Annotated in this window: 44 protein-coding genes, 2 tRNA genes, 1 rRNA gene and 1 other RNA gene; 25 read left to right on the top strand and 23 right to left on the bottom strand. The window is 68.6% G+C overall.

Annotated elements, in window-relative coordinates; translation table 11 throughout:
* Positions 1–79: ribosomal RNA gene (rrf, locus tag LDQ05_RS19995) — 5S ribosomal RNA — on the top strand; the annotation flags it as partial.
* Between the two features lie 224 nt (positions 80–303).
* Here the strand turns inward: rrf and LDQ05_RS09720 are convergent.
* Positions 304–1,470, bottom strand: coding sequence for a GIY-YIG nuclease family protein (locus LDQ05_RS09720; protein ID WP_226436726.1), 1,167 nt, complete (start codon positions 1,468–1,470; stop codon positions 304–306).
* A gap of 144 nt (positions 1,471–1,614) precedes the next feature.
* On the opposite strand from LDQ05_RS09720, the gene LDQ05_RS09715 reads away from it, so the two are divergent.
* Positions 1,615–2,226, top strand: coding sequence for a putative glycolipid-binding domain-containing protein (locus LDQ05_RS09715; RefSeq protein ID WP_226436725.1), 612 nt, complete (start codon positions 1,615–1,617; stop codon positions 2,224–2,226).
* Between the two features lie 7 nt (positions 2,227–2,233).
* Here LDQ05_RS09715 and LDQ05_RS09710 read toward each other — a convergent pair whose 3' ends face one another.
* Both LDQ05_RS09710 and LDQ05_RS09705 read right to left on the bottom strand, forming a co-directional pair.
* A complete protein-coding gene (locus tag LDQ05_RS09710) occupies positions 2,234–3,583 on the bottom strand; it encodes an amidase (RefSeq protein ID WP_226436724.1) in 1,350 nt (449 codons plus the stop codon).
* Complete coding sequence (locus LDQ05_RS09705) at positions 3,571–4,533, bottom strand: prephenate dehydrogenase (protein WP_226436723.1); 963 nt, start codon at positions 4,531–4,533, stop codon at positions 3,571–3,573. Before LDQ05_RS09705 ends, LDQ05_RS09710 begins: the two co-directional genes overlap by 13 nt.
* A 48-nt stretch (positions 4,534–4,581) precedes the next feature.
* Here LDQ05_RS09705 and LDQ05_RS09700 point away from each other — a divergent pair, with 48 nt between their 5' ends.
* The 3 genes from LDQ05_RS09700 to LDQ05_RS09690 all read left to right on the top strand — a co-directional run bounded on the left by LDQ05_RS09700 (position 4,582) and on the right by LDQ05_RS09690 (position 5,786).
* Complete coding sequence (locus LDQ05_RS09700; protein ID WP_226436722.1) at positions 4,582–5,136, top strand: tRNA adenosine deaminase-associated protein; 555 nt, start codon at positions 4,582–4,584, stop codon at positions 5,134–5,136.
* Positions 5,137–5,649: a nucleoside deaminase gene (locus LDQ05_RS09695; protein WP_226436721.1), complete on the top strand. Its 513-nt coding sequence runs from the start codon at positions 5,137–5,139 to the stop codon at positions 5,647–5,649. It abuts the gene before it with no gap.
* A 46-nt stretch (positions 5,650–5,695) separates the two neighbouring features.
* Positions 5,696–5,786 (top strand) — tRNA-Ser (locus LDQ05_RS09690).
* Between the two features lie 50 nt (positions 5,787–5,836).
* Here LDQ05_RS09690 and LDQ05_RS09685 read toward each other — a convergent pair.
* The gene (locus LDQ05_RS09685) at positions 5,837–6,370 is read right to left on the bottom strand and encodes a TetR family transcriptional regulator (protein ID WP_226436719.1); all 534 of its coding nucleotides are present in this window, start codon (positions 6,368–6,370) and stop codon (positions 5,837–5,839) included.
* Between the two features lie 175 nt (positions 6,371–6,545).
* Between LDQ05_RS09685 and LDQ05_RS09680 the strand changes: the two genes are divergently transcribed.
* The gene (locus LDQ05_RS09680; protein ID WP_226436733.1) at positions 6,546–8,012 is read left to right on the top strand and encodes an MFS transporter; all 1,467 of its coding nucleotides are present in this window, start codon (positions 6,546–6,548) and stop codon (positions 8,010–8,012) included.
* Between the two features lie 55 nt (positions 8,013–8,067).
* Here the strand turns inward: LDQ05_RS09680 and LDQ05_RS09675 are convergent, their stop codons facing one another.
* Entirely contained in the window at positions 8,068–9,225 is a 1,158-nt protein-coding gene (locus tag LDQ05_RS09675) for a hypothetical protein (protein WP_226436718.1), read from the bottom strand.
* The gene (locus LDQ05_RS09670; protein WP_226436717.1) at positions 9,225–10,160 is read right to left on the bottom strand and encodes a metal-dependent hydrolase; all 936 of its coding nucleotides are present in this window, start codon (positions 10,158–10,160) and stop codon (positions 9,225–9,227) included. The genes LDQ05_RS09675 and LDQ05_RS09670 overlap by 1 nt, the downstream gene beginning before the upstream one ends.
* A 202-nt stretch (positions 10,161–10,362) precedes the next feature.
* Between LDQ05_RS09670 and LDQ05_RS09665 the strand changes: the two genes are divergently transcribed.
* Together LDQ05_RS09665 and LDQ05_RS09660 are read left to right on the top strand one after the other, a co-directional pair.
* Positions 10,363–10,983 carry a TetR/AcrR family transcriptional regulator gene (locus LDQ05_RS09665; protein WP_226436716.1) on the top strand — a complete coding sequence of 207 codons (621 nt, stop codon included), beginning with the start codon at positions 10,363–10,365 and terminating at the stop codon, positions 10,981–10,983.
* Positions 10,984–10,997: 14 nt separating this feature from the next.
* Complete coding sequence (locus LDQ05_RS09660; protein WP_226436715.1) at positions 10,998–11,684, top strand: YceI family protein; 687 nt, start codon at positions 10,998–11,000, stop codon at positions 11,682–11,684.
* On the opposite strand, the gene LDQ05_RS09655 is transcribed toward LDQ05_RS09660, so the two are convergent.
* On the bottom strand, positions 11,665–12,615 hold the full coding sequence (locus tag LDQ05_RS09655) for a sterol desaturase family protein (RefSeq protein WP_226436714.1): 951 nt from the start codon (positions 12,613–12,615) through the stop codon (positions 11,665–11,667). The two genes, LDQ05_RS09660 and LDQ05_RS09655, sit on opposite strands and share 20 nt — an antisense overlap.
* Positions 12,616–12,765: 150 nt before the next feature.
* Between LDQ05_RS09655 and LDQ05_RS09650 the strand changes: the two genes are divergently transcribed.
* The 5 genes from LDQ05_RS09650 to LDQ05_RS09630 all read left to right on the top strand — a co-directional run bounded on the left by LDQ05_RS09650 (position 12,766) and on the right by LDQ05_RS09630 (position 20,115).
* A complete protein-coding gene (locus LDQ05_RS09650) occupies positions 12,766–13,260 on the top strand; it encodes an RrF2 family transcriptional regulator (RefSeq protein ID WP_226436713.1) in 495 nt (164 codons plus the stop codon).
* A 78-nt stretch (positions 13,261–13,338) separates the two neighbouring features.
* Positions 13,339–13,929 (top strand): TetR/AcrR family transcriptional regulator, encoded by a 591-nt coding sequence (locus LDQ05_RS09645; protein WP_226436712.1) that lies wholly within the window; start codon positions 13,339–13,341, stop codon positions 13,927–13,929.
* A gap of 54 nt (positions 13,930–13,983) precedes the next feature.
* Positions 13,984–16,323 carry an MMPL family transporter gene (locus tag LDQ05_RS09640; protein ID WP_226436711.1) on the top strand — a complete coding sequence of 780 codons (2,340 nt, stop codon included), beginning with the start codon at positions 13,984–13,986 and terminating at the stop codon, positions 16,321–16,323.
* A 43-nt stretch (positions 16,324–16,366) separates the two neighbouring features.
* The gene (locus LDQ05_RS09635) at positions 16,367–18,094 is read left to right on the top strand and encodes an ABC transporter ATP-binding protein (RefSeq protein ID WP_226436709.1); all 1,728 of its coding nucleotides are present in this window, start codon (positions 16,367–16,369) and stop codon (positions 18,092–18,094) included.
* Positions 18,091–20,115 carry an ABC transporter ATP-binding protein gene (locus tag LDQ05_RS09630; protein ID WP_226436708.1) on the top strand — a complete coding sequence of 675 codons (2,025 nt, stop codon included), beginning with the start codon at positions 18,091–18,093 and terminating at the stop codon, positions 20,113–20,115. The genes LDQ05_RS09635 and LDQ05_RS09630 overlap by 4 nt, the downstream gene beginning before the upstream one ends.
* Before the next feature lie 10 nt (positions 20,116–20,125).
* On the opposite strand, the gene LDQ05_RS09625 is transcribed toward LDQ05_RS09630, so the two are convergent.
* Positions 20,126–21,007, bottom strand: a complete 882-nt coding sequence (locus LDQ05_RS09625) for a LysR family transcriptional regulator ArgP (protein WP_226436706.1) — start codon at positions 21,005–21,007, stop codon at positions 20,126–20,128.
* A 73-nt stretch (positions 21,008–21,080) separates the two neighbouring features.
* On the opposite strand from LDQ05_RS09625, the gene LDQ05_RS09620 reads away from it, so the two are divergent.
* Positions 21,081–21,683, top strand: coding sequence for a LysE/ArgO family amino acid transporter (locus LDQ05_RS09620; RefSeq protein WP_226436704.1), 603 nt, complete (start codon positions 21,081–21,083; stop codon positions 21,681–21,683).
* Positions 21,684–21,693: 10 nt separating this feature from the next.
* Here the strand turns inward: LDQ05_RS09620 and LDQ05_RS09615 are convergent, their stop codons facing one another.
* A complete protein-coding gene (locus LDQ05_RS09615) occupies positions 21,694–22,602 on the bottom strand; it encodes a cation diffusion facilitator family transporter (RefSeq protein ID WP_226436703.1) in 909 nt (302 codons plus the stop codon).
* A gap of 10 nt (positions 22,603–22,612) precedes the next feature.
* Positions 22,613–23,029, bottom strand: a complete 417-nt coding sequence (locus tag LDQ05_RS09610) for a pyridoxamine 5'-phosphate oxidase family protein (RefSeq protein ID WP_226436702.1) — start codon at positions 23,027–23,029, stop codon at positions 22,613–22,615.
* A 147-nt stretch (positions 23,030–23,176) separates the two neighbouring features.
* Here LDQ05_RS09610 and LDQ05_RS09605 point away from each other — a divergent pair, with 147 nt between their 5' ends.
* Both LDQ05_RS09605 and tgt read left to right on the top strand, forming a co-directional pair.
* Positions 23,177–25,909 (top strand): cation-translocating P-type ATPase, encoded by a 2,733-nt coding sequence (locus LDQ05_RS09605; RefSeq protein WP_226436701.1) that lies wholly within the window; start codon positions 23,177–23,179, stop codon positions 25,907–25,909.
* 60 nt (positions 25,910–25,969) lie between these two features.
* Positions 25,970–27,244, top strand: coding sequence for a tRNA guanosine(34) transglycosylase Tgt (gene tgt, locus LDQ05_RS09600; RefSeq protein ID WP_226436700.1), 1,275 nt, complete (start codon positions 25,970–25,972; stop codon positions 27,242–27,244).
* Here tgt and LDQ05_RS09595 read toward each other — a convergent pair.
* The 5 genes from LDQ05_RS09595 to LDQ05_RS09575 form a co-directional block, all read right to left on the bottom strand.
* Positions 27,220–27,960, bottom strand: coding sequence for a queuosine precursor transporter (locus LDQ05_RS09595; RefSeq protein ID WP_226436699.1), 741 nt, complete (start codon positions 27,958–27,960; stop codon positions 27,220–27,222). The genes tgt and LDQ05_RS09595 overlap by 25 nt on opposite strands.
* 131 nt (positions 27,961–28,091) lie before the next feature.
* Complete coding sequence (locus LDQ05_RS09590; protein WP_226436698.1) at positions 28,092–28,922, bottom strand: RDD family protein; 831 nt, start codon at positions 28,920–28,922, stop codon at positions 28,092–28,094.
* A gap of 94 nt (positions 28,923–29,016) precedes the next feature.
* Positions 29,017–29,664: a DUF2189 domain-containing protein gene (locus tag LDQ05_RS09585; RefSeq protein WP_308013181.1), complete on the bottom strand. Its 648-nt coding sequence runs from the start codon at positions 29,662–29,664 to the stop codon at positions 29,017–29,019.
* Positions 29,665–30,034: 370 nt separating this feature from the next.
* Complete coding sequence (gene gluQRS, locus LDQ05_RS09580; RefSeq protein WP_226436696.1) at positions 30,035–30,967, bottom strand: tRNA glutamyl-Q(34) synthetase GluQRS; 933 nt, start codon at positions 30,965–30,967, stop codon at positions 30,035–30,037.
* Between the two features lie 32 nt (positions 30,968–30,999).
* The gene (locus LDQ05_RS09575; RefSeq protein WP_226436695.1) at positions 31,000–31,581 is read right to left on the bottom strand and encodes a TetR/AcrR family transcriptional regulator; all 582 of its coding nucleotides are present in this window, start codon (positions 31,579–31,581) and stop codon (positions 31,000–31,002) included.
* Positions 31,582–31,670: 89 nt separating this feature from the next.
* Here LDQ05_RS09575 and LDQ05_RS09570 point away from each other — a divergent pair, with 89 nt between their 5' ends.
* The gene (locus LDQ05_RS09570) at positions 31,671–32,174 is read left to right on the top strand and encodes a nuclear transport factor 2 family protein (protein WP_226436731.1); all 504 of its coding nucleotides are present in this window, start codon (positions 31,671–31,673) and stop codon (positions 32,172–32,174) included.
* Positions 32,175–32,202: 28 nt separating this feature from the next.
* Here the strand turns inward: LDQ05_RS09570 and LDQ05_RS09565 are convergent, their stop codons facing one another.
* Positions 32,203–32,862: a YoaK family protein gene (locus LDQ05_RS09565; RefSeq protein ID WP_226436694.1), complete on the bottom strand. Its 660-nt coding sequence runs from the start codon at positions 32,860–32,862 to the stop codon at positions 32,203–32,205.
* 127 nt (positions 32,863–32,989) lie between these two features.
* On the opposite strand from LDQ05_RS09565, the gene LDQ05_RS09560 reads away from it, so the two are divergent.
* A complete protein-coding gene (locus LDQ05_RS09560) occupies positions 32,990–34,063 on the top strand; it encodes a GmrSD restriction endonuclease domain-containing protein (protein ID WP_226436693.1) in 1,074 nt (357 codons plus the stop codon).
* Between the two features lie 180 nt (positions 34,064–34,243).
* On the opposite strand, the gene LDQ05_RS09555 is transcribed toward LDQ05_RS09560, so the two are convergent.
* Positions 34,244–34,331, bottom strand: a tRNA-Ser gene (locus LDQ05_RS09555).
* Positions 34,332–34,459: 128 nt separating this feature from the next.
* On the opposite strand from LDQ05_RS09555, the gene ffs reads away from it, so the two are divergent.
* The 4 genes from ffs to LDQ05_RS09535 all read left to right on the top strand — a co-directional run bounded on the left by ffs (position 34,460) and on the right by LDQ05_RS09535 (position 38,221).
* Positions 34,460–34,554, top strand: an RNA gene (gene ffs, locus LDQ05_RS09550) — signal recognition particle sRNA small type.
* 47 nt (positions 34,555–34,601) lie between these two features.
* Positions 34,602–35,894 (top strand): aspartate aminotransferase type Ic, encoded by a 1,293-nt coding sequence (locus LDQ05_RS09545; RefSeq protein ID WP_287220197.1) that lies wholly within the window; start codon positions 34,602–34,604, stop codon positions 35,892–35,894.
* 278 nt (positions 35,895–36,172) lie between these two features.
* Positions 36,173–37,600 (top strand): hypothetical protein, encoded by a 1,428-nt coding sequence (locus LDQ05_RS09540; RefSeq protein WP_226436692.1) that lies wholly within the window; start codon positions 36,173–36,175, stop codon positions 37,598–37,600.
* Positions 37,601–37,621: 21 nt separating this feature from the next.
* A complete protein-coding gene (locus LDQ05_RS09535) occupies positions 37,622–38,221 on the top strand; it encodes an HhH-GPD-type base excision DNA repair protein (protein ID WP_226436691.1) in 600 nt (199 codons plus the stop codon).
* Between the two features lie 115 nt (positions 38,222–38,336).
* Here the strand turns inward: LDQ05_RS09535 and LDQ05_RS09530 are convergent, their stop codons facing one another.
* Positions 38,337–38,747, bottom strand: coding sequence for a hypothetical protein (locus LDQ05_RS09530; protein WP_226436690.1), 411 nt, complete (start codon positions 38,745–38,747; stop codon positions 38,337–38,339).
* Between the two features lie 12 nt (positions 38,748–38,759).
* Positions 38,760–39,167, bottom strand: a complete 408-nt coding sequence (locus tag LDQ05_RS09525; RefSeq protein ID WP_226436689.1) for a hypothetical protein — start codon at positions 39,165–39,167, stop codon at positions 38,760–38,762.
* Between the two features lie 177 nt (positions 39,168–39,344).
* Here LDQ05_RS09525 and LDQ05_RS09520 point away from each other — a divergent pair, with 177 nt between their 5' ends.
* Entirely contained in the window at positions 39,345–42,050 is a 2,706-nt protein-coding gene (locus LDQ05_RS09520) for a LuxR C-terminal-related transcriptional regulator (RefSeq protein WP_226436688.1), read from the top strand.
* 30 nt (positions 42,051–42,080) lie between these two features.
* Here the strand turns inward: LDQ05_RS09520 and LDQ05_RS09515 are convergent, their stop codons facing one another.
* Positions 42,081–42,740, bottom strand: a complete 660-nt coding sequence (locus LDQ05_RS09515; RefSeq protein WP_226436687.1) for a PadR family transcriptional regulator — start codon at positions 42,738–42,740, stop codon at positions 42,081–42,083.
* A 108-nt stretch (positions 42,741–42,848) separates the two neighbouring features.
* Here LDQ05_RS09515 and LDQ05_RS09510 point away from each other — a divergent pair, with 108 nt between their 5' ends.
* Entirely contained in the window at positions 42,849–45,125 is a 2,277-nt protein-coding gene (locus LDQ05_RS09510; protein ID WP_226436686.1) for a DNA polymerase III subunit gamma and tau, read from the top strand.
* 6 nt (positions 45,126–45,131) lie between these two features.
* Here LDQ05_RS09510 and LDQ05_RS09505 read toward each other — a convergent pair whose 3' ends face one another.
* From LDQ05_RS09505 to LDQ05_RS09495, 3 genes are all read right to left on the bottom strand, one after another.
* Positions 45,132–45,596: a winged helix-turn-helix transcriptional regulator gene (locus LDQ05_RS09505; protein WP_226436685.1), complete on the bottom strand. Its 465-nt coding sequence runs from the start codon at positions 45,594–45,596 to the stop codon at positions 45,132–45,134.
* A gap of 100 nt (positions 45,597–45,696) precedes the next feature.
* The gene (locus tag LDQ05_RS09500) at positions 45,697–46,521 is read right to left on the bottom strand and encodes a mycofactocin-coupled SDR family oxidoreductase (protein WP_226436684.1); all 825 of its coding nucleotides are present in this window, start codon (positions 46,519–46,521) and stop codon (positions 45,697–45,699) included.
* 115 nt (positions 46,522–46,636) lie between these two features.
* Entirely contained in the window at positions 46,637–48,226 is a 1,590-nt protein-coding gene (locus LDQ05_RS09495) for an FMN-binding glutamate synthase family protein (RefSeq protein ID WP_226436683.1), read from the bottom strand.
* A gap of 183 nt (positions 48,227–48,409) precedes the next feature.
* Between LDQ05_RS09495 and LDQ05_RS09490 the strand changes: the two genes are divergently transcribed.
* Positions 48,410–49,377: intradiol ring-cleavage dioxygenase (locus LDQ05_RS09490; RefSeq protein ID WP_308013180.1), on the top strand; the 968-nt coding region annotated here is incomplete at its 3' end.

Here is a 49,377-nt window from a genome sequence, read left to right as displayed (position 1 = left end):
TCCGAACCCGGAAGCTAAGCCTGTCAGCGCCGATGGTACTGCACTCGTCAGGGTGTGGGAGAGTAGGACACTGCCGAACACCCGTTCCGGAGAGGGGACCCACTGTGTGGGTCCCCTCTCCGTGTTTGTGGGGGGTGCGACGTCCGGGAACCGACGAGGCCGGCGCGCACGTGGGATTCAGCTCTCAGCGTGCACGCCGACTTTCGGAGAGATCGGGGAGGCGTTCGTATTCGCGAGGCGCAGGGCGGATACGAACTCCGCCGGTACAACCGCGACGTTCGTATCTGCCCTACCGATGTCGATTCAGCGCCGGCCGGGTTTGGCGCCGGGCCGGGCGACGGCGTGCGGCAACGCACGTGTCAGGCGCGGCGCCCAACCGTGCGACGGCCAGCGCTTCAGGCCCAGGCGATCCGGTGTCAGACGAGTGTCGACGAACTGCTTCTCCAGCTCGTCGTCGGCCTCGCCGACGAAGCGGTACAGGATGGTGCCGCCGTTCTCCTCCGTCCGTGCCGCCGCCTCCCACCTGGAGGCGCGATAGACACCGCGGACGATGTTGTCGGCGACGACGATGATCGGAAGTCCGTCGATACCTCGGGCTGCGGCCCCGGCAGGCCAGGGACGAGAGGCGAGATCGCGGACTGCGTCAGCCGACGCGGACTTCGCTTCGTTGACTCGGAGAACCACACACGGTGTGGGTAGCTCCGGTGCGACCTCGGCGGAGTACTGACGGACGAGTTCTGCGATGGGTATCGCGGCGCGATCGGCCTCGGATTCCTCGGTGGTTCCCGCAAGATTCGTGAGGACGTTCTCTCCCCGGTGAGGTTCCAACAGTGCGAGTGCACCGATCACGGCTTGTGCGGTGGCGCCGGCGGTGTGGTCGGGGTCCGCTGCGGGACGGAGTGCGTCGGCAACGACGAAATGCTCGACCGAGTAGCCGGACTCGTACACCGCACGGATACGTGCGAGCGCAGCCTCGGTCTCGGGTGTGACGGCAGGGGTGGCTTCCCGACCGTCGGTGAGTTTGTGGGTTTCGCCGAGGGCGGTCCAGGTCAGAGCGAAGATTCGGTTGCCGCGTCCTGTCCCGACGTACAGGATGCTCCGGTCGCGGGGGTCGACGAGCGCATACACGTAGGCGCCGAGCTGATCGATGACGACGGTGGGTAGGGGCGCTGGAGACGGGGTGCGGTCGTCGACCTCGGTGACGATGGCGCGCAGCACGGTCAGACGCAGCGACACGGGCACGGTGCCTGCGGAGCCACCGAACAGTTCACGATTCGCGACGTCCACCGACCCGAACGTGCGTCCGATGTTGCGGGCGAGGGCACCGAGCGCGACGGTGAATTCGGCCAGACGTTGGCGCGGGTCGTCGGCCGTGTCGGGCAGTTCGTTGCTGGTGAGGAACATCTGGATCTCGGGCGATTCCAGGAGGGTCTGGGCGATGTTCGGAGGAACTGTCCACACGGTACGCATGTAGCGACTCTAGGCCAATCGGACGCTCGGGAACCGTTTCCGCGGGTGCCGTCGGCGTGCTGTTTCCGGTGCGGCACGGAAGTTCGGTCGACAATCCCGGCACCGGCGCCCCTGGCGTGACCGTTCTCGCATACCGTATACAGCGTGAGCAGCCCAGACCCAGATGCCGCGCCCTCGGCGGCGAGCACAGCATCCAACTGGCCCGCGATCCTGACCTGGCGGGCACTCGATGCTCCCCGTATGGAGTCGGTGCGGGTTCAGTTGAACGGTCGACGTGTGAAGGCGGCGGGACGGATCGTCGGCGCGGAATGCTCGGAACATCCCGCGTTCAGCGCCTCGTACGATCTGGTGACCGACGAGAACGGAGTCACGCGCAGGTTGTCGGTGCGGGCCACCCTCGCGTCCGGCGAGCGGCACATGTCGATCAGCAGATCCGAAGAGGGCATCTGGATGGTGGACAACGGTTCGCAGCATCAACGTTCGTCGTTCGGTGGGGCTCTGGACGTCGACGTGATCCTCAGCCCCTTCTTCAACGCATTGCCGATCCGCCGGTACGGACTTCAGACGGGCGCGGATGAACTCGAGGTACCCGTCGTGTACGTGAATCTCCTGGATCTGGGTGTGCAGGAGGCGACGGTGATCTACAGCAGCGCCGCGGATGGCATCCACGTGCTGTCGCCGGTGTCGTCGGCGTCCGTGACCGTCGACGCCGACGGGTTCGTGCTCACCTACCGGGGGCTCGCCGAACGGTTCTGACGCCCCATCAGTGCTCGGCGGCGCCTTCGACGGCGAGCGCGACAGCGAGGGCTGTGGATTCGGCGGGGTGGCTGCCGTGCCCACCGGTTCCCGACGTCAACCCGACGACCTGCAGCCCGACCGGATTCGGCCCGTCGTCCGGTGCCGGCACCGAGATCGCAGGCACACCCAGAACACTGAACGGGATGCAGCGTTCGAGCAGGGGGGCCCGCAGTTCGGTGGGGTCGCCGGTCGCGGGAGCCGACCGGACGGCGGTGGTGAGGGTGACGAGGGCGTCGAGTCGCTCCGACCGGCGCAGTCGCCGCAGCGCGGTGTGCCGGAGTCGTTCGGCCGTGCGCAGGGCGTGCAGGTACTCGTGAGCGGTCCGGTCGCGCTGCGCGGCGAGTAGTGCCGCAGTGGGAGGCTGGTAGCGACCGGGATTCGACTCGTACACGGCGCGGTGCGTCTCGTAGGCTTCCGATCCGGTCACGACGGGGTACGCCTCCAGCAGGGTGTCCGTCTCGGGGAGTTCGACGTCGACGACGTGTGCGCCGAGCGCCGCGAGGGTGCGACACGCGGTGTCGAGTGAGGCACGGGCCCGTGGGTCGTCGACGTCCCAGATCCCGCCGCGCAACCGCCCGATCCGCAGTCCCGACACCGGTGATCGCAGATGAGCGATGCCGGGTAGCGAACCCCAGGCGAGCGAGGCGTCCAGGGAGTCTGTTGCGAGCAGTCCCACATGGTCGAACGTCGTGGACAGTGGGAACGTTCCGTCGACCGACAGTGCACCGTGACCGGGTTTGAATCCGGCGATGCCGCACAGCGCGGCGGGAGTGCGGACGCTGCAGCCGGTGTCGGTGCCCACCGCGAGCGGTACGAGTCCACGTGCGACCAGCACCGCCGATCCCGACGACGACCCGCCACTGATGAGGCTCGGGTCGTGGGGGTGCGCGGCGGGGCCGTGTGCGTTGACGAGGCCGGTCGGGCCGTACGCGAACTCGTGGAGGTGGGTCTTGGCGACGACGATCGCGCCGGCCTCGCGTAGGTCTGCGACGATCCGGGCGTCGCGGGACGCCGGGGGTGCGTCGGCGAACACGTCGCTGCCGCAGCGGGTGGGGATGCCCGCCACGTCGATGTTGTCCTTGATCGCGACGGCGACGCCGTGGAGGGGGCCGATCCAGTTTCCGGCGGCGATCTCGGTGTCGGCGCGCGCAGCGGACTCGAGGGCCGCTTCGTCGTGGCGGGCGGCGACGATGTTCTCCCAGGGGGTGCCGGCGAGTGCGTCGAGTTCGGCGAGCACGTTCCGGACGTGGTCGGTTGCGGTGAGGGTTCCGGTGGCGAGGGCCTTGGCGGTGTCGCGCAGCGTCAACGCGTCCACACCTCGCCCCGCCGACCGGCATCGCGCATCTTCGTCAGCCAGCCGTCGTCGCCCGGCACGACGCCTTCGATCGGGTGCCGCTGCCGCTGTTCGTACCGTCGCCGCGCTTCGTGCCCCGCCCGCGTGAGTTCGCGTGTGCTGCCGGCGGCGAGCTGTTCGCGAGCTGCGTTCAGGACGTCGAGGGTTTCGTCGAGGGCGGTGAGGAGCGCCGGACCGTTGCCTTCACACATCGCGTCGACGAGTGCGGGTGCCGTTCCCGCCACGCGGGTTCCGTCGCGGAACGATCCGGCGGCCAGCCCCAGAGCGAGATCACCGCCGGCGGCTCCCGACAGGGCGAGCGCCTCGGCGAGGATGTGCGGGAGGTGGGAGATCCGCGCGACGGCCGCGTCGTGTTCACGGGATTCCGCGGGGACGACCACGGCCCCGCAGTCGAGTGCGAGGTCGGCGACCTGCAGCCAGGCGTCGGGGTTCGTTCCGTCGTCGACGGCCACCACCCACACCGCGTCGCGGAACAGATCGGCGGTGCCGGCCGACCACCCGGACTCGGCAGTGCCCGCCATCGGGTGTCCGCCCACGAACCGGCCCGACAATCCGTGTGCAGCGACCGCGGCGGCGACCTCGGCCTTGATGCTCACCACGTCGGTGACGGTGGTGTTCGGGGCGTGTTCGGCGATGGCGGACAGCACCGTGTCGACGGCGGGCATCGGCACCGCGACGACGACGAGCGCCCGCTCCGACTCGGCTCGTCGCAGTGCGGCGACGAGGTCGGTGGATGCATCGAATCCGTCGCCGACGGCGTCGTCGACGACCCGGGGTGATCGGTTGTAGCCCCACGCGCGGCGGCCGGCGGCGACGGCGGCACGCAGCACGGATCCGCCGATCAGACCGAGGCCGAGAACACAGATCGGGGTGGTGCAGTCGGATGTGGGCACCGAATCAGGTTGACACATTCGGCGCCGGACTTCTTTCCCGGCACCGAGCCGACTACCGTTGCGCGCATGGCTGCACAGGGTGTAGGGAAGGCGAGGTCGTCCGTGACGACGAACCCCGCCGCGAGTTCGGCCGGGGACCTCGAGGGGTTCGCGGTCGCCGTGACGCGTGAGGACGGCCGTTGGAAGTGCCGGCCGCTGACAGCGGGCGCGCTGGTGAGCCTGGAGACGGCCGAGACGGAACTGCGGGAACTCCGGAGTTCCGGTGCGGTGTTCGGGCTGTTGAACGTGGACGACGAGTTCTTCGTCATCGTGCGCCCCGCACCGGCGGGGGCGCAGCTGCTGCTGTCGGACGCGACGATGGCCGTCGACTACGACATCGCCGCCGACGTTCTGGACGCCCTCAACATCGACATTCCCGACATCGACCCCGACGATCTGGACGATGTGGAGCCGTGGGAGGAGGGCGACCTCGCGATCCTCGCCGACATGGGTTTGCCGGAGCCGGTGCTGTCGGTGATCCTGTCGGAGACCGACCTGTACCCGGACGAGCAGTTCGAGGAGATCGCGCAGCGCCTCGGATTCGACGACGTGTTGGGCGCGACCCTGGACAAGCTGCGCTAGATGGTTCTGCGCGGCGACGGAGTCGTCCGGAACGGCCGCGGCCTCCGGGACGACGAAGCTCTGATCCGCGTCGCGTTGGAGGCTGCGGCCGCGGCACCCGCCGGGGACGTTCCGGTGGGGGCGGTGGTGTTCGCGCCCGACGGGACGGTGCTGGCACGGGCCGCGAACTCGCGGGAGGCCACGGGGGACCCGACGGCACACGCCGAGGTGCTGGCGTTGCGGGCGGCCGCACGGGTGTACGGAGACGGCTGGCGACTCGAGGAAACGACGCTCGCGGTGACGCTGGAGCCGTGCACGATGTGTGCGGGAGCGCTCGTGCTCGCCCGGGTTTCGAGAGTGGTGTTCGGTGCGTGGGAGCCCAAGACCGGTGCTGTGGGGTCGCTGTGGGACGTCGTGCGCGACCGCCGGCTCACCCATCGACCCCAGGTTCGAGGGGGTGTGCTCGAGGGCGAGTGCGCGGCGGTGCTCGAAGAGTTCTTCCGCGACCAGCGCACACCGCCCATCGGGTCGTGACCAGGCGATTTCGGTACAGCCACCCGATCCGGTAAAGTCTTCTAGCGGTGGCGTGTCCGAGCGGCCTAAGGAGCACGCCTCGAAAGCGTGTGACGGGTAACCCCCGTCCGTGGGTTCAAATCCCACCGCCACCGCCACGAGTCCCCCACCTGTTCACACAGGTGGGGGACTTCTTCGTTTCCGACGGTTATCCGTCGATCATCCGCTGCACGACCGTGAGTAGATCGTCGACGTCGCGGGGGGTCGAGTCGGGTGTGCCCGACAGTGCGGCGTTGAAGTAGAGCCCGTCGCCGATGAGCATCACGGCACGGGCCGTGACGGGGTCGTCGATGGTGTCGACGAGAACATCGAGCCAGGTGCGGTGGATGTGGGCGAGGGCCTCTCGGGCGCGGGTGTCGGCGTCCTGGCTGAGGCGGGTGACGGCGACGATGGTCCGGTCGATGGGGGTGTCGGCGTAGACGGACGTGCGGATGTAGTACTCGACGGGACCTTCGGGTGCCTCGCGCATCTGCCGGGCGTCGGCGGCCGCGAGTTCCTCGACGCGTACGCACAATGCTTCGACGAGAGCGTCCTTCGACGGGAAGTGGTAGAGCAGTCCGCCCTTGGAGACGCCGGCGGCCGCGGCCACGGCGTCCAGGGTGGCGGCGCGTTCGCCCTGCTCGAGCAGGATCGTCACGAAGGCGTCGAGGAGTTTGGCGCGGGCGGCGGGAGGTGGTGGCACGGGCCGATGATATTACCGTCGTTACTATACCGTCCAGCTGGTACAGTAACGAGGGTTCGATCCGTACGACACCGAAAGCGCGATAACCGTGACCAGCGCACACCTCACGACCTCCGATCGGACCGTTGCCGGCGCGGCCGCGGGACCGCGACACTGGGCCGCCCTGGTCGTCCTGATGCTTCCGGTGCTGCTCGTGTCCGTCGACAACACCGTCCTCGCGTTCGCAGTGCCCGGAATCGCCGAAGCGCTGCAACCGAGCGGCGCCCAGCAACTCTGGATCGTCGACGTCTATCCGCTCGTCCTCGCCGGGTTGCTCGTCGCGATGGGGAGCCTCGGTGACCGCATCGGTCGTCGTCGACTGCTGCTCATCGGCGCCACCGGATTCGCCGCAGTGTCGGTGCTCGCGGCCTACGCACCATCCGCGGCCTGGTTGATCGTCGCCCGGGCGGCGCTCGGCATCTTCGGTGCGATGCTCATGCCGTCGACGCTGTCGTTGCTGCGCAACATCTTCCACGACCCCGACCAGCGTCGCCTCGCGATCGCGGTGTGGGCGTCCTGTTTCGCCGCGGGTGCCGCACTCGGCCCGATCGTCGGCGGATTCCTGCTCGAACACGCCTGGTGGGGTTCGGTGTTCCTGCTGGCCGTGCCGGTCCTGGTGCCGCTGCTCGTCCTCGCCCCCATCTTCGTGCCGGAGTCGAAGGATCCCGCTCCCGGACGCATCGACGTGGTGAGCATCGCGTTGTCGATGCTCGCGCTGGCACCGGTCGCCTACGCGATCAAGAATCTCGCGCACGGCGGGTCGGCGGTACAGACCGTGGTGCCCGCGCTGGTCGCGGTGACGGCGACGGTCCTGTTCGTGCGGCGGCAGCTGCGACGGCCCGACCCGATGCTCGACGTGCGACTCTTCACCGTCCGCGTGTTCTCCGGGGCGGTGGCGGTCAATCTGCTGTCGGTGTTCTCGCTCGTCGGATTCCTGTTCTTCGTGTCGCAACACCTGCAGCTCGTCATCGGGCTCGGACCGATGCGGGCGGGGACGGCTCTGGTACCGGGTCTTGCGGTGATGGTCGTCTCCGGTCTGGCCGTCGTTCCACTCGTTCGCTGGTTGCGGCCGTCGACGATCATCGTCGCCGGGCTGCTGCTGTCGGCGACCGCCTACACGGTGGTCCTCGTGTGCGCGTCGCCGACGGCGCTGACACCGATCATCGTGGCGTTCGTGCTCCTCGGCGCGGGGATCGGTGCCACCGAGACCCTCTCGAACGACCTGATCGTCTCGAGTGCCCCCGCGGAGAAGGCGGGCGCGGCATCGGCGGTGTCGGAGACGGCATACGAGATGGGTGCCGTGCTGGGCACCGCGGTGCTCGGCTCGATCCTCACCGCCTCGTACGCCGCGAACCTCGTTCTGCCCGCCGGGCTGGACGCCGATGCCGAGGCGACGGCACGGGACACGCTCGGGGGCGCACACGCGGTTGCGGAGGGACTCCCGGCGGATCAGGCGTCGTCGTTGCTCGCCGCGGCAGGGGAGGCCTTCGACAGCGGCGTGACCGCCACCGCGGGGATCGGCGCGATTCTGGCGCTCGCCGCCGCGGCCGTGGCGTGGACGGTCCTGCGTCCCCGCACCTCCGGCAACGATCGGGGCCGGTGACGGGGTCGGGGCCGAACCGTACGCGGCTCGGCCCCGACGGGGAAGGCATCGTGCGTCAGGTGGCGGACGTCGCCTCACGCACATCCGGTGTGTCGACGTCGCGCGTCCGTGCCGCGCGCGGCACCGTGAACGTCGCGACCACGGACGCGATCGCGACCACGAAACACGCCAGGGTGTACCAGAGGTTCCCGATGGGGTCGCCGTTCTCGGTCCAGCCGTCGACCGCGCCGAAGAACGCCGGTAGCGCCGCGATCCACAGCGCCGCCATGACCGCCAGATACACGATGGCGTACCGCTGCACGAACACATCGGTGTAGCCGGGTGGCTCGGCGCCGTCGCTCCGCAGCCGCGACCACTGCCGTACCAGGATCCATACGGCTGCCGCGGACAGCACCACGAGCTCTGTCGCGTACAGGAATCCGCGGACGGTGTCGCTGCCCATCCCGAACACGGTGGCGGGCAGCGGTAGGACGAAGGTGCCGACGGACGCGAGCACACCGATGACGACGGTGCGCCACACCAATTCGAGACCGGTGAAGCGGACGCCGCGATCGACGTGCCGGCCGACGAAGAACTGGACGCACAGCGCCAACGACATCGGCCACAGCGCCGCGAACACCACCACGCTCGGCAGCGGCACGGCATCGAAGAACGGCTGGTTGATGGGGTTCTCGAGCGACCACTCCCACCACCGCAGCTGAGGACCGAGGTGATCGAAGATCTCGTAGAACGCGTGATGGACGAATCCCACGCACACCGCACCGGCGATCGTCCCGTACTGCCGGAACACACCCAGCATCCGGACGATGCCGAACGCGAGGGTCGCCATCAACGGGTAGATCGCGACGATGTACAGAGGCAGTCTGCCCCACAGGAATTCGACCGTGAACAGGTTGTGCGCGAACATCGTGTCGACGTGCTGCTCGATTCCGAACGCGGCCGGGAAGTACAGCGGCGGCTCGATGATGAACAGGTAGGCGCAGGCGCCGAACCACAGCACCAGATTGGTGGGGTCGCCGTGGCGACGCATCCGGATGATCGCGTGGATCAGCGCGAGCACGGCACCGACGACGACGGTGACCTCGAGGACGGGCAGTGTCCAGTTCTCGAGGCCGAAGGGATTGCGGAGGACCACGAGACCGCCCGCCTCGTCGCAGGAGAAGCCCATCCGCGTCGCGAGGTCGGCGAACGTGGAGGTGCACAGGTCCGCCATCAGTTCACCCCGGGCGCGGCCGAGTCGGCGGTGTACCAGCGGGTGACGTCGTATCCGGCGTCGAACCGCTCGAACCAGAGGTCGGCCAGCGCGGGCAGGTTCTCGTGCGCGGGATTGTGTTTCGGCATCTGACTCCGAATGATGCCGACGAGCGCGACGAGTTGCTCGCCGAGGGGGAGCGCGTCGAACGCGCGCGGCATCGGCCCGTGGTCTGCGGCCGTCAGGCCCGGAATCACACTGAGCAGCTTCTGCTTACGCCGGTAGTTGGCGAACATCGACATCGCGTCGATCTTCCGCTCCTCGAGCGGGACGTGCTCGTTGAATCCGCGACACGCGATCTTGATGACGTCGAGGACGTGCTTGAACACCGACGGTGCCATCCGCATCCGGTAGGCGTCGCTGCCGACGACGTCGTCGAAGAGGATCAGGGCGGAACTGCGGTGCTCGACCTCCTCCACGAAGTGCCAGATGAACAGTGACGCGACGCGGTCGTCGCCCGGCCGGAACAGGGCGGCATCGTTGTCGAGCATCAGCTTGAACACCGGTGTGAAGGTCGCCTCGAGATCCGCGGTGTACGCGAGTCGGTAGTTCAGCGACGTGTCGGCGGTGAGTTCGTCGTAGGCGCCGATCACCTCGTCGAGGGTCTGTTGCAGGCCCGGGTAGTGCCTGATGAGGCCGCGGACGTGTTGCCGATGGGCGGTGGAGTGCTGCCCCTCCTGACGCATGAATGCGTCGGCCTCCTCGGCCACGTCTCCGTTCGTGAAGTGCGGTTTCGCCTGAAGCACCATCTTCACGATCATCTTCTCGAAGCCGATCGCCAGGAACGACACGGCGTTGGCCATGCTCGAGAATGCCGGGTTCTCCGGGTTCCAGAGAAAGGGGACCTCGTGGTCCTCGAAGGCGAAGTCCATCTTGCGGACGTGTAGGTCGGTCATCGTGCAGTACCTCGTCTTTCGGAGTCGGGTCTTTCGGAGTCGGGCCGATCCGGTCGTGGTCAGGGCGTGCGGGGACCGCAATGAGACAGATCATACACAGAATGTCTGGTTTGTATGATGACTTTTCGGTGGCGAGTTCGCGCCCACCCCCGGCCGGTGCGACCGTGATAGCGTCGGCAACTCGGCCGGGAGGAATCGGACAGTGGCGCGCAGGCGAGGGTGGGGCGGGAGTCCGCCCGACAGTGACGAGGAGGCGACCCGTCGCATCGTCGACGCGGCCGTCGACCTGATCGGTCGCACCGGGTCCGCGATCGCGATCGCCGACGTCGCCGAATCCCTGGGGGTCATCCGGCAGACCGTCTACCGCTACTTCCCGAGCGCCGACGCGTTGATGAAGGCCGCGGCGATCGCATCGGTGTCGGGTTTCCTCGATCGACTCGCCGAGCAGGTGCGCGGCATCGAGGATCCGGTCGACGCGACCGTCGAGGCGGTGGTCTACACCCTCGCCGAGGTGCGCCGCACACCGCACCTCGGCATCCTGCTGTCGAGTTCGTACGCCAACGTGCAGCCGCAGAACATGACCTCCGACGAGGCCCAGGCGTTCGGGATGACGATGATCCGGCGATTCGACGTGGACTGGGAATCCCACGGATACGACGACGCTGCGCTCTCCGAACTCGTCGAATACCTGTTGCGCACGATGCTGTCCTTCTTCGTCTCGCCGGGCAATCCGCCGCGTACCGACGACGAGATGCGCCGGTATCTGACACGGTGGGTCGGCTCCGCGGTCGCCGCGCAGCGCGACATGACCTCGGCCACCTGACCTACTGTCGGTGCATGCGGAAAGTAGGGTGGTCGATCGCCGCGATCGTGGTCGTGGCGTTGTTGGGATTCTTCGTGGCGCCCTGGGTGTACGGGACGTTCATCGCGGAGGACGACGCACCCGCAGCCTCGGTCGACACCTCCGGCGCGCAGGCCGCGACGATCGACCTCGGCGGCGCATGGATCGTCACCGCGGGATCCGCTCCGAACCGGACGGCCGCCGGGTACACCGTCCACGAGATCCTGCGCGGTGCCGACGTCACCGTCGTCGGGAGCACCGACCGGGTGTCGGGCACCGCGACCATCGACGGGCAGATCCTCACCGAAGCCGAGGTCACGGTGCAGGTCGCGGATGTCACCACCGACAACTCCCAGCGCGACGGCCAGTTCCGCGACCGGGTCATGGACTCGACGACCCACCCGACGGCCACGTTCGTGCTGACCGAACCGGTGGATCTCGCGTCCGTGCCCGCCGACGGCACGCTGGGTTCCGTGACCGCGACCGGAACCCTCACCCTGCGCGGCACCGACCGTCCCGTGATCGTCGACGTCGATGTGCTGCGCACCGGTGATGTCCTCGTCGCGTCCGGCAGCATCCCCGCCACGTGGGCGGACTGGGGAGTCGAACCACCGAACCTCGGGTTCGTGGCGGTCGACGACACCGGCAGTGTCGACTTCCTCGTCACCCTCGAGAAGAGCTGATCGATCGGTCGGGGGTGCCGGACGGGGAGGCGGCGGGCGCCCACCCCGGCGGGCCGAAGACGTAGCCGAGGCGGTCGCGCCAGGACGTCGCCGCGCGCCAGTCGCGGGCGATCGCGCGGTACTCGTGCACCTGCAGATCCCAGATGTTGTAGGTGCCGACCGGTTTGGTCAGCCCGTAGGTGGGTCGGTGACCTTCGGCGCGGAAGGTGCCGAAGAGACGGTCCCAGACGATGAGGATGCCGGCGTAGTTGCGGTCGAGGTATTCGGGATCGGACCCGTGGTGCACACGGTGGTGCGAGGGCGTGTTGAACACGAACTCGATCGGTGCGGGTAGCTTGCCGACCCGCTCGGTGTGCACGAAGAACTGGTAGACGAGGTTGACGGAGAAGCCTACGAACACCATCCACGGAGGGATGCCGAGCAGCGGGAGTGGCAGCCACATCACGATCTCGCCGCTGTTGTTCCATTTCTGGCGCAGCGCTGTCGCGAAGTTGAAGTACTCGCTCGAATGGTGCGCCTGGTGCGTGGCCCACACGAGACGCACACGATGCGACATGCGGTGGTACCAGTACCAGAGGAAGTCGACACCGACGAGCAGGATCACCCAGGTGTACCAGGCGTCGGCGGGCAGGTGCCACGGCGCGACGTACACCCACAGTGCCGAGTAGGCGACGAGGGCCAGCAGTTTCCATGCGGCGCTCGTGACGATCGAGACCAGTCCCATCGACAGGCTCGCGCGCGCGTCGCGCATCTCGAAGCCGCCGCGCGGCGGTCGGGTGCGGCCGTCGGCATCGGGTTCCACGTGCTCGAGGGTGCGGGCGGCAACCCACTCGAGCACGAGGAACAGCGCGAACGCGGGGATGGCGAGTGCTACCGGGTCGTGGAGCGGCTCGAACAGTGAGCCCCACGAAGAGAGCAGGGTCTCCCACATGACGGGTCCTCCGATGCTGTCTGTGACCGGACGTCCACTGTACGGGTATGTGTGCGGGATCACCAGCGCGGACCGGGTATTACCGTCCTTCCTCGTCGATTCGGTAGGAATTGGGTGTCGGGTCGTCATACGAGGGAAGCGGGGACCGCCGTGCACATCACCGCGAGGGTCGACTACGCCGTCCGCACTCTGCTCGAGCTCGCCGCGGCGGGAGAGGGGCCGGCGAAGGCCGAGAGCCTCGCGCGGGCGCAGGCCATCCCGCACAAGTTCCTCGAAGCGGTGCTCGCCGACCTGCGGCGGGGAGGACTCGTGCGCAGTCGTCGCGGTCCCGAGGGCGGGTACTGGCTGGCCCGCCCGGCCGACGAGATCTCGATCGCCGACATCATCCGCACCGTCGAGGGCCCGCTCGCGTCCGTTCGGGGCGAGCGACCGGAGGATGTCGCCTATTCGGGTGCCGCGGAGAAGCTGCGCGACGTGTGGATCGCCGTGCGGGTGAATCTGCGTGCCGTCCTCGAGGAGGTGTCGCTCGCCGACGTCGTCTCCGGTGACCTGCCCGACTTCGTCGGCGAGCTCATCGCCGACCCGGGTGCGTGGTCGCGCCGCACCGTCCGACCCGCGTCGTATGGCCTGGATTACCCGTCGTGAAGACGTGTGCGCCATTCCATAATTTTGCAGAGTCTCTGCAAAGTTGCAGAGCTCTGCAATTTCGGTACCGTCGATGAAGTGACCTCTCCGACCGGCCTGCGCGACCGCAAGAAGGCAGCGACCCGTTCCGCACTCGCGGCGGCGGCGGTCGAGCTCGCCCGGGAACGCGGACTGCACGAGGTGACCGCCGAGGCCATCGCCGCGCGCGCGGGAGTGTCGACCCGCACCTTCCACAACTACTTCGCGAGCAAGGAAGAAGCGCTTCTGCACCACCTCGAAGGTGTGGTCTCGGAGATGATCGACGTCCTCCGCAACCGACCGGTCGACGAACACATCCTCGATTCGCTCGAGGCCTGCGCGCTGGCGTTGCTCGACGATTCCGCGTGGTCGTTCGAGGAGATCACCGCGTGCATGGTGTTCGTCGAGGAGAACGCCGTGCAACTTGCCCGGCACATCGAGGCCGGACGCCGTTCGTCGCAGCTTCTCGTCGATGCGATCGCCGAGCGCACCGGCACCGACCCGGCGACCGACCTGTATCCCAACCTGCTGCACCACGTCACGACGGGCGCCCTCAAGGCCGCCATCGAGATGCACATGGCGGGAGCGTCCGCTCCGGTGGACGAACTCCTCCGTGAGGCATTCGCGCGTCTGCGGCGCGGCTTCGGCTGACGGGTACCCACCCCGACCATCTGACCGACACGTTTCGAAAGTGGAGGTGCCCCCGTGGCGACCTACCTGTATCGGCTCGGCAAGTTCGCCTACCGGCGAAAAGGTGCCGTCCTCTCGTTCTGGATCGCACTGCTCGTGCTCTTCGGTGTGGGTTCGGCGACCCTCGCCGGACCCACCACCGACTCCTTCTCCCTGCCGGGCACGCCGGCGCAGAACGCGCAGGACCTCATGGCGGACCGTTTCCCGTCTGCCGACGATCCGATGAACGGACTCAGCGCCCGCTTCGTGTTCGCCGCCCCCGAGGGACAGACCCTCGACGATCCGGAGAACATGGCGGCCGTCGACGAGGTGCTCGCCGCGGTCCGCGGACTCGATCGGGTGTCGGAACCGGCGAACGTCGACCCGGCCGTCGCCACCCCCGAACAGCAGGCCGGTGTGCTCGTCGCCCCGGTGCTCGCGGACGCGGGGCTCGTCGAGCAGGTGAAGGCGCTCGCCGCGCAGCAGGGCACCCCCGAGGAAGCGGCGCTGGCCGACGCGCAGGCGGTGTCGCCCCTGAGCGCCGACCGCACCGTCGGATACGTCACCGTGCCGTTCGACGGCGAGATCACCGATGTCGACCAGGCGATGCGCGACGGCATCGCTGCCGCCGCCGATCTCGGTCGCGACGCGGGACTGACCGTCGAGGTCAGCGGCACCGCCGCCGCCGAGATGGCGATGCCCGGCGGCACCGCCGAACTCATCGGCATCGGTATCGCGGCGATCGTCCTCGCCCTGACCTTCGGATCCCTCGTGGCCGCCGGTCTGCCCCTGATCACCGCGCTCGTCGGAGTCGGGATCGGCAGCATGGGCATCACCATCGCCAGCGGATTCACCGATCTGAGCTCGATGACGCCGACCCTCGCGATCATGATCGGCCTCGCGGTCGCCATCGACTACTCGCTGTTCATCGTGTCGCGCTTCCGGCACGAACTCACTCTCACCGACGACCGTGCCGAGGCCGCGGGACGGGCGGTGGGCACCGCAGGTTCCGCCGTCGTGTTCGCCGGGATGACCGTCATCATCGCGTTGGTCGCGCTGAGCGTCGTCGGCATCCCGTTCCTGTCGGTGATGGGGTATGCGGCCGCGTTCACCGTGCTGATGGCCGTGCTGATCGCGGTGTCGCTGTTGCCCGCCGTGCTGGGACTGTTCGGGAAGAAGGCCTTCGCCGGGCGCATCCCGGGGTTGAAGAGCGATGACGCGGAGGGTGGAGAACCCGGTTTCGCCGCGAAGGTCATCGCCGCCATCACCCGCCGCCCGCTCGTGCCGCTCGTCGCCGGCGTCGCGTTGCTCGGTGTGCTGGCGCTGCCCGCCGCCGGGTTGCGGCTGGCGCTGCCGACCGAGGCGACCGGTGATCCCGCCACCAGTGCCCGCCAGGCCTACGACCTCGTCGACGAAGGATTCGGGCCCGGACGCAACGGACCGCTGCTCGTCGTCGCCGACGCGCAGGACGCGACCGTGCCCGCCCCCGATGCGTTCGGCGCCGTCGTCGCCTCCCTCTACACCCACGACGAGGTCGTCAACGCGCAGGTCGTCGCGGTCAACGAGGCCGGGGACACCGCGCAGATCCTCGTCACCCCGCGGAGCGGCCCCACCGACCCCGCGACGATGGATCTCGTGTCGAGCATCCGCGCCGACGAGGCGCAGTTGCAGGGTGACTACGGGGTGTCGTTCGGTGTCACCGGCCAGACCGCGCTCGAAGGCGACATCTCGGAGAGCCTGCAGAGCGCACTCGCCCCGTATCTCGCGGTCGTCGTGGGTCTCGCGTTCATCCTGCTGATGCTCGTGTTCCGTTCGATCCTGGTGCCGCTCACCGCGACCCTCGGCTTCCTGCTGAGCGTCCTCGCGACGTTCGGTGCGACCGTCGCGGTGTTCCAGGAGGGCTGGGGCGGACTGATCGCCAATCCACAGCCGATCGTCAGCTTCATGCCGATCATCCTCATCGGCGTGGTGTTCGGTCTGGCGATGGACTACCAGGTGTTCCTGGTGACCCGCATGCGGGAGGAATACGTGCACGGGGCATCTGCGACGGAGGCGATCCGCAGCGGATTCACGCACGGCGCCCGCGTGGTCAGTGCGGCAGCGGTCATCATGATCTCGGTGTTCGCGGCGTTCATCGCCGAACCGGATTCGTTGATCAAGTCGATCGGATTCGCGCTCGCCGCCGCCGTGTTCTTCGATGCGTTCATCGTCCGCATGGTGATCATCCCGTCGATCATGGCGTTGCTCGGCGACAAGGCGTGGTGGCTGCCGAAGTGGCTGGACCGGATCCTGCCGAACGTCGACGTCGAGGGTGAGAAGCTCAGCCGTGAACTGGCGGTCGCGGAGCACGACGCGGACGTGACGGTCCGGGTGTGACACGACCCGGGGCCGGGGAGCCCGTCCAGGTAGCGTGATGCCCATGTTGGTTCGGCTCTTGCGACGCTTCCTGGCCCCGTACCGGGGTGAGTTGGCCGCGGTGGTGTTGCTGCAGCTCGTGTCCACCGCCGCGATGCTGCTGTTGCCCAGTCTGAATGCCGACATCATCGACGACGGTGTCGCGGTGGGCGACGTCGCGTTCATCACGCGCACCGGAATGCTGATGCTGGCGATCAGCGCGGTGGAAGTGGTGTGCTCGATCGGCGCGGTCTACTTCGCGGCGCGCGCCGCCATGTCCTTCGGTCGCGACGTGCGTGCCGCGCTCGCCCGCAAGGTCGGCGGTTTCTCGGCGCGCGAGTTCGGGACGTTCGGGGCACCGTCGCTGATCACCCGGAACACCAACGACGTGCAGCAGGTGCAGATGCTGGTGTTGATGACCTGCACCGTCGTCGTCACCTCCCCGATCATGGGTGTCGGCGGTGTGATCATGGCGTTGCGCGAGGACGTGGGAACGTCGACCGTGCTCGCCGTCGCGGTGCCCGCGTTGATCCTGACGATGGTGGTGCTCATCGCCCTGATGCTGCCCGGGTTCCGGATCATGCAGGTGCGCATCGACACCGTCAACCGGGTGCTGCGCGAACAGGTCAGCGGCATCCGTGTGGTGCGGGCCTTCGTGCGCGACGAGACCGAACGCGTCCGCTTCGACCGGGCGAACGACGACCTGACCGGCACCGCGCTGCGCGTCGGGCGCGTCAACGCCGTCCTGTATCCGGCGGTGCTGCTCATCGCCAACGCCAGCACCGTCGCCGTCGTGTGGGTCGGTGGTGGCCGCGTCGACTCCGGTGCGATGCAGGTCGGGTCGATCACCGCGATGATCACCTATGTCGCGCAGATCCTCATGGCGGTGTTGATGTCGTCGTTCGTGGCGATGATGGCGCCGCGCGCGGCGGTGTGCGCCGAGCGGATTCTCGCGGTCCTCGACACCGAACCGACGGTGGCCGCACCCGAATCCGCGGTCACCGAACTCCCGGATCGGATCACCCTCGAGGTGCGGGAGGCGGGATTCTCGTATCCCGGTGCCGACGCGCCGGTGCTGCGGGGCGTCGGATTCCGTGCGGAACCGGGAACGACGACCGCCGTGATCGGCGGTACCGGTTCGGGCAAGAGCACGCTGATGCGCCTGATACCGCGGCTCATCGATGTCACGGAGGGATCGGTGACCGTCGCGGGCACGGACGTGCGTGACCTCGACCCGGCGGTGCTGCGGTCGCGGATTTCGATCGTGCCGCAGAAGGCGTACCTGTTCTCCGGGACGGTCGCCGACAACCTCCGCTACGGCAGGCCCGACGCCACCGACGACGAACTGTGGCATGCGCTCGAGGTCGCGCAGGCCGCCGACTTCGTGCGGGCGATGCCCGACGGGCTCGGCACCGCCATCGCACAGGGCGGCACCACCGTGTCCGGTGGGCAGCGACAGCGCCTCGCGATCGCGCGTGCGCTGGTGCGTCGACCGTCGATCTATCTGTTCGACGACGCGTTCTCGGCGCTCGACCCGGCAACCGATGCGCGGCTGCGTGCCGCGCTGGTCCCCGAGACCCGTGACGCGTGCGTCGTGATCGTCGCGCAGCGGGTGTCGACGGTGCAGACCGCCGACAACATCGTGGTTCTCGACGGTGGTGCGATGGTGGACTCGGGTTCGCATCTCGGATTGATGGGCCGGTGCAGTACCTACGCCGAGATCGTCGAGTCGCAGAGGATGGCCGTCGCATGACGATGTCGGAGGAGACCCAGCCCATCCCGTCGATCCCGCCGGGGAAGGACGTCCCGCCCGTATCGCCGAAACCGTCCGTATCGCCCGAACCGGATGTGTCGCCGGATCAGGACGTGGCGCGAAGCGAATCCGCGCCCGAGGAACCCGCCGCGCCTCCCGTGTCCCGCGCACGCACGATCGGCAAGATCCTCGGTCTGCTGCATCCTCACCGGTACGCGGTGTACTCGATCCTGATCGCCGCACTGCTCGGTGTCGTCTCGCAGTCGATCGCCCCGTATGTGCTCGGCCGGGGAACCGACATCATCTTCAACGGTGTCGTCGGACAGCAGCTGCCGTCGGGGGTGACCAAGGAACAGGCCGTCGGGCAACTCCGCGCCGATGGGCGCGACCAGTTCGCCGACATGGTGGCGGGGATGGACGTCGTGCCGGGGGTCGGTATCGACTTCGCGGGTCTCGTGCGGACCCTGATCATCGTGCTCGCGCTCTATCTGGTGTCGTCGGCGCTGATCTGGATGGCGGCCTACGGGCTCAACGAGATCGTGCAGCGCACCGTGCGGGAGCTGCGGTCGCGGATCGAACGCAAGATCCACCGGTTGCCGCTGAAGTACTTCGACACGCATTCGCGGGGCGACCTGCTCAGCCGCGTCACCAACGACATCGACAACGTGTCGATGGGCATGCAGGAATCGATCAGCCAGTTGGTGCTGGCGGTGCTGACCCTGCTCGGTCTCGTGGTGATGATGCTGTGGCTCTCCCCGCTGCTCGCGCTCATCGCGTTCCTCATCGTGCCGCTGTCGGTGGTGGTGACGTTGCTGGTGGCGCGGCGGTCCCGCAAACATTTCGCGGCGCAGTGGGCGGCGACGGGCGAGTTGAACGGTCAGATCGAGGAAGCGTTCACCGGGCACGAACTGATCACCGCGTACGGGCGTACCGCCGAGGTGCAGGATCGTTTCGACGAGACCAACGGCAGGTTGTACGACGCGGCGTACCGGGCCCAGTTCGTCTCCGGCATGGTGATGCCGCTCGTGACGTGGCTCGGCAACGTCGTGTACGTGATCATCGCGGTGCTCGGTGGTCTGCGGGTGGCGTCGGGGACGGCGACGCTCGGTGAGATCCAGGCGCTGATCCAGTACTCGCGGCAGCTCACCCAGCCGCTCGCGCAGATCGGTGCGCTCGTGAATCTGCTGCAGTCGGCGACCGCCTCGGCGGAGCGTGTGTTCGCGATCCTCGACGAGGAGGAAGAAGAACCCGAATCGGATTCCCCGACGATGCCGTGGGGCCGGCACGGTCTCGTCGAGTTCGAGGACGTGGCGTTCGCGTACACCCCCGAGAATCCGCTGATCGAGAACCTGTCGTTGCGCGCCGAACCCGGGCAGATGGTCGCGATCGTCGGCCCGACCGGGGCCGGCAAGACCACCCTTGTCAACCTGATCCTGCGGTTCTACGACGTCGACGCCGGGCGCATCCTCGTCGACGGTGTGGACATCACGGAGATGTCGCGCGACGAACTGCGGTCGCGCATCGGGATCGTTCTGCAGGACACGTGGCTGTTCGGCGGCACGATCCGGGAGAACATCGCCTACGGCAATCCGTACGCCACCGAGAACCAGATCATGTCGGCGGCACGGATGAGTTACGTGGACCGGTTCGTGCGGGCACTCCCGGACGGCTACGACACGATCGTCGACGAGGAGAACGGCAGCCTCAGCGCCGGGGAGCGGCAGCTCATCACGATTGCACGCGCGTTCGTCGCGAAGCCGTCGATCCTGATCCTGGACGAGGCGACGAGCTCGGTCGACACCCGCACCGAACTGCTCGTGCAGCAGGCCACGGCGCGGTTGCGGGACGACCGGACGAGCTTCGTGATCGCGCACCGGCTGTCCACGATCCGGGATGCCGACCGGATCGTGGTGATGGAGGACGGCCACATCGTGGAGCAGGGCACCCACGACGAACTGTTGCACGCCGGCGGCGCCTACACCCGCCTGTACGACGCGCAGTTCCGGGCGCTCGCCGAATAGTAGGGACTCCTCACCGCAGCACCTCCTGCGCCGTGCGTTTCACCACCTCGGTGAGGGCGTCGAGGACCGGTGAGTCCATACGCCACCGCTGCCAGTACAGCGGGACGTCGAACGGGTCGTCGGGGGCGAGGTCCACCAGGTCGGTGTCGTCGCCGAGCATCGCGTCCGGCAGCATCCCCCACCCCAGCCCGAGGCGTACCGCGTCGACGAACTCGAGTGCGCCGGGTACGTAGTTGCGGGGTGGGTCGATGCGCCGCCGGGTGCGGCGGCGTTGGAACCGATCCTGCATGTCGTCCTTGCGGTCGAAGGTGAGCATCGGAGCGTTCCGCAACTCCACCGCGGTCATGCCGTCGGGGAACCAGCGTTCGGCGAAGTCGACGCTCGCCATCGCGTGATACCGCATGGCACCGAGCTTCTCGGAGGTGCAGCCCTGCACGGGTTCGGGAACGGAGGTGACCGCGGCCATCGCGGTGCCGTCGCGCAGCAACGCGGTCGAGTGGAACTCGTCCTCCCGGTGCAGTTCGAACAGGGCGCGGTGCCGCACGGGCATGCGGGCGAGCGCCCGGAGCATCCACGTCGACATCGAATCGGCGTTGACGACGAGCGGAACCGTCACGTAGTTCGTCTCGTCGGCGGTGAATCCGAGTTCGTCGGCGGTGTCCTGCTCGAGTCGCGCGACCTGACGTGCGAGTCGCATCAGGATCTCCCCCGACGGGGTGGGGACGACGGGCCGGGTGCGGCGCAACAGGACGCGGCCCACGTGCTGTTCGAGGGATTTGATGCGTTGGCTCACGGCGGACGGGGTGATTCTCAGTTCGGCGGCGGCGTTGTCGAACGATCCGCCGTCCACGACCGCGGTGAAGGTGCGAAGCTGCGCGAAGTCCACGTCCATATGAAGAAACTCTAATGCGAATGCAGAAGAACCAGTTTGTCCGCATAACGATCCGGTTTCTAGCGTGGGACGCATGTCCCTCGTCGTCGCAGGTTTCGTCACAGGTCTGTCACTCATCGTCGCGATCGGCGCGCAGAACGCATTCGTGCTGCGCATGGCCGTCGCGCGACGACACGTGCTGCCCGTGATCACCGTGTGCGCGGTGTCGGACGCGATCCTCATCGCCGCGGGCATCGCCGGTATCGCGACGATCCTCGATGCCGCGCCCGGCGCGATCGACGTGATCCGTTGGGCCGGGGCCGCTTTCCTCATCTGCTACGGACTGTTCGCGGCACGCCGCGCGCTGCGCCCGTCGGCGCTGTCCGCCGCTCCCGGTGGGGCCGTCACGATCGGTGCGGCACTGCTGACCTGCCTCGCTCTGACCTGGCTCAACCCGCACACCTACCTCGACACCGTGCTGATGCTCGGTTCCGTCGCCAACAACTACGGCGTGACCGGACGGTGGTGGTTCGGTGCCGGTGCGATCACCGCGTCCGTCGTGTGGTTCGCCGCGATCGGCTACGGTGCGCGCTACCTGCGGGACTGGTTCGCGAAGCCGGCGGCGTGGCGGATCCTCGACGGTGGCGTCGCCGTGCTCATGTTCGGCCTGGGCGCGAAACTCGTCGCCGGGGTGTGACGCGTCACCGTCACCGGCCGGCCGGATCGCCGGTCCGCGGTTCCAGATGCGTGAACACCGTCGTCCCGGGCAGCGCGTCGCGGAGATCGGACTCGAGTCGGTCCAGCAGATCGTGACCGCGCCGCACCGTCCACTCGCCGGGTACCCGCACCGTCAGGTACACGAACCGTTGCCGACCCGACTCGCGGGTGCGTGGCGGCAGGATCACCACCGGTTCGGCCGCGCGGAAGCGGTCGAGGACGACGTTCACCGCCGCGACGTCCTCCGGTGGTAGGGCCGCGTCGAGCATCCCCACGATCGACTGGCGCATCAGTCCCGCACCGATCCGCAGGATGTTCACGGCCACCACGATCGCGACGATCGGGTCGAGGACGTCCCACCCGGTGAGCACCACCAGAGCGACTCCGGCGAGCACCCCCACCGAGGTCCACACGTCGGTGATCAGGTGTTTGCCGTCGGCGACCAGCGTGATCGAGCGGTGTGCCCGGCCTTCGCGGATCAGCAGTGCGCCCACTGCGAGGTTGAGCACCGACGACGCCGCCGACAGTGCGAGACCGAGGCCGGGTTCGTCCACGGGCCGCGGATCCAGCAGTCGACCCGTGGATGTCCACAGGATGGCGGCGGCCGCGACGAAGATCATCGTGCCCTCGACGGCCGCCGACAGGTACTCGGCCTTGCCGTGCCCGAAGTCGTGGTTCTCGTCCGCCGGTTTCGCCGACAGACGCAGCGCCCCGAGACCGACGAGCGCGGCGATCAGATTGACACCCGATTCGAGGGCATCGGACAACAACCCCACCGACCCGGTGATCCACGCCGCGGTGCCTTTGAACAGCATCGTGGCGACGGCCGCCGCCACCGACAACAGCATGAACCGCATCAGCCGGGACTGCTGGGCCGCGGACGCGGCGGTGTCGGGCATGTCGGCGTCGCTATCGTGCGATCAGCGGGAACTGCCGCCCCGACACCTCCGAGGCCGTGACCTCGACGTAGTTGTACTTCGCGTCCGGCACCCACGGTGTGAGCCCCAACGCGTCGATGGCCGTGGTCTCGTCCAGCGTCCGCACCACTCGGGCACGTCCGTGCACCACGACGCTCCACGCGTCGTCGTCGCCGATGTGGTCCACCTCGAACGCGGCGATCGGGTGAACCGTCAACTCGAGCAACTTGTTGCCCTCGCTGCTGCGGAAGAAGATCTTCCGGTCCTTCGTGACGTAGTTGACCGGATAGATCTCGGCGCGATCGCCGAACACGACCACGAGCCGACCCACCCGCTCACTCGCCAGAAGCTCCCAGCACCTGTCCTCGCTCAACACATTGATGGGATCACTGTCCGATGCGTCGCCCACGGCGGCACCTCCTCGACGATGTGGGGTCCTTGCACGAACGTACTACCGACGGGACGGGCACTCGATCGTTACGGTGGGACCGTCCCGTCGTCGGCGTCACCGGGCGTCCCGCCCCCGCCGAAGAACCGACCGACGTGAGGAACGCCGATGACCGCATCGCTCGCAGCGCCATGGCACACCCTCGACGCGGAGGCGGTCGCCACCGCCCTCGACGTCGATCCGCACGTCGGCCTGACCGGGGACGACGCTGCCCGCCGCCGCGCCGACCACGGCCCCAACCTCATCGCCGACGCGAAGACGGTGCCCGCCTGGCGGAAAGTGCTGACGCTGCTCGCCGACAAGATGACCCTCGTGCTGGTGGTCGCGGCGATCGTCAGCGCCACCGTCTCCCGCGAATGGGAAACCCCCGTCGTCATCTTCGCCGTGATCGTGCTCAACACCGTTCTGGGGTACGTGCAGGAGGCGCGCGCCGAGAACAGTCTCCAGGCGCTGAAACAGATGTCGGTGTCCACCACCACGGTCCGTCGCGACGGCGGCGGTGCGGAGTTGCCCCGCGCCGACGTGGTCCCGGGCGACATCGTCCTGCTCGAAGCCGGCGACACCGTCCCCGCCGACGGACGCATCGTCACCGCGGTGCGCCTGCAGGTCGCCGAGGCCGCACTCACCGGTGAATCGCAGCCCGTCGACAAGACGGTCGACACCGTCACCGACGAGCAGGCCCCGCTCGGTGACCGCGGCGACATGCTGTTCATGAACACCGAGATCACCCGTGGCCGAGCCGAGATGATCGTCACCGACACCGGGATGGCCACCGAGATGGGGGCGATCGCGGCGCTGCTGGGCACCGCGGGTGTCGAGCAGACCCCCCTCCAGCGCCGCATCGGCCAACTCGCGCAGACCCTGACGATCGTCGCGATCGTCACCGTCGCCGCCGTGTTCGTGCTCGGCCTGCTCCGCGGCCAGTCGTGGTCCGATCTGCTGGTGACCGCGGTGTCCCTCGCCGTCGCCACCATCCCCGAAGGGCTGACGGCCGTCGTCGCGTTCACCCTCGCGATGGGGGCGTCGCGACTCGCGGCGCGCGGCGCCATCGTCAAACGACTCGCGGCCGTCGAAACCCTCGGCAGTACCACCCACATCGCCACCGACAAGACCGGCACCCTGACCCTCAACGAGATGACCGTGCAGCGACTGCTCGTCGCGGGGCGCGCGTTCCGGGTCACCGGCACCGGATACGGCACCGACGGAAAGATTCTCGTCGGCGACGGATTGCCCGCACCGGATCTCACCGACGCGCTGCTGGGCATGGCGTTGTGCAACGACGCCACCGTGCACGACGGCACCCTCGTCGGCGATCCCACCGAGGGCGCACTCGTGGTGCTCGCGGAGAAGGGCGGTGTGGACGTCGAGGGGGCGAGGACCACGTTGGGCCGGATCGCGGAGGTCCCGTTCGATTCCGCCTACAAGTACATGGCGACGTTCCACTCCGCACCCGACGGCAGCTACCGCTGCTACGCGAAGGGTGCGCCGGGCATCCTGCTCGGGCGGGCGACCTCGGTGCTCGGCGCCGACGGCGAGATTCCGCTCGACGACGCCCTGAGCACCCGCATCCTGCGTGCCGTCGACACCCTCGCGGCGGACGGGTTGCGCACCCTGATGATCGCCGGTCGACGTCTGGATGCGGTGCCGCGCGGTGATGCCGATGCCCTGCAGGACCGCGTGTCCGAGCTGACCGTGTACGCGGTGGTCGGCATCGTCGACCCGCCGCGCCCGGAGGCCCGGGACGCGATCGCCACCGCCCACGAGGCGGGGATCGCCGTCCACATGATCACCGGCGACCATCTGGTGACCGCGTCGGCCATCGCCGCGGATCTGGGCATCAACGGTCATGCGGCGTCCGGAACCGAACTCGACGGCTTCACAGACGACGAACTCCGCGACCGCGCGTCAGGTTTCGGCGTCCTCGCCCGTGTCTCCCCGGAGCACAAGATCCGGTTCGTCGAAGCGTTGCAGGCCGACGGGCAGATCGTCGCGATGACCGGCGACGGCGTCAACGACGCACCCGCGCTCGAACAGTCCGACATCGGTGTCGCGATGGGTATCACCGGTACCGACGTGTCCAAGGGCGCGGCGGACATGATCCTCACCGACGACAACTTCGCGACGATCGTCGCCGCGGTCGCCGAGGGCCGCGGAATCTACGACAACATCATCAAGTTCGTGAAGTTCCAGCTCACCACGGCCTGGGGATTCGTGCTGATCTTCCTCGCGGCCGGGGCGTTGGGGCTGGCCGGGGGCGCACCGTTCACGGCCCTGCAGATCCTGTGGGTCAACATCATCATGGACGGCCCGCCGGCGCTCGCACTCGGCGTCGACCCCGCGGAACCGGGCACGATGAAACGGCCGCCGCGGCCGGCACGCGAGACGTTGCTGAACCGCGCCCGGTTGCAGCGCATCCTCGGGCTCGGTGTGATCATGGCCGTCGGTACCCTCGCGATGCTGCATTTCGCACCCGACCTGTTCCCCGACTCGGCCGGCGACCCCCGCTTCGCGACCACCCTCGCGTTCACCACCTTCGTGTTCTTCCAGGTGTTCAACCTGTTCAACGTGCGCTCCGATCTCGGCTCGGTGTTCTCGGCCCAGACGTTGACGAACCACACCGTGTGGATCGCGCTGGCCGCGGTGATCGTGATGCAGATCTGCGTGGTGCAGTTCGCGGCCCTGCAGGAGTTCTTCGACACCACCGCGCTGACCTCGCAGCAATGGTTGTGTGCGGTCGCGGTCGGGTCGACGGTGCTGTGGGTCGACGAGATCGGCAAGGTCGTCGCCCGCCGGGTCGAGGCGCGGCGGCTCGCCCGCACCGAAGCGCCGGTGCTCACCTGACCCGGTCGAGGCGCGGCGGGCAGGGCGGGCCGCCGCCACCGGGCGTGATTGGATACCGACGTGACCGATCCCCGCTCCACCGCCGCGTCCGTGCCGACTCCGCCCGACCCGTTCTTCACGGTCGGGTCGCGCCTCGACAACGGTCTGGGGCGGACCGGCACCCTCCACACACCGCACGGCGACATCAGCACGCCCGCGTTCGTCGCGGTCGGCACGAAGGCCACCGTCAAGGCGGTCCTGCCCGAGACGATGGCGGACCTCGGTGCGCAGGCGCTGCTCGCGAACGCTTACCACCTGTATCTGCAGCCGGGACCGGACATCGTCGACGACGCCGGTGGGCTCGGTCGGTTCATGAACTGGCCCGGACCGACCTTCACCGACAGCGGCGGGTTCCAGGTGATGTCGCTCGGTGCCGGATTCAAGAAGGTCATCGCGATGGAGTCGGTGGGTACCCGCAGCGACGACGTCATCGCCCCGGGCAAGGAGCGTCTCGCGCATGTCGACGACGACGGCGTGACCTTCAAATCGCACCTCGACGGGTCGCGGCACCGGTTCACCCCCGAGGTGTCGATGCGCATCCAGCATCAGCTCGGCGCCGACATCATGTTCGCGTTCGACGAGCTGACCACGCTGATGAACACGCGCGGCTACCAGGAACGGTCGGTCGAGCGGACGCAGGCGTGGGCCGTGCGTTGCATCGCCGAGCACGAGAAGCTCACCGCGCAGCGCGCACACCGGCCCTACCAGGCGTTGTTCGGTGTGGTGCAGGGCGCGCAGTACGAGGATCTACGCCGCCGGGCGTGCCGCGGGCTCGAATCGATCCGCGGTGAGTCGGGCCGCGGGTTCGACGGCTACGGCATCGGTGGGGCGCTCGAGAAGCACAACCTGGGCACCATCGTGCGATGGTGCACCGAGGAACTCCCCGAACACAAGCCGCGGCACATGCTCGGTATCAGCGAACCCGACGACGTGTTCGTCGCGATCGAGCACGGCGCCGACACCTTCGACTGCGTGAACCCGTCCCGGGTCGCGCGCAACGCCGCGATCTACACCCGCGACGGCCGGTTCAACATCAACACGGCGCGTTTCCGGCGCGATTTCACTCCGATCGACGACACCTGCGACTGCTACACGTGCGGGCACTACACGCGCGCCTACATCCACCACCTGTTCAAGGCGAAGGAGATGCTCGCATCCACGTTGTGCACGATCCACAACGAGCGGTTCACGGTGCGCCTCGTCGACGAGATCCGCGAGAGCATCGACGCGGGACGGTTCGCCGAGCACAAGACCGAGACACTCGGCCGCTTCTACGCCTCGAGACGCACCCCGTAGGTCGGTTCGCGCTTCTTCACGTACGCGATGACCCGGTACGTGACGGGCAGCACCGCGATCTCCACCAGCGTCTTCCACAGGAACCCGACGACGAGGTAGTTGACGAAGTCCTCCCACGTCGAGATGCCGATGGCGCCGGCCGCGATCGCGCAGAACAGCAGGGTGTCGGCGAACTCGCCGACCACCGTCGATCCGATCAGACGCGCCCACAGGTGCTTCTCCTGTGTGCGCTTCTTGATCCACACCAACACGTACGAGTTGAGCAGCTGGCCGACGAGGTAGCCCGCCAGTCCCGCCAGGAGCATCCGCGGCACCACACCGAGCACCGCGTCGAAGGATTCCTGGTTCTCGTAGAAGCCGGCGGGCGGAAGCCCGGAGGTGATCCAGAAGCACAGCGCGGACAGGGCGACGGCACCGAATCCGTACAGGACGGCGCGGCGGGTGGCCGCGAACCCGTACACCTCGCTCAGGACGTCACCGAGGATGTAGGCGAGGGGAAACAGGAAGAACCCGCCGTCGGTGATGATCGGCAGGATCTGCAGCGGCCCGAGCGTGAGCTCGGAGTCGCCGAGGAAGGCGACTCCCTTCGTGGCGCAGATGTTGGAGATCATCAGCACCGCGGTGAACAACACCAGGAGGCCCGGATAGTAGCTGCGGGCCACTACGGCGAACTGGGTGCGGTCGGTGCTGGTCGTGAGTTCGGCGGAGTCTGTCACCCGGACATCCAAGCACCGGACGGCGAGGATCGCGAAAGTCGAGCACACCCGCCACAGCGGTCACACCGCGGGTTGCCGACGAGGACGGGCCCCGTCCCGGAGGACGAGGCCCGTTCGGCGACCGCGGACCGTCAGGACTTGACGACGCGAGTGCCACCCGCGAACTTGTCGTGGAAGCCCTGCTTGTTGCCGTCCTGCTCGATGGTGACGGCGATACCGATGTACGCGGCCAGGGACGCGAGGTTCGCGAGCAAGCCCAGGAAAGGGATCCCGTTGAGGATTTGCAGCGCGACGAAGGCGTTGCGCTTGGCGGCCTCCTCCATCGTGGGATTGCCGCCGTTCGGGCCGACGACGGACAGGCCCAGCAGCTTCTTCCCGAACGTCGCGCCCTGCGTCGACTCCAGGTAGGTGAAGTAGCCGAACGCGATGACACCGGTGAGAACCGACAGGATCAGCGACAGGACTCCGCTGCCGCTGGAGAAGATGACGAGTGCGTTGAGGATACCCATCGGGACAGCGACGATCAGGCCGTCGATGATGCGGGCACCCAGGCGCGGAAGGAGCTGCCCCGGCTGCTGCGATCCCGGAGTCGGACCGAATCCCGGATACTGGTCGAATCCCGGACTCGGCGGCGCCGGGTAGCTCGGGCCGCCGGCGCCGAACTGAGGTGCGCCGTACTGCGGCCCGGAATTCTGCTGATCGCCGTACTGCGGTGCACCGAACTGCTGCTGCGGTGCGCCGTACTGGGGGCCACCGAACTGCTGCTGCGGCGCGCCGTACTGCGGTGCACCGCCCTGAGGGGCGCCCTCGGGCTGGTATCCCGACTGGATCGGATTCGGGATGTGCTGGGTGTAGTCGTTCGGCTGGTACCCGGGCTGCTGACCGCCGTAGGACGGGGCACCCGGGTACGGCCCAGGATTGTTCGGATCGGGTTGCGGAGGCGGATATCCACCGGTGGTCATGTGTCTCCCTCGTAGACGACGTCAGTCGCGCCACGGTACAACGTCGAACCGACCTCCGCGTATCCGGCGGTGAACGGCCCTGCAACCTCGGGATTCACATGTTTGCCGGGGAAACCTGCCCGCCGGTGGTGATCCGGTACGCATAGGTCGCCGCGATGATCGAGACCGGGATCGAGATGAGCAACCCGAGGCCGCAGAGCAGGGCGCCGACGATGTTGATGCCGAGCAGTGCCAATACCAGAAGCAACAGTTGCCCGGCATTCGACGTGATCGCGCGGTAACTGGACTTGATCGCGGTGACGGCGTCCTGATTCCGGTCGACGACGAACTGCATCGTCCACCACGTCACGAAGGCGACGAACAATCCGGGCAGGATGCACAGTACGAGACCGATGCTCGTTCCGAGGGTCACGAGAATGCCCGCGATGATCACTGTGCCGAACGGTACCTGCAGGAACGTACCCAGCGCGGGCTTCTGTCCGTCGATTTCGCTCAGCGCAGCGCGCACGTATCCGGCCTGGATGATATGGCCGACGAGTGCGCTGATGATCGACCCGATCGCCGCCGAGATCGTCAGCCAGTCTCCGAATTCGGACGGCTGGCCCCGGAATCCGTTGAAGATCCACTGGATCAGGCCCTGCACCAGGAAAGCAATGATCATGAAGGCGATCCACACGCCCGGGTTCTTGCTGAACTTGTTCCACCCGTAGGAGATCGCCTCCCCGACGGACAGCGTGCGCACTCCGCCGGGCTCGTAGGAGCCACCGGGTGGGGGCGGAGGAAAGTTGCCGGGCGGTGGGGGATAACCGCCACCCGGAGGTGGGGGTGTGTAACCGCCGCCCGGGGGTGGGGGCGGATATCCGCCCGGGGGTGGGTAGCTGCCCGGCGGGGGCGGGTAGCCCCCGGGGCCGGAGGATCCGCCCGAACCCGGAACATTCGGGTTCGGGGAGTTCGGATCTCCGGACCGATCGCCGGGATCCCTGCTGGGGTCCTTGTCGGGGTCGTAGCCACCTGTCGTCATGGTGCGGCCTCTCGGGAGACGTACCGATCTCGTGCGCCGTCACGGACACTACGTGCCGACCCGCGTTCGCGCAGTACTTATGTGGTGGCACTTATGTGGCGGCCGGATCCGCATCGTCGGTACGGAACACCCACGGTTCGCGGGGGAGTCGGATCGGATCCCACCGATCGAGCAGCAGCGGCAGGGACACCGGTTCGCCGGGATCCGCCAGCCGCAACGACACCGCGATCGTCGACAACACGGCGGACGGGGTGTCGCCGAGCGCGATCCGATCCGCCAGCGTCACCGCGCCGTCGCGTTTGGCGAGCCGTTTCCCGTCGGCGTTCAATGCGAGCGGAACGTGCGCGTACACCGGTGCGGTGAGCCCGAGCAGCCCGGCGAGATACCCCTGTCGCGGCGCGGAGGTGAGCAGATCGTCGCCGCGCACCACCTGGTCGATGCCCTGTGCCCCGTCGTCGACGACCACCGCGAGGTTGTAGGCGGGCGTGCCGTCGTTGCGTCGCAACACGAGGTCGTCGACGATGCCGGTGAAGTCCCCGTGCAGCAGGTCGTGGACGGTGAACGTGTCGGTGTCGGCCCGCAGCCGCAGTGCCGGGGGTCTGCCTTCACCGCGTCGGGCCTCCCGCTGTGCGTCGGTGAGGTTGCGGCACGTACCGGGATAGGCACCGGCGGGTGCGTGCGGTGCGGACGTGGCCTGCTGGATCTCGCGGCGCGTGCAGAAGCATTCGTAGACGCGACCGGCCGCGGCGAGCCGGTCGATCGCCTCGTCGTACAGGCGTCCTCGCCGCGACTGGTGCACGACCTCCGCGTCCCAGTCGAGCCCGAGGGCTGCCAGATCGTGGAGTTGGGACTGCTCGGCGCCCGGACGCACCCGGTCGAGATCCTCCACCCGCACGAGGAACCGCCGCCCGGTCGAACGGGCGAACAACCAGGCAAGGACGGCGGTGCGGAGGTTACCGAGATGCAGGTCTCCCGACGGGCTGGGCGCGAACCGTCCCGCTCCGTCCCCGACCGAATGTGACACCGAGGAACCCTACGACACCCGGGCGCCGACGGTCACTCGGGTACGGCGTCGAGCACCAGCCGGATCTGCGTGTGGAGGGAGTGGGTGAGGAATTCGCGGGGATACAATTCGGGGCTGGCGGTCGCGTCCGCGGCGAGACCGGTGACGGCCGCGACGAGCAGCGCCGCGCGGGTCTCCGGGTCGGGAGTCCCCATCCTGATCAGCACACTCGACACTCCGGTCCGGATGGTGAAGAGGGCGGCACCGCGAATCGTGCTCAAGGACGGGGAGGTCGCGGCCCGGACGCTGAACGCCCCCATCACGTGCACCTCGCTGCCGCGCTGATCGTCGAGTGGGAGGAGATGACTGAGCGCGGCGAACAGGGTGCGGCCGGGGTCGATGTCGGGATCGACGCTCGCGAGGCGGGTCAGGACCCGGTCGGCGAGTGCCCGGAAGGAGTAGGCGAGCATCTCGTCCTTCGTCGGAAAATGATGCTGCACCGCTCCGATCGATACCCCCGCCTCGGTCGCGACCTCCCGTACGCTCGCGGATTCGAGGCCGCCGCGTGCCGCGACCTCGAGCAGTGCCGCGGCGAGCCGGGTGGGACTGGTGGTGGCGTAGGGGCGGGCGCGCATGGGAGAACGGTAGCCCAGCCCGACCGTTCGGCCGGGGGCACGGGTGACGGCCCCGAACGGCGCCGGAACACCAGGGGAGAAGGGGACCGATCGTGGTGTGGACCAGGGACGAACTCGAGAAGGCATACGAGGGATACCGGGAGACGGTCGTGCAGGCCACCCGCACCCGCGACTGGAACTGCTATGCGGAGATGTTCACCGAGGACGCAACGTACGTCGAACACGCGTACGGGCGGATGCAGGGTCGGGAGGCGATCCGCAAGTGGGTCACGCGGACGATGTCGGCGTTCCCCGGCAGTCGCATGACGTCGTTCCCGCCGTCCTGGTACGTGATCGACGACGAGCGTGGCTGGGTGATCTGCGAGGTGCAGAACCCGATGGAGGATCCCGGTGACGGGTCGGTGCACAACGCACCCAACATCACGATCCTGCACTACGCGGGTGACGGCCTGTGGTCGTACCAGGAGGACGCCTACAACCCCCTCAACTTCCTCGCGACGACGAAGAAGTGGTGTGAGCACGCGCAGAAGGCCGGGAATCTTCCCGACGATGCGCGGGCGTGGCTCGAGCGGATGTCGAAGCTGCCGGGCTGAGACGCCCCACCGGTCGGACCGTGCCGGGTCAGCGCCGACCGGGACGGTAGCGCAGGAAGCGCACCCCGACGGTGAGCGCGCCGGACACACCCGTCGCGATCCACAGGGCGTCGAGGCCGAGAACCCGATGTGCGAGGGCGCCGAGCACCGCCCCGGCGATCAGGCCGGACCACAGCGCGAGATAGGGCAGCCAACTCCATCGCGGACCACCGAAGAAGGCTGCCGCGATCCGGTGCCCGATCTTCACGAGCGCGCCGGTCATGTAGGTCAGGGCGATGCTCACCTCGCCCCGGCGCCGGAACACGGCGTTCTCGACGCCCATCGCGAGGACCATCGCCACGACCGCCAGCGGCGCCAGGTCCATGCTGGCGCCGATCGACCCGATCAGCAACAGTGCGGTGACGGTGGCCAGAACCGCGGTCTTGCGGGTGCGCCGGCTGTGGTCGGTGAGTTCGGCGACGATCCCGCCCAGGACGACGCCGACGACGAACAGCCCGAGGACCCCCGCGACGATGCCGACGTGCTGCCACATGCCGTCGGCGATACCGACGCTCAATCGCGTGGAGTTCCCACTCATGAACGAGACGAAGATGCCGCCGAGCGTGATGAAACCGAGTGCGTCCACGAAACCGGCGAGCGACGACAACGCGACCGCGAGCATCTGGAGGCGCCTACCGTATCCGACCACGCGGCGATGATAGTGACCGGCCACCGGCGGCGGGTGTTCCCGGTACCGGGAGCGGGTGGGTGTGCGGGGCGCATGTAACGGTCGGAGCCGAGACGCTCGATCACACCCGGTGAGAACGTCCGTCCCGATGCAGGAGCGTGCCCCGGTGATTCCCTCGACCACGTCGTCCCGGATCCCGGCCCGCGCGGGCCTGTCCGCGGTGGCGTCCGCTCTCGTCGTGCTCGTCGCCGGGTGTGGGGCCGCGACGACCGCCCCCGATACGGTCGCGACGACCGGTGCCCCGACGACGGAGACGACGACCGCCGAGACGACGACCGCCGAGGAGACGTCGGCGGAGGCGACCGATCGGGCCACCGCCGAGCAGACGCCCGAGCCGACCACCACCGTCCCCGGGTCCGCGGTGGCCGACGCGGGTGCCGGTTCGTCCGCGTCCGCGGCGTTGGCTCTGCTGGACACCCTGCCGGTGAAGGGCCGCGCACCCCGGACGGGCTACGACCGCGACCTGTTCGGTCAGGCGTGGAGCGATGACGTGTCGGTCGACGGAGGGCACAACGGCTGCGACACCCGCAACGACATCCTCCGTCGCGACCTCGTCGACATCGCGTTCAAACCCGGTACCCGCGACTGCGTCGTGGCGTCGGGCACCCTCCACGACGCGTACACCGGCACGACCATCGCGTTCACCCGCGGGCAGGGCACGTCGGAGGCGGTGCAGATCGATCACGTCGTCGCCCTGTCCGATGCGTGGCAGAAGGGTGCGCAACAACTCGACTCGGAGACCCTCGCCGATCTCGCGAACGATCCCCGCAACCTGCAGGCGGTGGACGGACCGACCAACCAGCGCAAGAGCGACGGCGACGCCGCGACGTGGCTGCCGCCGAATCGGTCCTATCGCTGCACCTACGTGAGTCGTCAGGTCGAGGTGAAGGCCGTGTACGGGCTGTGGGTCACCCGGGCGGAGCGGGACGCGATCGAACGGATCCTGGTCGGGTGCGGCACGGCGGCGACCGGGATGTCCACCGCGGTGCCGACGACGACGCCGGAACCGGTGTCCCCCGCACCCGTCGCGCCCGCCGACACCTCGGTGTACTACCGGAACTGCGCTGCCGCCCGCGCGGCGGGCGCGGCTCCCCTGCACGCGGGTCAGCCCGGGTACCGGCCGGACATGGACGGGGACCGCGACGGCGTCGCGTGCGAATGACGCGCGCCGGATCGTGTCGAGCCGACGATCGACGAAAGGTTCTCTGCGGAACGGGATGTCGATCCTGATCGTGCAGTGGCGGGCCCGTACCGCGGGCACCGTTGTTGCACTCCTCGTTGCACGGCCCGGGACGGGAAACGCCCGTGACCGGTATTCGTACCGGTCACGGGCGTTTCCGTGTGGCGGAGGATAGGGGATTTGAACCCCTGAGGGCGTTAACCCAACCCGCGTTCCAGGCGAGCGCCATAGGCCACTAGGCGAATCCTCCGTCGTGAAGCATACCGAATGCCCCCGCGAAGTTCCCAAACGGGCTGGTCGATGTGACTTTCGCGACGCCGGGCGCGCCCGAGGGGAGGGGGGTGGTGCGGACGCCGCGGGGCGTCCTCTAGACTTGCCCACGGATCCCGCGCGGCGCGCATCCTGTGAACTCCCCCAGGGCCGGAAGGCAGCAAGGGTCAACGGGCTCTGCCGGGTGCGCGGGGTCCCCTTATTTTCCGCCGATGCCCGTGTCACCGTGCACGGTGAAAGGTCCCTCCGCATGCCTACGCAGACCCAGATCGGGTTGATGAGCCATGAGGAACTCGTTGCAGAGCACGAGCGCCAGTCCGCCAACTACGAGCGGTTGAAGACCGAGAAGCTGACGCTGGACCTGACCCGAGGCAAGCCGTCGCCCGAGCAGCTGGACCTCTCCGCGGAGTTGCTGTCGCTGCCCGGGCCGGACGACTACCGCGACGCCGCGGGCACCGATTGCCGCAACTACGGCGGACTGACGGGCCTGCCCGAACTGCGGGCGATCTTCGCCGAACTGCTCCACATCCCCGTCGAGAACCTCCTCGCCGGCAACAACGCGAGCCTCGAGATCATGCACGACCTGATCGCGTGGTCGTTGCTGAAGGGCAATGTGGATTCGCCGCGCCCGTGGTCGCAGGAACCGGTCGTCAAGTTCCTGTGCCCGGCTCCGGGATACGACAGGCACTTCGCGATCACCGAGAGCTACGGCATCGAGATGGTTCCGGTCCCGTTGAACGACGACGGTCCGGACGTGCACCTGATCGAGCAGCTCGTCGCGAACGACCCGCAGATCAAGGGCATGTGGACGGTGCCCACCTACTCCAACCCCACCGGGGCCGTGTACAGCGAGGATGTCGCGCGCGCACTCGTGTCGATGCCCACCGCGGCCCCCGATTTCCGGATCTTCTGGGACAACGCGTACGCGGTGCACCCGCTCGTCGAGGACGTCGCACCGGCCGTCGACATCCTGGGGCTGGCCGCCGAGGCGGGTCACGCGAACCGCGTCTACGCGTTCGCTTCCACCTCGAAGATCACGTTCGCCGGGTCCGGCGTGAGTTTCTTCGGCAGTTCCGCGGAGAACCTGGCCTGGTATCAGAAGAACCTCGGTACCAAGACCATCGGCCCCGACAAGATCAACCAGCTGCGACACCTGCGTTTCTTCGGTGACGCCGACGGGGTCCGCGCTCACATGGCGAAGCACCGCGACATCCTGGCCCCGAAGTTCGCACTGGTCCGCCGCATCCTCGAGGATCGACTCGGCGCGTCGAAGGTCGCGTCGTGGACCGAGCCGAAGGGCGGCTACTTCATCAGCCTCGACGTCGTCGACGGAACCGCCAAGCGGGTGATCGCGCTGGCGAAGGACGCCGGCATCGCGTTGACCGGTGCCGGATCGGCGTTCCCGTACAAGAACGACCCCGACGACAGGAACATCCGTCTGGCGCCGAGCTTCCCGTCGCTCGACGAACTCGCGACGGCGATGGACGGCGTGGCCACCTGTGTGCTGCTCGCCGCCACCGAGAAGGAACTCGCCGACAGCTAGACCACACCTCGACGCAGGCACCGCCGCTGCACCCGCACGGACCCCGGTCCGTCGGGTGCGGCGGCGGTGGCATTTCGGGGATACGTCCGGTTCACGTGCTTTGTGCCCAGCCTGTGGACAACACTGTGGAAAACCGGTGGACCGAGCGTGGACAACTTCCCCCGCGGTCCCGCTGACCTCGGCGAACAGCGAAAGTGGGCTTTTTCCACAGGACGTGCCATACTGCCGGACCAGGGTCGCCGCGACACCTCGCGGCGGGTTCGGAAGTGGTGAGTGTGATGGAAGACCGCGCTCTCGTGAAACCGGGCGCCGGTGAAGCCGCCGTCGCGTCCGTCACGGGCTGTCACGGCGTTCTCGAAGTGTTCCTCCTGGCGCTCGACATCGACGCCTCCGCGGTGGGGAATCCACCCGCCTCTGCGGTGGGGATGCTCGATCCGTTCCTTCCCGCGCACATCGAGGCGCGACGCCCCACCGGGCACGGCATCCGCCCACCGGAAATGCTCGCGTACCGGTACATCGCCGACTCCGACCGTCCCGCGGTGTCGTTCGGCGTGTCGACGCAGGCGTTGCGCGCGGGCGCCACACCGGTACGTCCGTTCGTCGGACCGCCCGCGACCTGCGTGTCGCTGTGGGAGATCCCCGGATACGGTGCGGTCCTCGCGTTCGAGGCGCTCAGGGACGGCTCCTCCCGGTTGATCGGCCGGCGCACCGACCCGTTGCAGGACCGCGACGGCGACGGATTCGGCCCCGCGGTCGACGGTTTCCTCTCGCCGTTCGGACTCTCGGCGGTGTCCTCGCTCGAAGACCTGTTCCCGGGGATCAACCGGATGATGCCCGCACCGACCACCTACCGGTCGCTGCGCGAGCTCGTCGTGCACCGCCACCGCGGTGTCGGCGACCGCGAAGTGGTCGAGGGTCTCGTCGTCGAGGTCGTCTCCAGCGGTGGAGATCGCGTGCGCGATCTCGTCGACGCCACCGCCACCGGTCCGCTCGCGCGGGCAGCGGCGCACGCCTGGGGTGTCGTCTGGGGTTGGGATCGTGTCCGGCTCGTCGACGTCCCCGCCCGGCCGGGCGCCGCGCTCGCGGTGCGGGAGGATTCCGGAGCCGTGCTGTTCGACCTCGAAGCGGCCTCGGTGGACAGTCACTACACGGGTGGAATCGGAGAGATGATCTTCGGGCTGTTGCCGTGGGTGGCGATGCGAGCGAGCTGCTCGAGCGACTTCTGGCGGGTACTGGACCACCTACGCGACCACGAACTCCTCACCGGCGACCGCCTGGCCGAAGCGCTCGACGACGTCGCCGCCGTACAGGCCCGCAAGATGGAACGGTCGCTGTTGCGCAAGGAATCGATCCACGACGATCGGTTCCACTCGTGGACGCAACCGACCCAGCTGCGGTCGGTGCTGGTGCGCAGGGTGGCCGACGACATGGCGGCACTCGACGACGAGATCGCCGGCGCGGTCGAGGTGATCGAACACGCCACGGCGCGCAGCGCGGAGCTGCGCGGCCAACGGCATTCGCGGCTGACCCGTGGGTGGTCCGCGGCGGCCGCCGCCATCGCGGTGGTCGCGTTGTTCGCGGCTCTCGCCGCGGTACCCGGCGTGTCCGAGCCGACACTGTTCCCGCACTGGGTACACGCACTCAGCGTCACCCTCGCGTTGACCGCGACCACGGTCGTCGTCGCCGTACTCTGGCGGCGGCAGTGACGCGCGGGGGATGATCGGCGCATGGCAACGACGCTGAACCTGGTCGGGGACCCCGGCGCCGACGCTCTGCTCGCAGAGAATCCGCTCGCGCTGCTCATCGGGATGCTGCTGGATCAGCAGGTGCCCATGGAGACGGCGTTCGCCGGCCCGAAGAAGATCGCCGACCGCTTCGGTGAGGTGGACGCGCACCGGATCGCCGCCGCCGACCCCGACGAATTCGTGGCGTTGTGTGCACGGCCGCCGGCCGTCCATCGCTTCCCCAAGTCGATGGCGGCACGGATCCAGGCGTTGTGCATCACGCTCGTCGACGACTACGACGGTGACACCGCGGCACTGTGGACGTCCGGCGACCCGGACGGCAGGCAGGTCCTGGCGCGGCTGAAGAAGCTTCCGGGCTTCGGCGACCAGAAGGCACGGATCTTCCTGGCGCTCCTCGGCAAACAGATGGGCGTGCAACCCGCCGGCTGGCGGGAGGCCGCCGGAGACTACGGGATCGACGGTGCCCGCCGGTCGATCGCCGATGTCGTCGACGACCGATCCCTCCACGAGGTCCGCGAATTCAAGAAGTCGATGAAGGCCGCCGCGAAGAAGGCCCCTGCGAAGGGGAGCGCTGCCGAGTGAACCGGGGGTCGACGAGAACCGGGGTCGACGAGAACCGGGGAGTCGATGCGCGGCGCCGGCTCCGCCCGATGTCCCTTCGTCGTGCGGACGGTGCCGGTCACCCCTCACGCGCATGTCAGTTCGTGTTCGTCTCGATGAAGTCGATCACCCCCTCCGGATACGTCGGAGGCGCATTCACCGGTTCCTGGCGGACGATCCACCCGTCCGGACCGCTCATGTCCGAACGGCACAACAGCGTCGCGGTGTAGCGGCCGGGCGGCACCCACACCGTGATCCATTCGTCGCTCGTCCAGTCCGTCTCATGGATGTCCGAGGACGCAGCACCCTGCGCCGCTACTCTGCAGTCGGTCATCCCCTGAGACTGATCCACGTGAGCCGTGATCGAATTCGAATCCGACACGAAATGCGCCCACGCGGGATCGTTCCCACCCATCGCACCGGCGGCGCCGGCACCCGCCAGCAGCAACGGAATCGCCGCGGCCACCGCCGTCGCGGCGTACCCGATCCTCCGTCCGTCATCCGTCATGGCGACGTCCTCTCAGCTCGAACCGGTCTCGAGGAGATCGATCAGTTGATCGATCAGGCTGGGCGGCACATTCACACGCTCGTGCCTCGCGACGTGCCACTCGTCGCCGGTCTCCGGGAGCAGACAGTTCAAGGTGGCGTCGTAGCTGCCCGGGGACATCCGCACCGTGATGACGGTGTCACTCGTGAACTCGGAGTTCCCGGTCGCGTCCGGGGTGTCGCCCATCACGTACAGTGCGCAGTTCGTGATGCCGTTTCCGGCGTCGATGTGCGCGACGACGGAATCCGATGTGGTGGTGAAGTACACGGCGGAGGGCATGGCACCACCCATCGCACCGGCGATACCGGTGCCGGCCAGAACGAGGGGGACGACGGCGGCGGTCACCGCGGCGCCCCCGAGGATACTTCTGAGATTCGCCATTGCGAGGTCCTTGTCGCTGTGATGCCGTCGCCCCGGTTCCGGAGCCGATCCGGTCGGAATCCACGGCTGGACGCTCCCATCGTCGCGCCGAAACGTCGCCGAGACATCCGTCGAACGACGTAGACGGATCCGGCGTATCGGACTCGATGGGCCCGGAACCCGACCTAGTCTGTGTCCATGGGCGACGATCACGTGCTTCGTGCGGATCTGGTGGCGTCGCTCACCGATGACGTCCGGCGGCACGTCCTGGGCACCGAGCGCGGTGCCCTCGCCCTCGTCGGTGCCGTGGGGCTGGGCAAGAGCACTCTGCTCGGTGCGGTGACGCGCGGGCTCCCCGACGTGCGCATCCAGTCGGCCATCGCCAACGAACTGGACTGCGACCGGCCGTACGCGATCGCGGGACGACTCCTCCGTCGCGACCACAACTCTGCGCAGGACCGCACGGTGCTGGAGCGGGCGGTCGAGGACCTCGACGAACTGTGCTCGGCGGGCCCCCTCGTCCTCGCGGTGGACGATGCGCACCTGGCGGACGGGGAGTCGCTCTCCCTCCTGCACCGGATCAGCGTCGAGTCGGACGGATTCCCCGTCGCGGTCGTCCTGTCGTATCGGCCGATGCCGGAGCGCGCCGCCCTGACGATGTTCGCTGCGCAGCCCCACGTGCGCACGGTCGTGCTCTCCCCGGTCTCCGATGACGACGTCACCGAACTGATCAGGCGCAGACTCGACGCCGCTCCCAGCCCGGACCTGCGCAGGCTGCTCGGCCGCGCGGGCGGTAATCCACTGCACGTGACGCAGTTGCTCGACGCGCTGGTCCGGGACTCGCTCGTCGCGATCGACCCCGCCGGCGGCACGGCCGAACTGTGTGGCGACGACACCGAACTCGTCGGCGAAGTCGAGAGCAGCGTCCGGGCGTACCTGCGCGGACTGCCCCCTCGCGTCCGTGATCTCGTGCAGGTCCTGGCGGTCGCGGACGGGCCCGTCACCGTCGGCGAGCTCGCCGACATCGGTGGCCGCGCCCCGGCGCAGTGCCCACCCGTGATCGCCTCCGCCGTCGACGCCGGAGTGGTGCGTTGGCTCGACGATGACCACATCGATCTGGTGACCCCCGTGTACCGGGAGGTCGCCTACCGTGACGTGCCACCGGGCCTGCGCAGGTTGCTGCACAGTGCCGTCGCCGATGCCCTGTCGCGCGGGGGCGCCGACCTCGGGCGGATCGAGACACACCGGGAACGTTCCGTCGAATCCGGTGAGTTCGTGCGTAGTCGCCAACCCAGCTCGATGCAGGCATTCGGGGTGTTCGACGCCGATGAGCTCGCCGCCATCGCCGCGGAGGACAGCACCCTCGCGCGCGCGGTGGTCCTCGCCGAATCGGGCAGGTTCGCGGACGCGGCCGACCTCACCGACCGTGTACTCGCGGGCACGGGGCCGTCCGACGGGGGTGCGGAGGACACGGCCCGCCGGGCGGTCGCGTTCACCGTGCAGCTCGCTGCGGCGACACTGACCGCCGACATCGCACGCGCAGACACGTCGATCCAAGGGCTCCTTGCGATTCCGCTGCCACCGGACACTCGGTCCTGGCTCGAGCGGTACCGCCACTGGCTCGTCCTCGTCGGTGGGTCGGGTCCGGTACCGGCCGGGGTTCCTGCGGCACCGCCCGTCGACGAACCCCTGAACGACTTCGGTCTCGACACCATCGTGCCCGGGATCCATGCCGTCCTCCGCGGTGACTGTCTCGGTGGTCTCGAGATGTTCGAGCGGGGCCAGCGCGCCGCAGGTGGGCCGGGGCTGCTCGCACGGGAGTCGGCGGCAGCGGGGCTGTGGGCGATGTGGGCGGCACTGCACGCACACGGCCCGATCGCGGCGCACGCGCGTCGTACTCCGGTTGCACGTGACGGTCGTACCCCCGTCGAGATGTGGCTGCTGCCCGTCCGGCACTCCGTCGCCGCTGCCGTGTTGTTCTTCCTCGGACGGTGGGACGAATGCGTGGCGGCCTGCGACGATGCGGCTGCCGTTGCGGTGCGTACCGATTCCGGGTGGACGTCGATGGCCGTCGCCCTCGCCGCGCTGGCAGAGGTGTACCGCGGAGACCTCGAATCGGCGGACCGACGGCTCGCGGGTCACGACCCTGCGGGCACGAGGCTGTTCGGATTCCCCGACGTGGAGTATGCGCACGCAGAACTCGCTGCGGCGCAGGGGCGGCTCGGGGCGGCGGTGGACCACGCGGCCGGAGCGTGGACGGTGGCGGTGGACGGTGGTCGCTCGGTGTGGGCGCTGCGATTCGGTCCGCACGTGGCCCGGTTGGCGATGCAGGCGGGAGACACGGAGTTGTTCGCGGCCGTCCACACGGCGCTGCAGGAGATCTCGACGGCGGGGTGCCCCGCGCTGTCACCCGCTGTGGAACTGGTGGAGGCGATGGGCAAGTCGGATCCCGTCGCGCTCGCCCGCGTCGCCGACGCCTTCGCTGCTCGGGGTGACGGTGTCGGTGAGCTCGCCGCGCTCGAGGAGGCAGCGGTGGCGGCGGCATCGGCGGACGATCGTGAATCGGTCCGCGCCTACGCGCGGCGTGCACACGATCTCGCGGTCCACGTCGGTGCGTCCACGGTCACGCAGAGGCTGTCCGGGAGGGTCCGCGAGTCGGGGGTGGCGCTCGGCGTCCTCGGGCGGCGTCGCGGCGGCGGCGTCGGGTGGGAGTCGTTGACCGACGCGGAGCGGAGGGTCGCGTTGCTGGTCGGGAAGGGACTGTCGGGGCCGCAGATCGCGGCGCGGCTCGGGGTCTCGCCGCGGACGGTGCAGACCCACGTCTCGCATGCCCTCGCGAAGTTGGGTCTGCAATCCAGGGTGGGGCTCGCACGTGTGGTGCTGGGGCACGATCAGGGCCGGTGACAGCCGATGTGACCGACCGTCACCGGCCGCTCAGGTCTCGTCGGAGTCGTCGTCGGCGGCGGCGAGCAGCAGGTACAGCGACTTCCGGGTGTCGATCAGCGTCTTGTACGCGGAGGCGATCAGGGCGTCGTCGCCGCTGACGGCGACCGCGCGGACCGCGTTCTGCAGATCCCGCACGGCTGCGCGGAGGTCGGGGGCACCCGCCTCGGGGGTACGGGCCGCGAACGGGTCGACGGCCTGATTCGCCGGATCGGCCAGATACTCGCGTCCCGCGTCGGTCAGCGACACCAGCTTCCGTCCGCCGTCCTTGTCGACGGTGACGAGTCCTTCGTCCTCGAGTTGGGCGATGGTCGGGTAGATGGCACCGGGGCTGGGTCGCCAGATGCCACCCGTGCGTTCGGCGATCGCCTGCATGAGCTGATAGCCGTGCATCGGTTCGTCGGCGAGCAACCTCAGGACGGCGGCGCGGACGTCGCCGCGTTGGGCACGTCCGCGCCCGCGGTGCATGCCGCGGTGCATCGGATGGTCTCCCCGGCGAGGTCCGCCGAACGGGTCGCCGCCGAAGGGTCCGTGCGGACCGCCGCGTCGAGGATCCCGGCGACGGGGGTGCTCACCCGCGAAGGGGCCTTCGAAGAGGTGATCGTGGTGGGTGCGGCGTCGGCCGTGCATGTCGTTTCGTTCGTTGCGCATCGTGCACACTCCTTCTTGTCGATATATACAAGATACGTCGCGATATATCGTTATGCAACGTCCGGCTCCGTTCGACACGCTGTCGGAGCTCGCCGGTACTCTCGGCGCGTGGCCCTGTACCGGAAGTATCGACCCGCAACCTTCGCCGAGGTGGTCGGGCAGGAGCACGTCACCGCGCCCCTCAGCACCGCTCTCGACGAAGGTCGGATCAACCACGCCTACCTGTTCTCGGGTCCGCGCGGTTGCGGTAAGACGTCGTCCGCGCGCATTCTCGCCCGCTCGCTCAACTGTGAGCAGGGGCCGACGTCGACGCCGTGCGGCACCTGCGGTTCGTGCCGCTCGCTCGGCCCCGGCGGCGCCGGCAACCTCGATGTCACCGAGTTGGACGCGGCGAGTCACAACGGCGTCGAGAACGCGCGCGAACTCCGCGACCGCGCCTTCTTCGCGCCCGCCGAGTCGCGGTACCGCATCTTCATCATCGATGAAGCGCACATGGTCACCCCGGCGGCCTTCAATGCGCTGCTCAAGATCGTCGAGGAGCCGCCGGAACACCTGATCTTCGTGTTCGCCACCACCGAACCCGACAAGGTGCTGCCCACGATCCGCTCGCGCACCCACCACTACCCGTTCCGGCTGCTGGCACCGAACACCATGCGCGGTCTGCTCGAGAAGATCTGCGCGCAGGAGAACGTGCCGATCGAGGACACCGTGTACCCGCTGGTCGTCCGCGCCGGCGGTGGGTCCCCCCGCGACTCGCTCTCGGCGATGGATCAGCTCCTCGCCGGTGCCGGACCGGGCGGTGTGACCTACGCGGGCGCGCTCGCGTTGCTCGGTATCACCGACGTCGCACTCATCGACGACGCCGTCGAATCACTCGCCGCGAGCGACGGTGCCGCGCTGTTCGGCACCGTCGAGAAGGTGATGGAATCCGGCCACGACCCCCGCAGGTTCGCCGTCGATCTGCTCGACCGGCTCCGCGACCTGATCCTGATCCGTAACGTGCCCGACGCCGCCGAACGCGGTCTGATCGATGCGCCGGCCGACGTCCTCGACCGTATCCGCGACCAGGCATCCCGGATCGGCCCGGCCACGCTCACGCGCTACGCCGAACTCGTCCACGACGGACTCGGTGAGATGCGCGGTGCCACGTCGCCGAGGCTGCTCCTCGAGGTGATGTGTGCCCGCATGCTGCTGCCCGCGGCATCCGACGCCGAATCCGCTGTGCTGCAACGACTCGAACGACTCGAACAGGGATCCGTCGGGGCGCCGGCGGCGGTCGCTGCGCAGCCGGTTCCGACGGTCGCCGCCATGCGGTCCACGCCCGAACCGCCGGTCGCGCCGATCGCCCCCGACGAACCGGCCGCGCGGTTCCAGCGGCCGTCGCAGCGTCGCGCGGCGGAGGGGCAGGCAACCTCGGCTTCCGTCGATTCCTCCCGAGGAACCCCCGAACCCACGCCGGTCGAGCCCACGCCGGTCGAGCCCACGCCGGTCGAACCTGCGCCGGTCGAACCTGCGCCGGTCGAACCTGCGCCGGTCGAATCTGCGCCGGTCGAATCTGCGCCGGTCGAATCTGCGCCGGTCGAATCTGCGCCGGTCGAACCCGCGCCGGTGGTGAACGAGAATCCGACGCCGGAGATCGAACCTGTGGCGGCCGGAAACCACTCGAATCCCGTTGCAGAACAAGAAGAACCGTCGACCCGACCGGAGCGGACGCAGGCGTCCGCGCTCGACATCGAGAAGATCCGGGCCGCGTGGTCCGACGTCCGCGCCGAGGTCCGTCTCCGTAGCCGCACGGTCGAGGTCATGCTGTCCGGCGCGATCGTCCGCGGTGTCGAGGGACACCGGGTCGTGCTGGCCCACGACTCGATGCCGCTGGTGAAGAGACTCGCGGAACCACGAAACGCGGCGGTCGTCGCCGATGCGATGCGCACGGTGCTCGGGGCCGACGTGGAGGTCACGTGCGTTCACGGATCGGCGGCCCCGACGCCGGCTCCGACGAGGTCGACGGCCCCGAAACAGAAAGCGGGTGGGCAACCCAGGTTCTCGCGTCCGAGTCAGGCGAAGCGTGAGCCGGCGGCGGAACACCCGGCGGTTCCGGAACCGCAGCGCCCCGGCGAGGCCCGGTCGAGGTCGCAGCGACCCGAGTTCTCGCGCCGGTCCGAATACGACGACATTCCGCCGCCCGAGGCGCCCGATCTGCCCGACGATCCGGGGCCGATCGACAGCGCACCGCCGGACCCGTCGTCGATGTCGGACGCCGACGTCGAGGAGATGTTCGCAGAGGCGGCGACCCCGGCCGATCCGACACTGCGCCGAGACCCCGACGAGATCGCTGCGGAGGTGCTGCGCGACATTCTCGGCGCGAAACCCCTCGAGGGCAAGTAGTCCGGATCAGGCCAGCAGCCGTGCCGACGGCCCCGGTGAGACGTCGACATCGGTGGGCCGCAGACGGTGTCCCTCGCTGCACTGCACGACGGCTTCCACCGGCGCGCCGCACTCGTGGTGCCGCAGCGACAGCGACGGTCCTTCGAGATCCGCGCAGTACCGGTCGCCCCACTGGAGAAGCGCGACCAGGATCGGGTAGAGCTCGCGGCCCTTGTCGGTGAGCCGGTACTCGTGGCGGGTGCGCCGACCCTCTTCCTGGTACGGAACCGTGACGAGGACCCCGGCGTCGACGAGTCGTCGCAGTCGCGCCGACAGGACCGGTTCGGAGATACCGGTGTGCCGCCGCATCTGTTCGAAACGTCGGACGCCGTTGAAGGCTTCGCGGAGCACGACCATCGTCCACTTCTCGCCGATGACACTCAACGTTCGCTGGACCGAACAGTTACCGGTGTCGTAGTCGAGCCACTGCATGACACGAGCCTAGCTTGGCTGTTCACGCGACAGCCAGGGGTGAGGTGACGCCGGGGCCGATGGCCGGGCACATCGATCGTCGCGGGGGTTCCGTGGCCGATCAGCGGATCAGATTGCCCAGATCGATCGGCACCTGGGCACCGGTCATGTACTTCGCCTCGTCCGAGCACATCCACGCCACGACCGAGGCCACGTCCTCGGCCTGCAGGATCTCGTAGGGCAGCGAGTTCATGTAGATGGGGCCGAGTGTGGCGGCCGCCTCCTGGATGAGCGGATGCAGATCGGAGACGGTCATCCCCGTCGCGACACCCGCCGGATGCACGGTGTTGACGCGGATACGGTGTTCGCCGAGTTCGTTCGCCATCGTCTTCGCGAGTCCCACGATGCCGTGTTTGGCGGCGGCATAGTGCCCGGTGAACGGCGTGCCCTTGAGACCGGCGACCGAACTGGTGAACACGATCGCCCCACCCTCACCCTGCTCGATCAGGTACGGCACCGCGGCCTTCGCCGTGTGGAAGACGCCGGTGAGGTTCACGTCGATCATCTCGTTCCACTGGTCGAGGGTGATCTCCCAGGACTTGCCGCCCGAGCAGATGCCGGCGTTCGCGATCACGACGTCGAGCCGGCCGAACCGCTCGACTCCCGCCGTGACGGCCTGCGACAACGCGTCGAAGTCGCGCACGTCCGCGACGGTCGCCGTGATCCTGCGTCCGGTGGCCTCGACCTGTCGGACGGTCTCGTCGAGATCCTCGCGTGTGGCGCCGTCGTACGCGGTGCTCGCGAAGTCGATGCAGGCGTCGACTGCGATGATGTCGGCGCCCTCCTGCGCGAAACGGACGGCCTCGGCGCGACCCTGGCCGCGGGCCGCGCCGGTGATGAAGACGACCTTGTTCTCGAAACGGCGGGGGACGACGGGTGTGGTCATGCGAGTTCCTCCAGGTGCGATCCGGGTACTCCTCGCGATTGTGCTCGTCGAGTCGGGCGCGCGGGCCCGGTCGGTTCGCTCAGCGGGAGCCCGGCGAGAGCGGATGGGGGTCGACTCAGGCGACCCGGCGGAAGGTGTCCGGATCGGCGGCGGCCCAGTCCGCAGCCCACGTCGACGGCGGTTCGGTGAGCAGTTGACCGGGATCGAGGCGTTCGTACAGCTCCGCGTAGGAACGCAGCTCGGTCGGCGACACCCTCTTGTAGAGCATTCCCGGGTGCAGCTCGCCCGGATCGGACGCACCGAGCGACGCCATGATCTGCACCGCCTGCCGGACCGTCGCCTCCTGATAGCGGCGGACCCGTTCACTCTTGTCGGCGACGTCGAGGGCCCGCGCCCGCCGGGGATCCTGGGTGGCCACGCCCACCGGGCACAGGTTGGTGTGGCAGCGTTGCGCCTGGATACAGCCGATCGCCATCATCATCGCGCGGGCCGAATTCGTGTAGTCCGCGCCCTGCACGAGCCGTTTGACGATGTCGTTGCCGACGGCGATCTTGCCGCTGGCACCGATCCGCACGTTCGGCCGGAGCCCGGTTCCGGTGAGTGCATCGTGGACGAGGGTCAGACCGTCCGTCAGGGGTAGCCCCACGTGGTCCTCGTACTCCAGGGGTGCTGCGGCCGTCCCGCCCTCGGAACCGTCGACGACCACGAAATCCGGTGCGGTGCCCTCCGCGAGCATCGCCCTGCACAGCGCCAACAACTCGACACGCGAACCGGCACACAGTTTGATCCCGACGGGTTTGCCGTCCGCCAACTCGCGCAACCGCGCCACGAACAACACGAGTTCACGCGGTGTGCGGAATGCGGTGTGCGCGGCCGGGCTCACGCACTTGACGTGCGCGGGAACACCCCGATACCGGGCGATCTCGGTCGAGACCTTCGCCGCCGGCAGCACACCCCCGATCCCCGGTTTCGCACCCTGGCTGAGTTTGATCGTCACCGCCTTCACCTCCGGCCGCGCAGCGGTGTCCGCGAACAGGTGGGGATCGAACGTGCCGCCGGGGGTGCGAGCACCGAAATAGCCGGATCCGATCTCCCAGAGCAGGTCACCACCACCCGAGAGGTGGTGGGGCGTCAGTCCGCCCTCGCCCGTGTCGTGGGCGAACCCGCCCAGCGCCGCGCCCCTGTTGAGCGCGCGCAACGCGTTGCCCGAGAGCGCACCGAAGCTCATCGCCGACACGTTGAGCAACGCCATCGAGTACGGCCTCCGGCAGTCGGGCCCACCCACCAGGACACGTGGTGCTTCGTCCGGCTCGGACACCGGCAGCGTGGAATGGACGAAATTTTCGTATCCGACGGTTTCGACGTCGCGTTCGGTGCCGAACGACAACTCGCCGTGAATGCCCTTCGCCCGCTCGTAGATCATCGTGCGGACGTCCCGGTCGAACGGACGACCGTCGTAGTTGCGCTCGACGAAGTACTGCTGCAGTTCCGGCCGGATGCTCTCGAGCAGGTACCGCATGTGCCCGAGGATCGGATAGTTCCGCAACACCGAATGCCGACGCTGGATCAGGTCGTACACCCCGACGGCGGCGAGCAGCACCAACGTCCCCACGACCACCCACCACGCCCACGACCCGATCGACGCGGCGAAGGCCACGACGATCGCTGCGAAGCCCACGAATCCGACGGACAGAAACCGGAACATCGTGCCTCCCTCTGCACGCGTCTCCCTTCATGGATACCCGCACCGCGCGCGTGCGGGTACGGATTCCCAGCAAACTCCCAGGAGAACCCCAGCAGTTCACGTGCCTCGGTGCGCACACTCGACCGTGACGGTCAGGCCGTGGGATCCGCACCGTGCGGTGACCGGTCGGAAGGAGATGCCATCGTGCAGCGACGAACATTCGAAGGCAGGAGTCTGCCCCGACCCGACGACGAACTCGTCGACCAGGGACTGGGCTTCGACGTGGGAACCCTGCTCAGCCGCCGCAGGCTCCTGACGGTGCTGGGACTCGGGGCGGCCACGGTCGGGTTGGCGGCGTGCGGGAGTTCCGGCTCGAACGGATCCGCCGGTGCATCGGCGACGACCTCCACAGCGGGGTCGGCCCTGTCGGAGATTCCCGACGAGACCGCCGGACCGTACCCGGGAGACGGATCCAACGGACCCGACGTCCTCGAACAGAGCGGCATCGTCCGCAGCGACATCCGGTCCAGCTTCGGTGAGGCCACCGGAACCGCCGAAGGAATCCCGATGACGTTGGAACTGTCGATCGTCGACATGGCCGGTGGCGACCTCCCGTTCGCCGGTGTCGCCGTGTACGTATGGCACTGCAACCGCGACGGTGAGTACTCGATGTACTCCGAGAACATCGTCGACCAGAACTACCTCCGGGGCGTGCAGATCGCCGACGACGACGGAAAGGTGACGTTCACCAGCATCTTCCCGGCGTGTTATCCGGGACGCTGGCCGCACATCCATTTCGAGGTCTACCCGGATGAGGGCTCGATCACCGATTCCACGAACGCGATCGCCACCTCGCAGGTGGCGTTGCCGCAGGACGTGTGCGCCGCCGTGTACGCGACGACCGGGTACGAGCAGTCGGTGCGGAACCTGGCGCAGATCACTCTCGACAGCGACAACGTCTTCGGTGACGACGGCGGCGTGAGCCAGCTCGCGACCGTCGCCGGCGATGTCACGAACGGCTACCGGGTGTCGCTGACGGCCGCTGTCGACACCGGCACCGAACCCGTCGGCGGCGGCATGCCCCGCGGTGGACCGGGGCAGGGGAGCGCGCCGGGTGGGACACCACCCGGAATGCCGGAGGGGATACCGTCAGGTCCCCCACCGTCCGGCAT

Origin of the sequence: Rhodococcus yananensis, assembly GCF_020515525.1 — a bacterium.
Lineage (GTDB): Bacteria > Actinomycetota > Actinomycetes > Mycobacteriales > Mycobacteriaceae > Rhodococcus > Rhodococcus yananensis.
This window is presented reverse-complemented; position numbering and strand designations above follow the sequence as displayed.

Bases quoted from the DNA above. Each gene is read 5' to 3' on its own strand.
- LDQ05_RS09720 (WP_226436726.1), bottom strand. From the start codon at position 1,470: ATGCGTACCGTGTGGACAGTTCCTCCGAACATCGCCCAGACCCTCCTG.
- LDQ05_RS09705 (WP_226436723.1), bottom strand. From the start codon at position 4,533: ATGTGTCAACCTGATTCGGTGCCCACATCCGACTGCACCACCCCGATC.
- LDQ05_RS09700 (WP_226436722.1), top strand. From the start codon at position 4,582: ATGGCTGCACAGGGTGTAGGGAAGGCGAGGTCGTCCGTGACGACGAAC.
- LDQ05_RS09695 (WP_226436721.1), top strand. From the start codon at position 5,137: ATGGTTCTGCGCGGCGACGGAGTCGTCCGGAACGGCCGCGGCCTCCGG.
- LDQ05_RS09680 (WP_226436733.1), top strand. From the start codon at position 6,546: ATGCTTCCGGTGCTGCTCGTGTCCGTCGACAACACCGTCCTCGCGTTC.
- LDQ05_RS09675 (WP_226436718.1), bottom strand. From the start codon at position 9,225: ATGGCGGACCTGTGCACCTCCACGTTCGCCGACCTCGCGACGCGGATG.
- LDQ05_RS09670 (WP_226436717.1), bottom strand. From the start codon at position 10,160: ATGACCGACCTACACGTCCGCAAGATGGACTTCGCCTTCGAGGACCAC.
- LDQ05_RS09660 (WP_226436715.1), top strand. From the start codon at position 10,998: ATGCGGAAAGTAGGGTGGTCGATCGCCGCGATCGTGGTCGTGGCGTTG.
- LDQ05_RS09655 (WP_226436714.1), bottom strand. From the start codon at position 12,615: ATGTGGGAGACCCTGCTCTCTTCGTGGGGCTCACTGTTCGAGCCGCTC.
- LDQ05_RS09635 (WP_226436709.1), top strand. From the start codon at position 16,367: ATGTTGGTTCGGCTCTTGCGACGCTTCCTGGCCCCGTACCGGGGTGAG.
- LDQ05_RS09630 (WP_226436708.1), top strand. From the start codon at position 18,091: ATGACGATGTCGGAGGAGACCCAGCCCATCCCGTCGATCCCGCCGGGG.
- LDQ05_RS09625 (WP_226436706.1), bottom strand. From the start codon at position 21,007: ATGGACGTGGACTTCGCGCAGCTTCGCACCTTCACCGCGGTCGTGGAC.
- LDQ05_RS09620 (WP_226436704.1), top strand. From the start codon at position 21,081: ATGTCCCTCGTCGTCGCAGGTTTCGTCACAGGTCTGTCACTCATCGTC.
- LDQ05_RS09615 (WP_226436703.1), bottom strand. From the start codon at position 22,602: ATGCCCGACACCGCCGCGTCCGCGGCCCAGCAGTCCCGGCTGATGCGG.
- LDQ05_RS09605 (WP_226436701.1), top strand. From the start codon at position 23,177: ATGACCGCATCGCTCGCAGCGCCATGGCACACCCTCGACGCGGAGGCG.
- LDQ05_RS09590 (WP_226436698.1), bottom strand. From the start codon at position 28,922: ATGACCACCGGTGGATATCCGCCTCCGCAACCCGATCCGAACAATCCT.
- LDQ05_RS09575 (WP_226436695.1), bottom strand. From the start codon at position 31,581: ATGCGCGCCCGCCCCTACGCCACCACCAGTCCCACCCGGCTCGCCGCG.
- LDQ05_RS09560 (WP_226436693.1), top strand. From the start codon at position 32,990: ATGCAGGAGCGTGCCCCGGTGATTCCCTCGACCACGTCGTCCCGGATC.
- LDQ05_RS09545 (WP_287220197.1), top strand. From the start codon at position 34,602: ATGCCTACGCAGACCCAGATCGGGTTGATGAGCCATGAGGAACTCGTT.
- LDQ05_RS09540 (WP_226436692.1), top strand. From the start codon at position 36,173: ATGGAAGACCGCGCTCTCGTGAAACCGGGCGCCGGTGAAGCCGCCGTC.
- LDQ05_RS09535 (WP_226436691.1), top strand. From the start codon at position 37,622: ATGGCAACGACGCTGAACCTGGTCGGGGACCCCGGCGCCGACGCTCTG.
- LDQ05_RS09530 (WP_226436690.1), bottom strand. From the start codon at position 38,747: ATGACGGATGACGGACGGAGGATCGGGTACGCCGCGACGGCGGTGGCC.
- LDQ05_RS09525 (WP_226436689.1), bottom strand. From the start codon at position 39,167: ATGGCGAATCTCAGAAGTATCCTCGGGGGCGCCGCGGTGACCGCCGCC.
- LDQ05_RS09520 (WP_226436688.1), top strand. From the start codon at position 39,345: ATGGGCGACGATCACGTGCTTCGTGCGGATCTGGTGGCGTCGCTCACC.
- LDQ05_RS09515 (WP_226436687.1), bottom strand. From the start codon at position 42,740: ATGCGCAACGAACGAAACGACATGCACGGCCGACGCCGCACCCACCAC.
- LDQ05_RS09505 (WP_226436685.1), bottom strand. From the start codon at position 45,596: ATGCAGTGGCTCGACTACGACACCGGTAACTGTTCGGTCCAGCGAACG.
- LDQ05_RS09500 (WP_226436684.1), bottom strand. From the start codon at position 46,521: ATGACCACACCCGTCGTCCCCCGCCGTTTCGAGAACAAGGTCGTCTTC.
- LDQ05_RS09495 (WP_226436683.1), bottom strand. From the start codon at position 48,226: ATGTTCCGGTTTCTGTCCGTCGGATTCGTGGGCTTCGCAGCGATCGTC.